The organism is Bacillus sp. K2I17 (assembly GCF_002209985.1).
In the GTDB taxonomy this organism is placed as follows: Bacteria; Bacillota; Bacilli; order Bacillales; family Bacillaceae_G; genus Bacillus_A; species Bacillus_A wiedmannii.
In genome coordinates, this window is sequence record NZ_NJGF01000006.1 from 115,344 (window position 1) to 173,014 (window position 57,671).

Below are 57,671 nucleotides of genomic sequence, written 5' to 3' on the forward strand. Positions count from 1 at the left end.
CCATAATCTCCCAACTTACGACTTTTCACTTCAGCAGGCGGAATGAGAATATCATATGCCCACCTTTCATTTGGTTTTATAACGTGATAGTTTGTTTCTAACCGATCACCGCCCCAACCTATTAATGCTCGTTCATTCAAAGGAAAACGAACGACTACCTTAGGACTCATAGAATGTACATCTGCTGGGTAAGCAAGTCCCCCTATGTTAGCAAACCACCCTAAGGGCCAAGCTCCAATTATAGAGAAAAGAACGATGAAGAGTAGCTCTCTATCTATTCGCTGTCTGAAAATGCCTTTCCACACAAATAGTAACGTTACCCCTATCAAAATAAAGAGTGATACTATGCTAAAGGCTTGTATACTCCACCAAAAAATGACTGATATAACACCTTTAGCTAAATAAACTACACTCCAACTTATAATTAAAAACGCAACTAAAATTACTAATACATATTTCTTCCACATAATGTATCCTCACTCTCATATCTTTGTTCTACATGATACGAAGTGAAAATTACGACATATAAAAGAAATACTTACGACTTTCTTACAATTCTTTATAATGCGGTAAAACGATAGTGAAAACAGTTTCTTTCTCGTTACTGCGCACAGTGATATCCCCTTTATGAAGCTCTGCTATACTTCTCGCAATTGCAAGTCCCATTCCTTTGCCACCCGTATGAGAGCTACGTGATTTTTCACCACGATAAAACTTCTCAAAAACGTAAGGAAGATTCTCATTCGGAATGCATTGTCCAAAATTTTTAATTTCTATTTCAACATTCATGTCGCTTTTAGAAACTTGAATTAAAAGCTCCTTTCCGTCTTTCCCGTACATAATACTATTACTAATTACATTTTCGAACAGCCTCACCATAAGCGCCACATCCATTTCCACATGTAACTCGTTATCACCTTTAATACGAAAGCTCATATCGGCATCATCTAGTTGTGGCACAAAATCAATCATGATTTGTTCACTGAACGCTTTCATATTTACTACACTTTTATGTAATTCAATTTCCCTATAATTTATTTGACAATAATCTAATAAATCATCTACTTGATTTTTTAATTCATAACTTTTTCGCTTTAATATACTTACATACTGTTCACATTCTTCTCTATTTGTATGAAGCTGACTTCCTAGCAGGTCCGCGTAACCGATTAGAGATGTTACAGGTGTTCGTAAGTCATGAGAAATATTACTAATCATTTCAGTTTTCATTTCCTGTGATTTTTTTTCATTTTCGATAGACTCTTTTAAACTTTTAGCCATTCTATTAACATTCGCTGCTAATTCACCAATCTCGTCATTTTTTGAAATAGGTATATGTATCTCCAAATTACCATTACTTATTTCTTTCACGTTCTTATTTATTTCAGATAACCTTTTCATCATTGTTCTTGTCATGAATGCAAAGTATATTGTAGTAATAATTAAAAAAGCTATTACATATAAAAGTGAATATTTTTCTTCTAACGCAGTAACATGACTATATATATTTCCAATTACAATTTGAAACGCTATTATACTTACAGTTGCTAATAAGATGCTACATATGAATGCGATAAAAAACTTAGCTCTAATACCTTGTAATGATTTAATCTTCAATTTTATATCCGACTCCCCAAACATTCTGTATAAACTTCGGTTCTTTTGGATTCTCTTCAATTTTATTTCTTAATCTTGCGATATGAACCATTACTGTATTATTACTTTCATAGGCTCTTTCTTTCCAAACGCTTTCATATATTTCTTCAATAGTGAACACACGATTCTTTGCAGCTGCCATTAAGTACAAAATATCATATTCAGTTTTCGTAAGATTGATTGTTTCTCCATATAACATTACTGTTCTAGACACTTCATCTATTTCTAAACCCCTACTGTTTATTTTCTTTTCTATTACTTGGACAGTATTTTGATTGAAATATGTATACCTTCTTAATTGAGCCTTCACTCTCGCTATAAATTCAATTGTACTAAACGGTTTCACAATATAATCATCTGCGCCAGTACTAAATCCAATTACTTTATCTACATCCGATGATTTTGCGCTTAAGAACATAATTGGTAAACTATGTTTCTCTCTAATCCTTCTGCACAATTCTATCCCATCCATTTTTGGCATCATAATATCCAAAATAGCAAGTTGAATACTGTTATTATTTATGATTTCTAAAGCCTCTTCTCCGTTATGAGCACTTAAAACTTTAAAACCTTCTTGCATTAAATTCGCGTTAACAAATCGAACAATATCTTGATCATCATCTACAATTAAAATTGAGTTTTTCTCCATATACAAACCTCTTTTTGAAATATATTCCACAATCAATTTTAACACAAATCAAAACCGTACTTACCTCTTGAATAATCTTTATTTTCAGACTAAATTATATAATAACAACACATTCTAGTTTCAAAAGAAATGGAGTGAAAGCATGTTTCCTATATTGAAAACCGACCGACTCATTTTAAGAGAACTTACCGAAGAAGATGCACCGAGTATACTACAATGCTTCTCTAATACTGACGTACTGCGCTATTATGGCCAAAAACCATTACAAGATGTTGATCAAGTGAAACAAGTCATTCATAACTTTAAACTGAGTTACAATGCAAGAAGCGGTATAAAGTGGGGAATTGAATTAAAAAACAAGAAAGAACTCATTGGTACCATCGGTTTTCACGATTGGTCTTCTGAGCATAAACGGGCCAATTTAAGTTATGCCTTTTTCCCTGAATACTGGGGAAAAGGATATGCGACTGAAGCTGTTTCTGAGGTTATATCATACGGTTTCCATACCATTCACTTAAAGCGTATTGGGGCAATTGTATTTCTTGAAAATGAAGCTTCAAATAAAGTGCTATTAAAATTAGGATTTGAAAAAGAAGGTGTTCTAAAAAATTATATGTATCAAGATGATATCCCCTATGACACGAATTTTTATTCTTTATTAAAATCGGTTTAATAGAAATTATGCGTAAAAACTCGTTTCAGCATAATAAATCAGGATAGTGGATCTTTAACGAAAGATGGGAAACCGAGTGTTATTCATTTCTTAGATCATCATACGACTGATGCGAAGTACAATAAATTATATAATTTTAAAAAGGGGCATGAGCATATTCTTACTCATATCCCTTTTTTACGTTCTTTTTCTGTTTTCGCAATGCTTTTGGAATGTATATTCCATATAATCTCCCGTTATTGCATATGTTCTAGAACGAGATCCCCCACAAACATATCGAAACTCACAAACACCACATTTTCCTTTATAATTGTCAGGATTACGAAGGTTTTGAAAAACAGGGGAGTTTCGATAGATTTCAGCTAGCGATTTTGTTCTAATATTCCCGGTTTTAATCGGCAATAACCCACTTGGATATACATCTCCAATATGAGAAATAAATACAAAACCGTTTCCATCATTCACCCCTTTTGGAGCACGCCCAAGCTCATCATTTCGCCCTATATTTCCATTTATCAATACACCCTGATATTGAATTACCTGATTTTTTAATAACTGACTTGTTTCTCAGTATAAAATTAAGAGAACACGCCCTTTAGCTAAAGATTCTTAAAGTTTTTCAACATCATTACCTCTTTTCTAAAACTATAAAAAACGTACTATCCGGTAGCGCAACAGCACTCCCAGACTCATCTTTAAACTCGATTTTCTCGCTAAGATGTTGTGTATATCCATCCTGTAAATAGTTCATAGCTTGAACGATGTTTATTTTATCTCCAAAGATACCCTTTACGAAATCCTTATATTCGTTTGGCGTAAATATTCCAAACTGCTCTTGCACCTCATGAACGAAGGAATCCTCGCCCCATGTATACGTATATAAGAACTCCATTGCATCGTTAACAGGCATTTTGACTGTATCGTCTGCAAGTACCTCATACTGGATTATACGTCCCTTAAATTCACGGACATACTGCTCTAAGAACTTCATTCCGCCTGCATCTTTAAAACGAATCAACCGTATTAACGTTTTATCTTCGGTCATGATGCCATCACGAATGATAATACGGCCTCCTGGCTTTAACACCTCATAGGCACTCTGCAGCCCTTTTTTAATTACTTCATGATTGAATTTCTTACCTTCATACTCTATATAAGAGAACAGCTCATGAAGGATAGAAGAATATACAATCGTATCAACCGATTCTTTTTCAAATGAGCTGCTTAAATTGACTGCATCCCCTTTAATGACGTCCCAAGAACGCCCCTCGTTCTGCTTCTTCTTTTTCAACGTATCAATCACGTTTTCGGAAATATCTATACCGTAGATTCGTTTGTCCTCTGTCTCTTCTTCGATCATGTCTAACATGACACCACCACCGGCTCCGACATCTACAATCGTATCTCCCTTTATATAATCAAGAATAATTCGTTTATCATCAGCTGAGCTATTCATATGTTCCAGATACACTTCTTCATTATGGAATCTATCATATGCATCCTTACGTAACCCGAAGAAATCAAACAGCAGCACATTTGCCCGAGCATGCATCATATCTATCTTTTCTGCCTCTACACAGAAGGTAATTAACGCCTCACCTACAGCAGAAAACTGAAACGATACATACGCAGTCTTCATATCTTCATCGACTTTAACCTTAAAAGAAACATGCGTTGTATTCGGCTTCTCGTTCTCACGGTACTCCCGTAGATACTTCTCAATAACCCGCTTACGATACACGTTGTCCTTTTTCTCACCTTTGAAATCATAGTGCAACTGTTGCATCAATTTTTCGAAATGTATATGCTGAACTTTTCTAGAGCCTATCTCGTTCTTTAACATAACAAAAACTGTCCAAATATCCTCAAAGCTAAGAGCATGCATAGACGGTTCTACATACCACAAATCCTTATCAGATAAAAATGTTTGAACGTCTCTCTTCTCGCTCCCCATAATTATATCTTTTTCAAATACTGACTCCTTATGTTTTGGCGTGAGTCTATGTATGCGAGAAGTAAATGGCTCCATATAACCATCAAACAGGCCATCAATTGTAATCTTCACATCGTTCTTCACTTCACTCCACAAAGCTTTTGATACGCCTTCAATAATGCATTGGTTAAGATAGTATAGAATCTCCTTTAACCTAACGTCTCCGTATTCTTCTTTATATGTGTTAATTAAATCAACATGAGAGTCCAAACGAGCCTCCCCGCGTATATACTGCCCGATTAATCCATGTGTTCTAATTAAATCTCGAATAAACAAATACTCAGTAGAATTTAAGTTTGTCTCTACACGTCCAATAAACTGAATATCACTAAAAATATCAGCAGAACCCTCGTTATGTACGAATAGATTAATCCCGTTTTTCTTCCATTGCTCCCGCTGTTTTAAAGACCCTACCTTTGCAAGCTCACTATACGTTAGTACCTTTTCAATAATACGATACGCTTCTTCATCTAAAGGCAGTCCATCTAACACTTGTAGCGTACGGTGCACATAGTACAACACCGCATCTGTTTTTAATGTTTCAAGTACTTGTACATTCTCATAGTTTTGATGTATCTCCTCTGCCTCAATTAAATACTTTAACCACGTAGGGAGAGTATCGGAAAACCCTTCAATGTATTTATTTAGAATCTCAATGTTTTTCAACTTATTTACCCCCATATATAATCAATATCTGTAGTAAAGTCTGAGACACCTTCTTTAAAAAGATCATCACCCTATGTCCCCCTTTACCATCTAGAACTCTTTCAAATACAAACGCTTCAAACCCAGTCTTTTGCTCTTGTAAAAAAGAGTTATCAGGTTTGTAACACATTCTTTTATTCATCTCTTATTGTAACTTCATCAAGAATTTCGGCGGAATAAACAGTAGGACTCAGCGGATCACTTCTTACATTGATAAACATATGTTGCGATAGAATCAACCGAAAATGGAAACGGCAAGCGGGTGCACTCCACTTGCCGTTTTTTCATAGCTTAGTATGTATTTGAATTTCTTTTGCTTTCTCTTTTTCACCCTTCACTCGTACAATTAAATCATATGATCCGGATTTTGGCGCTTCAAAAGAAAGCAGACCTTCTTTTTGAGAAGTAACTTCTTCTTCATAAATAACCTTATCATCTTTTGTAACTTGCAATAAAATTGTACCTTCCTCAACGGATGCTTCATAAGGAATTTCCACATTTCCTTTTTCAGCTTTAACCGTTTGCACATCGTAATACCCTTGCAACGAACCAATTTTTAAAGTCGTTTCGCCATTTTTTTGAACCTTTGTGACTTGTGTTGCTGTATTGCATGCACTTAACAATACAACAAGAGTGAGAACCATAAATAAACGTAGTAATTTCATAAAAATTCTCCTTTTTTATGTACATGAATTAAAATTCTAACTCTAAATTTTGTCCCATCTTATTTCCCACCTCTTAAAATAGCTTTTTTTACAATAAAATACATAATAGAGAATAGTAAACAAGCTCCCATTGTACCAAAAACTACAATTGAAATTTTACCTGCTAATGTTTCATTTGGATCTAATGCATTAGGTAAGATTGTACCAAAAATTGCAATACAGGCTAATACAACCATAAAATATTTAAATCTTTTTACTTTCTTATTCATACTAATTATCCCCTTTATTCCTTAAACCAAATCCCCATAAACCTACACCAGGACCTAATAGTACATGGAATTTGACTCTACTTTTTCTAGCTTCAAAGCATCCCCCGAGATTCCCAAATTAATATCGCCCAAGTATTATACATACCAATTCATTCATTTAGAAAAAGCCCCGCTCAAATCACACACTTAAGACCCTCTTTTTTTACAATACTCAAATAATTCTATACAAATATCTCTATCAATTCATCTTAATACCTTAATTACCTTTTAAGTATATCAATGACAAAATATATAATCTATTATTTTTTATATAATTAAAAACAAACATAATTACAACAAGAGATTGTTTGTATGCTTCTTTGTACTGTATTCCCTTATTCCATGTACTCTTAAAAAAACCTTACTTTTTAAAAAGTAAGGTTTTTTGTATTTATTCATTAGCAATATAAGCATTCTTATAAGTATAAACACCACCAAATTGATGCTTTTCAATTCCTTTTACATAATCTTTTTGTACGTAAGCTGAGCCCATTTGATAAAGCGGTGCGACCGCAGCATCCTCTAATAGAATACGCTCGGCCTCTTGCAATGCTTCCCATCTTTTCTTCTGATCTAGTACTAGATCGCTTTTCGCTTTCTTTATTAATTCATCGTATTGACGGTTAGAATAATTCATTTTGTTATTCTGATTATCCGTCGTAAAGAGTTCTAAATAACTAACTGGGTCTTTATAATCCGGTCCCCAATTTGCCATAGATATATCGTAATCTCCCGTTTGTTCTAACTGTAATTTTTGCTTAAATGGCTGTTGTTTAATTTGGATTGCGAGTCCCTGCAAATGCTTTTCTAAGTCACCTTTTATATATTCTGCCATACGTTTTGCATTATCTTGTTCAAATGTTAAAAACTCGAGATTTACTTGTTCTACTCCAAGCTCCTTTTTCGCTTCTTCCCAAATCTTTTTCGCATTTTGCAAATCATATGGAGAAAGATCTCCATTTTCTTTTCTAAAATCTTTACCAGTCTCTTCATTTACATGACCAACTGGTACAAGTACACTTGCAGGTTTTGCTCCGTTATTAATAAAATGAGCAACGAAATCCTCTTTATTTAACGCGAATGAAATAGCTTGACGCACTTTCTTATTTGCTAACGCACTATTTTTTTCATTAAAACGTAGCATAGCAATTGCAGGTTCGCTCGACATATGCAATTCCTTACTTCCTTTATACTTGTCTACAAATTGAGAATTAATAGGCACCCGGTCCAAATTACCAGCTTCGTATAAATTAACAGCGGTCATTGTATCCTTTACAATTTGAAAGTTTATCTCGTCTAATTTCACTTTCTTTTCATCCCAATATGTAGCATTCTTCTTTAATTGAAACTCTTGTTCATGCTTCCATTTCTCTAATACAAATGGGCCGTTATATATGAGATTACTAGGTTCCAATGCATAATTCTTTCCTTGTTCTTTCAAAAATGACTCATGCTGTGGCAAGTAAATCGGCAGTGCTAACAACTGTAAAAAATACGGAATTGGCTGTTCGAGTTCCACTTCTAACTTATAATCATTTATAACTTTAACCCCAAGTTCATCAAGAGGCATTGTTCCCTTATTTATCTCTTTCGCATTTTTCACATGAAAGAGCATGTACGCATATTGAGACGCTGTTTCAGGTTTAATTGCACGTTTCCACGCAAACATAAAATCATTTGCTGTCACACTGTCTCCATTTGACCATTTTGCATCTTTACGCAAATCAAATGTATATTTTTTACCATCTTCACTTCTTTTAAACGATTTTGCTACTGCTGGAATAGGCTGATCTTGATCATCTAATACATACAAACCTTCAAATATGTTTTGCATAACATGTGCTGATGTACCATCCATCGTTTTCGCAGTATCAAGAGAAGGGATTTCTTCCGATACCGTTACATGTAATACTTGTTTTTTTGCCTCTATGTCACTTTTATTCGCTTTATTATTACAAGCTGTTAATAATAAAGATGTAACAAGTGCCATTACCATTAAATGGCTCTTTTTTCGCTTCATGAGTTGTTCTCCTTAAGTATAATATATTATAAAGCGTAATATATTATAGCAGAAATACTAACAGAAAGATGCGACATTCTTTTGAATATTTATTCGTCCAAGAAAAAAGCTATCCTTTTAAAAAAGGATAGCTTTTTCAACTACATATAATTACCTATCTTTGCAAACCTCGTTTATAACGACTCGCTTCAAATATAATACGCTCTTCATCTAACGTTTTACATTCGCCATTCCAAACGACACGTTTTCCGTTAATAATTACATCGCTTATATCTTTTCCACTAGCAGCATATACAAGGTGCGATAACACTTCATCTGCTGGTTGTAAATGCGGCTTATTAGATGGATCAATTGTGATAAAATCGGCACACTTTCCGACCTCAAGTGATCCTGTTTGTTTCATGCCGATTACTTCAGCAGCTCCTTTAGTCGCAAGTGTAAGAGCTGTTTCAACTGGTAGTGCTGTTGCATCTTGATGAATGCCCTTTTGTAATAATGTTGCTATACGCATTTCTTCAAACATATCTAAATTGTTGTTAGATGCCACACTATCTGTTGCAATTCCTACTTTCATTCCTGCTTCTAACATTGCTTTTACATTCGCTATACCAGATCCTAGTTTTAAATTACTATTCGGGTTATGAGCTACTCGAACATCATGTTCTGCTAAAAATGCACGTTCATTTTCATTTAATACTACACCGTGTGCAATAACTGTTGGGCGTTTAAACAACCCGCAACTTGCTGCATATTCTACTGGACGTTTTCCGTACTGTGCTTCAATATCACGTACTTCACGCTCTGTTTCCGAAAGATGAATATGAACCATCGTTTGATTTTCTATTGCAATTCGTGCGCATTCTTCTAACAGTTCTGTGGAACATGTATATGGACTATGCGGTGCAACCATCGTAGTTAACATACCACTTTCATTATAGTAACGCTTCACATATTTTTCAGCTTCTTCAATTGCTTTCTTTTCATCGTCTTTCGTTCCGAAGCTAAATAAAGTTCTTGAAACTGCAGCTCGAATTCCACTCTTTGATACCGTTTCCATAATTGCATCTTGATCTACTCCAATTGGATTAAACATATCAGAGAATGATGTTGTACCACTTTTCACCATTTCAAGTAATCCTAATTCCGTGCTAGCGACCGCAAGCTCTGGCGTAAACTGACTTTCAAGTGGCCAAATTCTCGTCTCAAGCCATGGCTGTAATAACATATCATCGCCAATACCTCTTAAGAGACTCATTACAACATGTGTATGTGTATTTACAAGCCCTGGTAAAACCCACTTTCCTTTCATATCAATTACTTCATCTACTTCAAAATCATTAGCGAATTCTCCGCTCTTTACATCTATAATTTGATCATTTTCTACAATGATATATCCATTTTCTATCACTTCATTTTGTTCATTCATCGTTACGATTGTAGCGTTTACATAAGTTGTTTTCAAAAGTATTTCCCCTTTCAACTCTATGAAGTTCCCTTTAATAAGTTACCACCATTATAGTAACTTATTAAAGATTAAGAGTCAAAAGATAATTTGAATTCTTTCATTATCTTTTCCTTCAAAATGCTATATTGTTTTTCATTTGTATCTGCAAATGCTTCTTCTCGATTTGATTCCACATCCAAATAATTCAATCTTCCATTGAACTGAGTCTCTGTAAAATCAAACCTTTGTCCAACTATACAGTTATAAAAATGCCACACCTCCCCTACTTTTGTCTTTTTGATTTTTCCTCCGTATATATCTTGAACGACTAAAGCCGTTATACCACACTGTCCCTTTGCCGGATTCTCAATAGTCCACTTTAAACTTGTTTCAATCGACCATGATTTTACTAGTGCTTCATATATCCTCTTTATCTTTACATCATCCATTCTAATCTTCTCCTACTATTAATTGTTTTACACATCATGTTGCAAAAGAGGCAGTAAACGATCCTCAAAAACCGTTGATGGTGTCTCTCCTATTAACTTTGCTCCCATCTTCAAGTAAAACCCTTTTGCATTCGGATCACTATCAATTGTAAAACTTTTTATTCCTAGCTCATTTGCTTTTTCTAATACATACTCCCAAAGTATTTTCCCGTACCCTTTTCCTTTGTAACGAGGATGAATGTACAAGAAATCAAGAGCGTTATCATTACGTAAAAATGAGAAAAAACCAATCTTCGTATTATCGTTTTCTAAAACATATACAAAATTATTTTTTATGTACTCATCAGTAATTGTTAAATCTTCCTTACAAGCAAGTATGAATGCTTCGCTATAGTTCCACGTTGCTTTTGAATGTAGTGCAAGTTCACTTAATTCATTTGCTTCACTTAATAACGCATTTCTTATCTTCATGATTCTTTCTCCTCACCTTTGATATATAAACTATTAAAATGATTCGAAAAGTAATTAAAAAAACCTCTTATTTCCGTAAATAAGAGATTACTTTTATAATTCCTCATAATAGGTAACAATTTTTTAAAAGAAAAAAACGCCATTCCTGAAAATTGGCGTTCTTTTTCTTTTAACCTTTATGGCATATTATATTAAGAATCATTTTTGCACTTCTAAACAGTTTCTACTACCGCTTCAAGCATTGTTCCATTTTTAGCATAGTTTGTATGCCAAGAAAAAGCTTTTTCTAAAATATGAGGAGTTTGTCCACCTCTTGTTTTTGCTTCCTCGTAATAAGCTCGTAGCTGTTCACGATACATTGGATGTACGCAATTCTCAATAATTAGTTCCACTCTTTCTCTTGGCGCAAGCCCCCTTAAGTCAGCATACCCCTGTTCCGTGACGATAACATCTACATCATGTTCAGTATGGTCTACATGAGAAACGAAAGGAACGATGCTTGATATGTTGCCACCTTTTGCAATCGATTTAGTAACAAAAATAGCTAGGCGTGCATTTCTCGCAAAATCACCCGAACCACCAATACCATTCATCATTTTTGTACCTAAAACATGAGTAGAATTAACATTTCCGTATATATCTAATTCTAAAGCAGTATTAATCGAGATTAATCCAAGGCGACGAATGATTTCAGGATGATTAGAAATCTCTTGCGGGCGCATCATTAATTTGTCACGATATTTTTCAAAGTTAGAAAATACTTGTTGCATTTTCTCTTCAGAAAGCGTGATGGAGCAGCAGGAAGCAAAATTGACTTTCCCAGCATCCATTAGATCAAAGACCGCATCTTGTAAAACTTCAGAATATACTTCTAAATCTTCAAACTCCGAATCTAGCATGCCGTGCAATACTGCATTAGCAACTGAACCAATTCCCGATTGTAACGGTGCTAAACGATTTGTTAATCGGCCTACTTTAACCTCTTCTCGAAGGAACTCTATTAAATGCTGTGCCATAATAACAGTTTCTTCATCTGGAGGAACAATTGTCGATGGCGAATCCAGTTGATTCGTAAACACAATTCCCTTCACTTTTTCAGCATCAATTGGGATACCGATTGTTCCAATTCGATCATCCGTTTTTACGAGCGGAATAGGGAGTCTTTCCCCTTGTTTACCTGGTTCATATAAATCATGCAGCCCCTCTAATTGCGTAGATTGAGCCATATTCATTTCAATAATAATGGACTTAGCATTTAAGGAGAATGCTAAGGAATTTCCAATTGAAGTGGTTGGAATAATCATTCCATCTTCAGTAATCGCAACCGCTTCCAAGATAGCGAAATCTATATCCATAACGTCAGCACGAAGTAACTCTGCTGTATGAGATAAGTGCTGATCCACAAATAAAAAGTCCCCGTTATTAATTCCTTTTCGCATAGTTGCATCTGCTTGGAAAGGCAATCTTTTCCCTAAAATTCCTGCCTCAGCAAATAATTTATCTACATCCGAACCTAAGGAAGCCCCTGTATAAACATTTACTTTAAAAGATTTATCATTCTTAACTCGGTTTACAAGTGCAAATGGGACTGCTTTTACATCACCAGCACGTGTAAATCCACTTAATCCTAAAGTCATTCCACTTTCAATCCATGAAGCTGCTTCTTCAGGTGTAACTACTCGATCTTTTAATCGTTGATCCCTAATTCTATCTAAATTATTCTCCATATGTAATCCCTCTCCCAATGAATATTCATAATTATTTTACACATTAACACCATCAAAATAGGGATTTTCTTACACAATGCCGAAAATTCAGACAAAACAGCGAATCTAGGTTCTAAAGCAGAAAAATTTAGAATCCTAGAAGCTTACGAAAATAGCTAGCGTATGACTGACTCACTGGTACCCCCTCTCCGTTATCCATAGAAAGTACAAAAGTAGAATGCGTATCAGGGTAAATCGCTTTAATATGATTAACATTTACAATAAAGGAACGGTGGCATCTAATAAAGGAATCTTTCGGCAACAAGTATTCGAATTCTTGTAGCGAGTACTTATGTGTTCCTGTTAACTCTTCTGAATTCACATACGTCTTTTTATCTTTAGCTTCTAAATACATGACCTTTGAAAAAGGAACCGGAACCCATCCGTCTGTTGTTTTTAAAGTAACGACTGACTTTCCATCCGTTAAAGCGGGATAAATCGCCGTCACGCAACCTTCAATCTTTCCATTATTTGAAAATGGTACGGCCATTCCATGATAAGGAATACCGAAAACATCTCGGTTAATAAACTCAGAGGCTTTTTGCTTCGTTACCATTGCTTTATGAGCAATCGTCCCTTCCTTAATAGGATCCCCGGCGCTAATCTTTAAATCAATTCGTTTACTTGGCCGATAGTAAATATATTCTTTCGTATTCGAAACGGCAATTGATATTTCATCTGAAAATAATTCCCCAACTACATCTAGTAGTATACCTAACGTTTTATCTTCCATAGTATGAACACCTCATTTACTATTATACTACTATTATGATTTAAAAAACCGTTCAGCATTTTGAACGGTTTTACAAACTATTTAGTTCACCTTAGCCCCATAACATCTTGCTACTGCAACTGCCTGTGTTATATCTAATTTTACATTTTTCAAATCAAAACTTGTAAAATCAATTCTATCAACTATCGCCCCTTTTAAATTTGCACCGCTAAGTTTCGCCTTACCTAATTGTGCACCGGTTAAATCCGCGTCACGTAAATCTGCTTTTTCTAAATTACATTCATATAGGTCCGCTTCAATTAAACGTATTCCCTTTAACATTTGTTTACTTAAGTTCGCGAACCTTAAATTCGTATATGACCAATCACCCGATATGATAGTTATTCCGTCTAAATTCGCTTCTTCAAAATCAGAGCCGGTCATTTTACATTCTTCAAACTTCGATACGAATAAATTCGCACCAACAAACTTACAATTCGCAAATGTAGTTCCTTTATGGATAGAAGCGTTAAAAAGAGCACCGGTAAAATCACATTCTATGAAATTACAATTTTCAGTAGAAACTTCCGATGCATCTATCTCTCTAAAACGGCATTTTATGAACGTACAATTTTTCAATTCCTCTTCTTTAATCAAAACATCTTGAAAATCTATTTCTACATATTCTTTATTTACAAATTCACACATAACTACTCCTCCATCTCCTTAAAGAAACCTCACTTCAAAAAAGTGAGGTTCCTTCTCATACAATATGCTTATCTAACCAAGAAATCAAATCTTGAAATACTTCATCTCGATTTACTTCATGGAACATTTCATGTCTTCCATTTTCATATAAACGCAGTGTTACATCTTTCACATCACATTTTTTATAGTTTTCATATACTTCTTTTACACCTTTCCCCATATCCCCAACAGGATCACGATCTCCTGAAAAAATATGTATTGGAAGGTTTTTCGGTGTTTTTTTGAACTCTTCTAGCTTATTTACTTCTAATACACCAGAAAACAATTCACGATAAAAACTCGTCGTACAAATGAATCCACATAACGGATCCGCAATATATTTATCAACTTGATTATTATCTGAAGATAACCAATCAAATTTCGTACGATTTGGTTTAAAGTGCGAATTGAAATTTCCGAATGATAAAAAGTTTAACATAGGACTTTTCGTTTTTTCTCCGCGTAATTTCATCTCAATTGTCGCTACTTTATGACCGATACTTCCTAATAACCCTGGATTTCCACCAGTTCCTGAAATAAGGAATCCATCATATAATTCACCTTTCAGTTGTACAGCACGTCTTGATAAAAAAGAACCCATGCTATGGCCAAGTAAAAATAACGGGCATGTCTGCTCTTTTCTTATCGTTTCTGATACAAAAATAACATCAGACACAGCCTCATTCCAACCTACATTTGGTTTAAAATGACCATAATCTTCTTCTCTTTTCACTGTTTTCCCATGACCTTTATGATCATGTGCATAAACACCATACCCTGCTTTTAATAACGCAGCAATAAAGTCTGTATAAACACCTGCATGTTCTGTCATACCATGTGCAATTTGAATAATCCCTCGCGGATCTCTTTCTGGTAGCCACTTACGTAAATAAATTTCCGATCCATCCAATGCCGTAACGAAACTTTCCTGTACGTTCATTTCGTCAGCCCCCAACTCTATTATGTATATCAAAAAATGAATATCCATTCATTATTCTTATTATGTATTATATGCAATTGCCTTCATTATGACAAATGACCCACTTTTCCAATTAGCTCTTAAACTAATATATTGACGAACAGAAAATGAAATTATATAGTTACTTACATAAAGTAATTATTATATTTTGGGGAGGTTTCTATTATGATGCCATCATTATTTTTAGCACACGGCTCACCGATGCTTGCTATTCAAGATACAGACTATACAAGGTTTTTAAAAACTCTTGGCGAAACATACAAACCGAAAGCAATTGTTATTTTCACCGCTCACTGGGAAAGCGAAGTATTAACGATTTCTTCATCAGATAACGAATATGAAACAATTTATGATTTTGGAGGTTTTCCTCCTGAGTTATACGAAATCAAATATCGTGCGAAAGGCTCTTCTAACATTGCATCTATGTTAGAAACAAAATTTAAAAACAAAGGTATTCCAGTCCATCATAATATGACGAGAGGTTTAGATCATGGCTCATGGACTCTTCTGCATCGCATGTATCCAGAAGCAAATATTCCTGTTGTCCAAATATCAGTCAATCCATTCCTTGCTGCAAAAGAGCAATTTAAGATTGGCGAAGCACTAAAAGGACTTGGACAAGAAGATATTTTAGTAATCGGGAGCGGTGTTACCGTTCATAACTTACGAGCTTTAAAATGGAATCAAACTACACCCGAACAATGGGCAATTGAATTTGATGATTGGATTATTAAACATATGCAGACTACTGATAAAGATGCATTATTTAATTGGGAGAACAATGCCCCTCATGCACAATTAGCAGTACCAAGAGCAGAGCATTTTGTTCCTTTATTTATCGCTATGGGAAGCGGTGAAAATAACGGTGAAGTCATTCACCGCAGTTACGGGCTTGGTACATTAAGTTATCTTTGTCTTCAATTTTAAAGAAAAGGATGAAGCAATCGTCGCTTCATCCTTTTTCTTTTTCATTCACTTAGTTAACTAACTTCCAAATGTCGTTTCTCTGATACCTCTTCGTTCTTATTGTGAAAATAAACCCAAATGCACGCAATAAATAATAGTGATGAAGTAGAAAAGAAAACATATTGGAAGCCCGCATGTGCTGCAATTTGTCCACCAAGTACTGGTCCAATCATATTTCCTAAAAACTGAAACGATTGATTATACCCAAATATTCTTCCCGTTACATGGGTTGGTGTATGTTGTTTTAGTAGAGTTTGTACGGAAGGTAATAGTCCTGCTTGTGCAATACCTAATAAAAAGCGAAGAATTAATAGTTGCCAAGCCGAGGTTACAAATGCTTGCGGAATAAAAATAATTCCTGCCGCAAACAACGCCACAACTAACGTTTTTTGAGGTCCAATACGATCTGATAATCTCCCTAACTTAGGAGCTGCCATAATAATAGCTAAACCTGTCGCAGACATGACTGCGCCTGCAATCATTTCAATATGAGCCGTTCCTGGGCCTTCTAAATTCTTTACATACAATGTAATAATAGGTTGAATTGACATGTTCGCAAGTTGAATAATAAATGTTGTTACAAATAAACTAATAATTAAATGCTTTGCTGGAACCATCGTCCATACTTTTTTCGGTTGTGCTTTTTTTGCTTGAGCGGAGTGATTCTCTTCATGTAGGAAGAAAAAAACGATGAGAAAAGAAAGGAATAAAAAAGCTCCTGTAACAAGAAAAACATGGCGCATTCCAATTAACTCAGACAAGTATCCTCCAAGTAACGGGCCAAGTAAAGAACCGCTCACGCCCCCAGTTGAAATTGTGGAAATTGCCCAACCTGAATGCTCTTTCGGAGTTTCTGCTGCAATAAATGTCATCGCCGTTGAAAGGAAACCAGATACTGCTCCCATCAAAAACCTTAGTGCGACTAGTTGATACACATCCGTTACAAACCCCATAAGCGTCATAATAATCGCCATACCAAGGCTCGCACGAATCAGCATCAATTTCCGTCCATGTATATCACCAAGCTTTCCCCATATTGGTGATACGATCGCACCCATTAAAAATGTTATACCAAATGCAAGTCCCGACCACTGTGCAATACTAGAAGTGCCAGTTACTCCTAATTCCTCAATATAAAAAGATAAAAAAGGAATTACTAAACTCATACCGGCTGCAGTGGTAAAACAACCTAGCCAACAAATCATTAAATTTCGTTTCCAGCTGGCCATTTTCACACCTTCTTTCTTTAGATACCCATTCTACACCCTTTCTTGTAAAAAGTTTAGTAATTTGCTTTATTTGTAAGATTTACTACAAAACCCGCTATTTTCTAGTGAAAACCACTACATCTCTACATTATTTTCATAAAAAAACCAACTCCCATATATGGAGTTGGTTACTTATTCTCTAACGGTATTAAACGCGCATCACAATTTCGCTCATAAAACTCAATCGGACCTGCTTGTCCAATAATTGCGTATTCATATCCTTCTTGCTTCATACTATGTAAACAACGATGTAACAATTCCTTACCTACACCTTTCACGCGATTTTGTTTCGCTGTGCCCATTGGACCAAACAATCCCTTCTTTCCTCTCACTACATCATAACAAGCGAAACCTACTATCACTTCTTCTTGTTCTGCTATATAAATAGGGACATTTTCTTTATATGTACGAAATCCATACTCTATTGAATGTAACCAACGTTCACCAAATTCCTCATTAACAAAACTTGCTAATTTTTCAAAATCAGAAGGGCTAGCCTTTCTAACAGTAAAAGTTAAATGATTATAAGTAGGAACAAAACATTTTAGGTCGACCGCTAAATCTCTTGGCTCAGCTATAATACGTAATATATCTTTTTGTATTTGTGCATTTCCAATAAACGTATCCATGCGGAATAGCGCATATATAACATGCCCTTCATTTATTATTACTTGCTGGAAACGTTCCATACGTTTCTTCGCTATTTGTAAAATTTCTAGCACCTTATAAGATACCTTATATTGTCCTATTTTTTTATACTCTTGATACGGTGAATCGTATTGTTTTCGTATTGAAAATTTTTCTAAAAAATCCGTACCCAAGTTACGAAACAAATACATATACAACTCGCTACAAACTCCAGTGCCTTCTTTACTCATTCCGATAAACAGATGAATTGATTGAATAATATTATTTTCCGCCTCTTCTGCTGCAATCTTCAATATGTTATGCACACGTTTTGTATATTGAAATTCCTCCATATATATATCCATCCCCTACTACTTTACTATTAAACCGTAAATAAGTGAAACAATTATTCCAACTACCAATATACCTGGCAGTAAATTTGCCACTTTAATTTTAATAATACCAAGTAAGTTCAATCCAATAGCGGCTATCATAATACCACCTGTAGCTGTCATTTCCACTATAAATTGATTCATTAATTCTTTCGGGACCAAACTATTAATTTGTGTTGCAAAAACCGCAATCCCTCCTTCATATAAAATAACTGGAATCGCCGAAAATACTACACCAATTCCTAAAGTTGTCGTTAATATAATAGAAATAAATCCATCGATAATCGCCTTTGTAAATAAAATGTCATGATTGCCGCGAATCCCGCTGTCGAGTGCACCAAGTATCCCCATCGCACCAATTGCAAAAATTAAAGTAGCTGTTACAAAACCTTCTGATATGCTCCCTTTCCCTTTCGATCCAACTTTATTTTCTAGCCAATCTCCTAACTGTTTTAATTTCCCCTCTAATTGTAGCCATTCCCCGATGACGGTACCAATAACTAAACTTAGTATGACAACAAGAAAATTTTCACTTTTCAATGCCATTTGAAGTCCAAGCACAGTAACCGCTAAACCGATTGCATGCATAATTGTTCCCTTCATACTTTCTGGAATCCTACTAAATAATTTACCTAGTAAAGTACCAAATATAATACAAATCCCATTTACAACTGCTCCTAATATAACCATCTCTCGTTCTTCACCCTTCGAATTCTTTATTTCTATATTTTGGTTTATACATTGATTTACAGGTTATCTATATGTTAACTTAATATTGAGAATATTAACAAATGTTTTCACTACATAAACTGCATTTGTAGTTATACATAAAGTGAAACTTTAACTAGCGCGAGTTTTATTGCCCACAAATTGCGGTATAAACTCAAAAGGGAAGGTATTTATGAAAACTTTACTAAAACGATTTCTGTTAATAGCCTTTTGCATTACACCAATTGTTTTATTAGTTAACTACTCTTTTATTTCAAAAGCGAAAGACAAACCCGATTTGCAAAACAAATCTAGTAAAACAGCTTCAACAAGTGAAAAGAAAATAGAAGACAAGGAAATCACACTCACCTTCTCTGGTGATACAATGTTCGATTGGCAATTACGTCCTGTAATCGAAAAAAACGGGGCTGATTATCCATTCCAACATGTAAAAGAAGAAATAACAAAAGCTGATATTTCTTTCGTTAATTTAGAGTCAGCATTTACAACGAGAGAAAAGAAAGCTCCTGGACAACTATTTTGGATTAAAAGTGATCCATCTACACTAAAAGCTATTAAAAACACGGGATATGACATCGTAAATATTGGGAATAACCATACACTTGATTATGGGCAAGATGGATTATTAGACACGATTTCTCACGTTGAAAAATTAAAGTTCCCTTACATTGGAGCCGGAAAGAATGCAAAGGATGCATATACTGCACGAGAAATGACTGTAAAAGGGAAAAAGTTCAAATTTCTTTCCTTCGTTCGATTTATGCCTGATACGAATTGGGTAGCTGGTGACAATAAACCTGGCGTTGCGAACGGATATGATTTAAATCTTGTAACAAAAACAATTAAAGAGCAAAAGAAAGATGCAGACTATTTAATCATCTATATGCATTGGGGCGTTGAAAAATCAAATCGTCCGGTAGAATACCAAAAACAATATGTACCTAAAATGGTTGAAGCAGGAGCTGACGCGATTGTCGGGAGTCACCCGCATTGGTTACAAGGATTTGAGTATTATAATAACGTTCCTATCGCTTATTCATTAGGTAACTTTTTATTCCCAAGTTATGTAAGCGGGAAAAGCGCCGAAACTGGCGTATTAACTTTAACTTTTAAAGGAAAGGATGTCCAAATGTCATTCAATCCTTACATCATTCGCAACAACCAAATCTCCCCTGTAAATGAGGACGAAAAGAAAAAAGCTCTACAATATTTACAAACAATTTCAACTGACATAGAAATTGATGATACAGGGAACATAAAAAACAAACGAAACTAGACAACGCAAGATTTATTTCTCTGTAACATACTTTACAGAATAGGTGATGAACATGCTGAAAGACTTATTAGAAAATGTAAGTTTGTTAGAGAATATTTATAAAATATCTATAGCCGTTCTACTTTTATGTTCATTTTTTTCTGTTAGACTTCTAAAAAAAATAAAACGTGAACGAAAGCTTACTACCTTTGAATTTACTATGTATGTAATCATTCGTATTGCGATATTCTTTTGGTTAACTAGCTTTATCCTTCTTGAATATGGAAAATATATTGTTTAATTATAAAAAGATAGATACAAGCAGCATTTCCGCTGTTTGCATCTATCTTTTTTATTTCAGGTACAACTGTATGTTTCCTCTTTCCTTCTATTAAATAAGTAGATCAAACAAAACAGGATTTTTATTAAGCTCCATAATTTGAATATTATTTTCTTTAAAACGAGTAATTAATTGCTCATAATCCTCTTTATGTTTTAATTCTACGCCGACTAATGCTGGACCATTTTCTTTATTATGTTTCTTAATGTATTCAAAGCGAGTAATATCATCTCCTGGACCTAATCCTTTATCAAGAAATTCTCTTAGCGCACCTGAACGCTGCGGGAATTCAATGATGAAGTAATGTTTTAGTCCTTCATAAATGAGCGAACGTTCTTTCATTTCTTGCATTCTATCAATATCATTATTTCCACCACTTAGCGTACATACAACCGTTTTACCTTTTATTTCATCTTTGTATAAATCAAGCGCTGCAATAGATAGTGCACCAGCAGGCTCAGCTACAATTGCATTTTTCTTATACAGTTCTAAAATCGTCGTACAAACCTTCCCCTCTGGTACTAAAACAATGTCATCAATTACATCTTTACACGTTTCAAATGTTAACTTTCCTACCTTTTTAACAGCTGCCCCATCAACAAAACTATCTATTTTCTCCAATGCGACATTATCATTTTGAAGAAAAGCCTCTTTCATAGATGCAGCTCCCATTGGCTCTACACCAATAATCTTTGTAGCAGGACTAACACCTTTAACATATGTACCAACACCTGATGCTAATCCACCACCGCCGATTGCTGTAAAAATAAAGTCAACCGATTTCTCCATATCATGCATAATTTCAACTGCCACTGTTCCTTGACCAGCAATAACATACGGATCATCAAACGGATGAACGAACGTCATTCTATTTTCCTCACAATAGCGCTGTGCTTCTTGGAACGAGCTATCAAATGTATCACCAACTAATACAATTTCCGCAAAATCACCACCGAAAAATTGTACTTGCGATACTTTTTGTTTAGGTGTCGTTGTTGGCATGAAGATTTTTGACGGAATCTTCAATAAATTACACGTATAAGCAACTCCTTGTGCATGATTGCCAGCACTTGCACAAACAACGCCGTTTTGTAATTGTTCTTCCGATAAGCTTTGAATCAAATTGTACGCACCACGAATTTTGAAAGAGCGAATCAATTGTAAGTCTTCTCGTTTTACATAAACGTCACAATCATATTTCTCAGATAGAACTGTATCACGTTGTAACGGTGTTTTAATAACGATATCTTTCATGCAATTATGAGCCATTAAGATATCTTCAATTTTCACTCTCTCCTTTACCTTCTGCACCATCTCATATCATCCTTATCTCTTTTAAATTGGCTCAATCAAAATCCGGGATTTTTAGAACTGCACCTGTATTCGCCGATGTTACCATTTGTGCATAACGCCCAAGCCAGCCAGTTTTCACTTTCGGTTCTGGTCGTTTCCATTCTTTTTTACGCTGATCTAATTCTTCATCACTAACTCTTACTTCTAACAATCTTTCCTCAACATCGATACAAACGATATCCCCTTGCTTGAGAAGTGCAATCGTTCCCCCCGCAGCTGCTTCTGGCGAAATATGTCCTACCGAAATACCACGTGAAGCTCCAGAAAAACGTCCATCCGTTAATAGCGCAACATCTGCACCTAATCCCATACCAGCAATCGCTGACGTTGGTGCTAACATTTCTGGCATACCAGGACCGCCTCTTGGTCCTTCATAGCGAATAACAACTACATCGCCTTTCTTAACCTTTCCAAGCATAATGCCCGCAAGTGCCTCATCTTGTGAATTAAAAATAACGCAAGGTCCTTCAAATCGTTTTACTTCTGTTGCCCCACTTTTAATAACTGCCCCATCTTTCGCAAGGTTTCCTTTTAATATACGTAATCCCCCTTCTTCACTATGAGGGTTTTCGAGAGAATAAATAACTTCCCTATCTTTAATCTCTGCATGAGCAATGTTTTCTCTTAATGTTTGCCCAGTAGCAGTAATACGGTCTAAATGAAGCACCCCTTCTTTTCGGCTCATCTCTTTCAAAATTGCACTAATTCCGCCTGCTCGATCAATATCCTCCATATGCCAATTGGAGGCAGGACTTACTTTACATAAATGTGGTACACGTCTTGAAACGGCATCAATGCGGTTCATATCGTAATCTAAACCCGCTTCTTGTGCGAGCGCCAATGTGTGCAACACTGTATTTGTTGAACCGCCCATCGCCATATCAAGCGCGAACGCATCATCAATTGCTTCTTCCGTTACAATGTCTCTCGGTTTAATATCTCTTTCAATTAAAATCTTTAATTTCTCTGCTGCTTGTTTAATTAATTCTTCACGTCTTGGATCAATAGCTAAAATACTTCCGTTACCAGGAAGAGCTAAACCTAATACTTCACATAAACAGTTCATAGAGTTCGCTGTAAACATACCAGAACAAGAACCACAAGATGGACAGCCATGATCTTCAATATCCTTTAATTCTTCTTCTGAAATTTTCCCAGATTGATAAGCTCCTACTCCTTCGAAAACAGAACTTAAATCGACAACCTCCCCTTTAGAAGTCTTCCCAGCTGCCATCGGTCCACCTGAAACAAAAACAGTTGGAATGTTAATACGAAGTGCAGCCATCATCATACCGGGGGTAATTTTGTCACAGTTTGGAATACAAATCATGCCATCAAACCAATGTGCATTTACAACCGTTTCTACTGAATCTGCAATGATTTCACGACTCGGAAGCGAATAACGCATACCGATATGCCCCATCGCAATACCGTCATCTACTCCAATTGTATTAAATTCAAATGGAACCATACCTGCTGCACGCACTGCTTCTTTAACAAGTTTTCCAAACTCATTTAAGTGCTTATGACCTGGAATAATTTCAATAAAAGAATTACAGATAGCTATAAACGGTTTATCAAAATCTTCATCTTTCAAACCAGTTGCTTTTAATAAACTACGGTGCGGTGCTTTATCAAAACCTTTTTTAATCATGTCACTTCTCATCTTGTCAAATCCCCTCTTACGTATTTTTCACTTACAATCTCTTTCTCTATTTCTTTACTAATTCTTTCGGTGCATGAATCCAGCTCATCATTTCACGAAGCTCTGCCCCCACTTTTTCTAACTGATGATTTTTCTCTGCTTTTTTCATGGCATTATACGTTGGACGCCCAGCTTGATTTTCTAAAATCCATTTCTTCGCGAATTCACCTTGCTGAATTTCTGTAAGAACACGTTTCATTTCTTTCTTCGTTTCATCTGTAACAATTCTCGATCCTGTTACATAATCTCCAAACTCAGCCGTATCTGAAATAGAATGGCGCATGTTCGTTAAACCACCTTCGTACATTAAATCAACAATTAACTTTAATTCATGCAAACATTCAAAGTATGCAATTTCAGGACGATATCCGCCTTCTGTTAACGTTTCAAAACCAGCTTTCACAAGTGCAGTTACCCCGCCGCAAAGTACCGCTTGCTCACCAAACAAATCTGTTTCTGTTTCTTCTTGGAATGTCGTTTCAATTACACCTGCACGTGTACAACCTACACCTTTTGCATACGCAAGCGCTACACTTAATGCCGTGCCTGTTGCATCTTGATGTACAGCGACTAATGCCGGAACACCATTTCCTTCTTGAAATACACGGCGAACGAGATGACCTGGACTTTTTGGCGCGACCATTGCTACATCTACGTAACTTGGCGGATTAATTTGTCCGAAGTGAATATTAAATCCATGTGAGAAAAGTAACATTTGTCCTTCACGGAGATTCTCTTCTACTTCTGCTCTATACACATGTGCTTGCTGTTCATCCGGTAATAGCATTTGTACAACTTGCGCGGTTCGAACCGCTTCTGAAACAGACATTACTTCAAACCCATCTGCTTTTGCTACTTCAAAAGACTTACCAGGTCGAACACCGACTACAACTTCCACACCAGAATCACGTAAATTTTGCGCCTGTGCATGACCTTGAGATCCATAACCAATTACCGCAACTGTTTTCCCTTGTAATAACTCTAATTTTGCATCTTTCTCATAATACGTTTTCATATTCCATACACTCCTTATAATTTATTTACTTGCAGTACATCAATTAATTTTTTCAACTGACCGACAAGTAATGTCGCTTCATTTTCAGTACAAACTGCTGTGAGTTTCATTTCAGAAACGCCACTAGTATCTCTTTCGTTTAAATGTAAAGAAGAAATATAATAACCACGCCGAGCAAAAATCCCACTTATACGTAATAAGACGCTTGGCTCGTTATGAATAACGAGTGAAAAAGTATGACTCATTCTTCCCACCTCTTCATAATCATTTCGTTATTCCCTTTGTTTGGCGGAACCATCGGAAATACGTTTTCACCTTCTTCTACACAAAAATCAACTACGACAGGACCATCATGAGCAAATGCTTCTAACATCACTTGTTTCGCCTCTGTTGAATTTGTCGCCCTTAATCCCTTCACTCCATAAGCTTCTGCCACTTTCACAAAATCTGGTGATCCGATTTTTGACTCTGATAAACGATTTTCATAAAACATCTCTTGCCATTGCCTTACCATCCCTAAAAATTTATTATTTATAATAAATACTTTTACAGGAATATTATTTTCAGCAATTGTTTGTAATTCTTGAATGTTCATTTGAAAAGAAGCATCGCCCCCAATACAAATGACGAGTTCTTCTTCTTTCGCAAGCTGAGCACCAACTGCCGCTGGGAAACCAAATCCCATCGTTCCTAGTCCGCCAGATGTTAGAAACGTCCGTGGGTTTTTCGCTTTATAAAAATGAGCAGCCCACATTTGATGCTGTCCTACTTCTGTCGTAACAATCGCTTCACCATTCGTTAATTCACTTACTAGACTAATAACATGCTGTGGTTTTAACTCACATTCTTTTTGATTGTAGGAAAGAGGATATTCCGCTTTCCATTCCTCTATTTTCGTAAGCCATTCATTTGTTTGTGTACGAATTGGCATATGTAACAACATATGTAACGCTTTTTTCACATCTCCAACAATCGGATATTCCACAGTTACATTTTTATGGAACTCCGAAGGATCTATATCAATATGTACCTTTTTTGAATGCGGAGAAAAGAGTTCTAATTTTCCTGTTACACGATCATCAAAGCGAACACCTAACGCAAGTAATAAATCACATTCTGTTACTGCCATATTTGCAGCGTACGTTCCATGCATGCCGAGCATTCCTAAAAATAACGAATCTCCCGGCGGATATGCACCAAGTCCCATTAAAGTGGAAACGACAGGAATACGATTTTCCCTCGCAAACTGAATAAGTTCATCAGAACCACCCGAATGAATGATCCCTCCTCCAATATAAAGAAGGGGACGTTTTGCTTCGGAAATTGCTTTAGCTACCTCTTTAAGCTTCCTACCGTCTGGCATAGGCTCTAATTTGTACCCTGGAATCTCAATTACTTCATTATAAAAACTTGTTACATTTTCATTTTGAACATCTTTTGGAATATCAATTAATACTGGTCCTGGTCGCCCGCTTTCGGCGATGTAAAAAGCTTCTTGTACAATGCGTGATAAATGATTCACATCACGAACTTGGTAATTATGCTTCGTAACAGGTACTGTAATCCCGACAACATCTGCTTCTTGAAATCCATCTTTTCCGATGAGAGGTTTTGCAACTTGCCCTGTAATGACAACTAAAGGAATCGAATCCATATAAGCATCTGCTAAACCCGTAACTAAATTTGTCGCCCCTGGGCCAGAGGTAGCAAAGACTAACCCGACCTTTCCAGAAGCTCTCGCATATCCTTCTGCCGCATGAATGGCAGCTTGTTCATGACGAGTTAAAACGTGCTTCAAACCACTTCCATATAACGCGTCGTACACTGGCAAAATCGCTCCGCCTGGATAACCGAAAACAGTCGTTACACCTATTTTTTTCAAGCATTGAATAACATGTCCGGCACCTGTCACATCTTCACACTGTAATTTCTCACGTGTTGTATGTTGTTCCATTTTAATTAACTCCTCTCCCCTACCTACAGTAAGCTCTCCGCCAGTCCTGGAACACGTACTCCTCTTTCTCTCGTTAACTTTTTAAATTCCTCTGTCAATTGTTTCGTTACACTTCCTGGTTTTCCATCTCCAATCTCTCTTGAATCAACTTTTACAACTGGAATTAATTCTGCTGCCGTTCCTGTTAAAAACACTTCATCTGCTACATATACGTCATGGCGAGTAAATGGCCTTTCCTCACATGGAATATTAAGTCGTTCACATAGCTCGATAACACTATTTCTCGTAATACCTTCTAGCGCCCCTAAGTAAGAAGGAGGTGTTAACACTTTTCCATCTTTCACAACGAAAACATTGTCTCCAGATCCTTCACAAACATATCCTTGTTGATTTAACATAAGGGCCTCTAACACTCCTGCTTGTGCCGCTTCAATTTTCACAAGTACGTTATTTAAATAGTTCATTGACTTAATACGTGGATCTAATGCATCTGGCGTATTACGTCTCGATGCAACAGATACAACGCTTAGTCCATTATCGTAAAATTCCTGTGGGAATAACTTTAATTGTTCTGCAATGATAATAACGCTCGGTTTCACACAACTTCTAGGGTCGAGCCCTAAGTCACCTTTTCCCCTTGAAACAATTAATCGAATGTAGGCATCAGCATATTCATTTTTTTGCAATGTTTGTAAAACTGCTTCTTCCATTTCGTTAACTGTCAGTGGGATTGTAAGTAAAATAGATTTTGCCGATTCGTATAATCGTTTTACATGTTCTTTTAAACAAAATACATTTCCACCGTAACTACGAATCCCTTCAAATACACCATCTCCGTATAAAAAACCGTGATCATATACTGAAACAACTGCCTTTTCTTTTTCTACAAATTCCCCATTCATATAAATATACTGGTTTCCCATCTCACATCGCTCCTCTTTTTTCTCTCTATTTTTGCAATCTATTTCTATATCGATTGCTGAGATGAGTTGTTTTAACAGAATATTCAGTATATAAACCTTAAAAATATACTCGTCTCAACAATCGATTACATACATACTTGTAGCAATCCATTGCTGAGACGAGGGAATCGTGGTACCACTCAGCTTCCTTACACTTCTCACGAAATATAAGCTCTGCAAGTCCAATTAGACTTTTGTTTTTCTATCGGAAACAACTCCGCTACTTTTTACTAGTTTTCAAAAGTAGTACTCCGAGGTGATTTTCAATGATGAAATTGTTACCACCCTCACAGCTTCTGGGCAGCTCTCTGAAACAATTTTCTTCATTTACTCTCCTCTTCTACGCATTATCGTATTCTATTTTTTAAAATAAAAACTCTCGCCTCAGCAATCAACTACTACAATTTAGTAGCTTTGATTGCTGAGGCGAGAGTTTCGCGGTACCACTCAGCTTCCTTATACTTCTCGCGAAATATAAGCTTTGTAGGTCCAATTAGACCCCCGTCCTTTTACCGGAGACGATGCCGTCGCCCTCTACTCAGTTTCCCTTTCGCAAGCGATGCTCCGAGGTGATATTCAATGATTCGATTGTTACTACTCTCACAGCCTAGGAGCAGCTCTCTGAAACGATCATAACCATCTACTTTCCTCTTCTTTGCATATGTAACATATAAAGTTGAAAGATTCTTAATTAACTTTTATTTGTTAAACGTATTATAGGACGTTGTTCTTTTCATTGTCAACATGTTTTTCCAAAAAAAAATAAAATTCAATCAATTCAAGAGAAGTCTATTTATTTTTTCTCAAAACAAAATCGGAATGAACTTCTTACACATACTCATATATTACTTAAGTATGTTCGCATTACTACATAAAGAAAAACAACTTAATAACATAAAAATTTTTTTGAGGAGATGAGAAAACTATGTTAAAAGGAAAAGTGGCATTAGTTACAGGAGCAAGCCGAGGAATTGGACGTGCTATTGCAAAACGTTTAGCGAACGACGGTGCATTAGTTGCTATTCATTACGGAAATCGAAAAGAAGATGCTGAAGAAACTGTTTATGAAATTCAATCAAATGGCGGATCAGCTTTTTCTATCGGTGCAAACCTTGAATCTTTACATGGTGTAGAAACCCTTTATAGTTCTTTAGATAGCGAATTACAAAAAAGAACTGGTAGTACTAAATTTGATATTTTAATAAACAACGCTGGAATTGGTCCTGGTGCTTTTATTGAAGAAACGACTGAACAATTTTTTGATAGAATGGTTTCTGTTAATGCAAAAGCACCATTCTTTATCATCCAACAAGCTCTATCTCGTTTACGTGACAATAGCCGAATTATTAATATTTCATCCGCTGCCACTCGTATTTCTTTACCTGATTTCGTTGCATATAGTATGACGAAAGGCGCTATTAATACGATGACTTTCACGCTAGCAAAACAGCTCGGAGCACAAGGAATAACAGTGAATGCAATACTTCCTGGATTTATTAAAACCGATATGAATGCAGAACTCTTGAGCGATCCAATGATGAAACAGTATGCCACTACCATTTCCGCTTTTAATCGCTTAGGTGAAGTAGAAGATATTGCCGATACCGCGGCATTTCTCGCTTCTCCAGACAGCCGCTGGGTTACTGGACAATTAATTGATGTGAGCGGAGGATCTTGTTTGTAATTTCTTAATCTACTTACGCAAAAAAAGCCAGCATTTTTGCTGGCCTTTTTCACTGTGTAAAACGATACCCTACTCCCCAAATTGTTTCGATATATGATTTATCAAATGGATCGAGTTCAATTTTGTGACGAATATTTTTCACATGGACAGCAACCGTTGCTGCATCACCAATTACATCCATCCCCCATACAGTTTCAAAGAGACGATCTTTACTAAATACTTGATTTGGATGTTCTGCCATACAAGTTAATAAATCAAATTCTTTTCCTGTTAACATGATTTCAGTTCCATTTACAAATACACGTCGGGCCGATTTATCAATAAGTAATCCTCGAATACGAATTTCATCTTTTATTTGTTCTCGTTTTCCTGTTAAACGATCATAACGAGCTAGATGAGCATTTACACGTGCCACCATTTCACTCGGGCTAAACGGTTTTATAATATAATCATCTGCTCCAAAACCTAACCCTTTAATTTTATCAATTTCCTCTTGTTTTGCGGACACCATAAGTATTGGTATGTCCTTTTCCAATCGAACTTGTTTACAAATTTCATATCCATCTATTCCCGGTAACATTATGTCTAAAATTAACAAGTCATAATCCTCCAGCAGAACTCTTTGTAACCCTTTTTCGCCAGAGTAATCAATATCTACTGTATACCCAGCAACCTCTAAATAATCCTTTTCTAACTCTGCTATAATAGCTTCATCTTCAATAATTAAAATTCTTTTCAAGATGCTCTCCTTTTTCTAATTGATTTTTTGTAATGTAAATGCCAGCGTCGTTCCTTTACCTTTTTTGCTTTCTACCCAAATATCACCACCATGTTGTGTGATAATCTGATGTGCAATTGACAAACCAAGTCCGCTTCCACCTGTTTTAGAATTTCTAGAATGATCTGCACGATAAAACCTTTCAAATATATGAGGCAACGCCTTCTCTTCTATTCCTACCCCATTATCTTTTATGTAAATCGTTACATAATCAATAGATTCGGTCATGCGAATTCCTATATATCCTTCTTCTTTATCCATATACTTCACACTATTCCAAATGATATTTGTAATAACACGACGTAATTTTTCACGATCACCTTTTACCAAAATAGAAGTATCCTTTTGAGTATCCCATCTCACTGTAATTCCCTTATCTTGCAATTCAAGCTGTAGTTCTTCTATGCAATCAGATAAGTATTGGTTAATTTCAACCTCTTCAAATTGAAATGGTTCCTCTTTCAAATCAAGTTTTGAAAAGAGAAAAAGCTCGTCAATTAATTGATCCATATCAAACACTTTATGATAAATAATCGTTAAATATTTATCTAATTGTTCTGGAGTTCGAGCGATACCTTCTTTAATTCCTTGTACATAACCTTTAATAGCCGTTATTGGCGTCCGTAAATCATGAGAAATATTTGAAAGCAACTCTTTACGATTCTTTTCATATTGCATTTGCAACTCGACCGATTCCTTCAATCTGCCACGCATCTCTTCAAACGATAAACTTAATTCACCTATTTCATCTTTCGCAAGTGGCTTTACTTGAAAATCTAAATCACCCTTTTGAATTCTTTCCGTTGCCTGCTTTAATGAATGCAATGGTTTAATAATACTCCGTGATATAAAATATGTTAATATTCCATTCGTAATAATTAACCCAAGTATTAAAGAGAATACGAAATACGGGAAAAATTCTCTAATCATTTCTTCTAAAGGATTTACATACTCAAATACAAAAATACTGACCTTATCCTTCTCTTCATCGTAGTAATCAAATTGCTTATAGTAAAAAGAATTACCCTCTATTTTCACATCCATTCCCTTTCTTTGTCCTTCCGTTTCAAATGCGGGTAGGTATTTATCAAAAGAAGAGATTTTAAAATATGGGGATGAATATGTAAGCTCATCATTTTTTCGAATTAGTAATCCTGCTTGATTATCGTTTAATTCTTTATCAGTTTCCTTTAAAAAATTTATATCCTCCAATTTATCTGGAGCATACGATGAAAGAATTTTCAACCTACTGAAAATATCATCTTCATCTTCTTTTGTACGAATAGCTCCCTCCTGCTCTTTATCAATGAGAGAATGACTATTTTGATTAAGACCAATGATTGCTTTTGCAATACGAATATCACCAAATAAAGTAACACTAATTAACATAACTGCTATACCGCAAAAAACGATTGGAATAATTACCATCGCAACATACGACAACAGCAATCTAATACGGATTGACATTACAGAACTCCTATGAACATTATAATTTTAGCTTGTTACAGAATTCACCGGAAACGAAACTTGACTCATCCAAATACCAGCTAACAATACGAGTATAGCTAGAACAATTTCTAAGAGCAATAAACGGCGATTAACTGTTCCAATATCGATACCCCATGTTTTCGTTTGTCTCCATGCTACAATTGTAATTATACATACAGTAAGAATCTTTATATTTAAAAGGTTCGTCCATATTGAATTTAAATTAAAAAGTACCCAATTCCTTGTCTGTAGAAACACAATTAATTCCCCAGAAAGAAATGCTAGAATAAATGAAATACCAGCAATAATGCTAAAATGTTTACGGAAACGCTTTTGATCAAATGTAATTTTGTATAATGTTGTCCACGCTATAACAAGAACTAAATAAATAAGTGCTCCTAGCCACACTGCAATACTCATAACATGGACCATTCTAATTATAACTGCTGCCCAATTTGGATTAGTAATCCATACATGACCTGTGAAAGAAAAACTCGCAACAAGAAATCCCCAAACTAGCGCATACCATTCGTTCCCCATATGTTGCAAAGACATAAGAACTAATAATAGCAGTTGAATCATAATAATAACTGAAAATGGCGAATGAATAAGTAAACTTCCCTTCGGAATAACTGACTTATATACTATTAATTCAGCTATTAATCCTACTACAAGTATAGAGAAGAAAATCTTTTTCATATTCTTCATTCTTTGCAATATGCACGGTAATCTATAACGTTTAACAAACATATCGAGCCACTTTACTCCTGCTCCAATTAAAATCATTCCCTCTACAATATAGCGTAGTGTTACTATCATAACATCTGAAAATACTGAGCCACTCCCACTCGCATTTCCCTCTACCACTACATTAGTTTGTACTTCTTCTCCAATTGAAAAGGGATAGCTGCCCTCACTCGGATGTCCGTCTGCAGAAATCATAGACCACCTTACTGTGTAAGTACCATTATTTAAGTTTGGTAATTTCACTTTTATTTTTGTTGGGTTATCTAATATTTCAACCTTTGATACTTGCACTCTCTTTGCACTTGGATCTAGCAGTTCAATATTGACTACATTTCCTGTAACTGGTTCACTAAATTCAAGAATAATCTGTTCCGGTTGTACTGTAAGAACCTCCCCCTCTTTAGGGGTGGCTCCTACAACACTTGTATGAGCAAATACACTACTATGAGAAAATAAAAATATACTTACACTTGTTAAAATAAATACTATCATTCTATAAAGCATGAAAACCTCCGTATTATTATTCTGGATGATTACCTGAGTGATCTCCGGTAGAAAATGGAGTAGTTACCCCCTCATAATTCATCATCGTATGCATTCCTTTTTCCGCATGAACGAGATGATGACAATGAACCATCCATAGTCCACTATTATTTGCCTCTAAAGCAATTTCATATTCTTCTCCCGGAAAAACATTAACTGTATCTAAGTAAATCGGACTTCCCTCCATTGGTTTACCATTTTTAGAAATAACTTGGAATGTATGTCCATGCAAGTGCATTGGATGAATTTCTTCTCCCTTATTTTTAAAGCGAATCTTAACTTTATCTCCTTTCTCTACTTTAATGGGTGGAATGTCAGGTGATGTCTTTCCATTAATCGTATACACCCATTTTTCTTGTCCATTTACATCTTTCACACCTTCTGCCAAATCCATATCATAGACCTTTGTAAACTTTGAATCTATCGTAAACTTGCCAACTTCTTTTTCTCCATATTTCGTAAAATCAAACCATGGATAACTCTTTATATCAATAGGTTTTTTCGGCAAAGAACCGTTCCCAATAGTCGCCGTTAACATTCGATTCATTTTCTTAGATGGATCCACATTAATAAGTTTTACACTCGTTGTTTCCGGCATTTTAAAAACAAGGTCATAACGTTGTGCAGCTCCCATCGGAAGAATTGCTTTATCTAGCTCGTCCCCACCTTTTATATCACGACCATCTAATGCGATAATTTGAAATGGCGCCCCAACTAATGTCATTAAATGCGTATTATTCCCAGCATTAATTAAGCGAAGGCGTACTGTTTCACCTGGTTTTGCATCCAATCGTAGTCCCTCACTTGTATCATTTAATGTAAATACATCGTAATCATCTCCATCAGATAAATCTTTGAGTTGATCATTACTTGGCATCATTAACGGGCCTTCTAAAGTTTGCGCCTTTTCATTTCGAATATGATTGCTAGGGTAGCTATCCCAATCTTTATCTTGTTCGCCATTATGCTTACGGGTTTTTATGGCTCCTGTTTTCCATTCATGGATCGCCACTGTATAATCCTTTTCATATTTTACAGCTGGTTTATTCGGTTCAATAACGATGGTTCCAAATAGTCCCCGCTCCGTTTGTATTGCACTTTTTTGATGTGAATGATACCAATATGTCCCCACCTGATCAGCATTAAATGCGTATGTATATGTTTCACCTGGTTTTATAGCATTTTGCGTAACACCTGGAACACCGTCTACCGCCGCAGGAACATCTAATCCGTGCCAATGGATTGTAACTGGTTCTGGCAATTCATTTTTCAAATTTACAACAATACGTTCACCTTGTTTAACTCGAATTTGAGTACCCGGTGATGTTCCATCAAAGGTCCATGCATCTACCTTTTTCCCATCTCCCAAATCTAAACTTGCTACTTTCGCCGTAATATTAAAAGTTTTTGTAACCCTTTTTTTGGCATCTGAATTAGCAATAGATGTAATTGATTCTGAAGTAGATGTTGCATCTGTTAACTTCTTTTTTTCATTTGTACCTGGGTAATTATTTATTAAAAAATATCCAAAAATAACTAACCCTAATAGTAAGCATGCCGCAATCAATATATTTCTTAAATCGCTTTGTATAAATTCCTTTTTCATATTAGTCTCTCTTTCATTTTTTGTTGTAAACTATTAATTTTCATACGTGAATTCATTGCCTATCACCTCACATCTTCACTTCGATTTACATCATAACACTCAGAAAAAAAGAAACTTTGAAGGAATTTTAAAGACTTTATAAAGAAATATATTTCAATTTTCCTTTACTTCTAAATCTTTTTTATTGCGTAATAAAAAAGATTGTATAATACTATATAAAACATATATATTTAGGAGGATTACAACAATGTCCAAAAAAACATACGAACTCGCAACCTTCGCAGGCGGTTGCTTTTGGTGCATGGTAAAGCCATTTGATGAACTTCCTGGTATTCATAAAGTACTTTCTGGCTATGCAGGTGGTCATGTAGAAAACCCAACATATGAACAAGTAAAAGCTGGTACATCTGGTCATTTAGAAGTTGTACAAATTACATTCGATCCTTCTATTTTTCCATATGAAAAATTACTAGATTTATATTGGCCACAAATCGATCCAACTGATGATGGCGGACAATTCTTTGACCGCGGTCCCTCTTATCGCACTGCTATTTTTTATCATAATGAAACGCAAAAAGAGCTTGCTGAAAAATCAAAACAAGCTCTTGCAGAAAGCGGTATGTTTAAAGAGCCAATTGTAACTGAAATTCGCCCGGCTGCACCTTTTTATGAGGCTGAAGAATACCATCAACATTTTTATAAAAAAAATCCGGAGAAATATGCTACTGAGCAAAAAGAATCTGGCCGTGAAGACTTTATAAAAGAAAATTGGCAAAAAAAATAATAAAAATGCATCGTACCTTTTAAGTACGATGCATTTTTATCTTTGAAAAAAGTACCATACAATGATGATAACAACCGCTGTCAATGTCCAAAGTGCGATTTCATTTTTCACTCTACTCTTTTTCTTATTCATTTCCTCTCCTCCTAATAGAAATACAACATATTCAAGATTTCCTCTGTTTAATTGTCCACCTTATATACGTGAATACATCCTTACAAATTTTTATAACAAGACCACCGACGATTCCGATTGCAATTGAAATTACTAACATCTGTACAAAACTAAAAGTAGTTGTGTATGTTATGTAGATAACAATGCATACAAGTAAAACATCCGGTAAAGAAAGCAAAAACTTTTTAAGCATTTCTTCAGCTCTCCTATGCTTTATTTGTAATTTATACTTTCTACTGTAGCTTTGAAATAAAGTTTGTTCAAAAATTCCATTTAGACACTCATTTTATGGAAAAAGAATAAGAACCTCTTTTAAAAAGGGGTTCTTATCTACATATCCTATTCCATAATTACTCCTAAAATAGAATAATATTACTAGTGATTTGTTGTGAATTAACTATTTGCTAGGCAATCGGATGTTACGCCAGCTACCTACATCGCATTGACCGTATGTATTATCACCTACTGCTACCACCGTGCCATCTAATTTCAGACCGACCGTATGCGCACAACCCGCCGCTATCGCTACAATATCACGCCAATCGCTTACATTACATTGACCATACTCATTCCAGCCGACTGCCACCACGGTACCGTCTGATTTAAGTCCGATTGTATGATTCGTACCAGCCGCTATTGCCATAATATCTTTCCAGCTGCCTACATCGCATTGACCAAGTTTATTATTACCCACTGCCATCACTTTGCCATCCGATTTCAAACCAACAGTATGAAGATAACCTGCCGTCAACTCCACCATACCACGCCATCCACTTACATTGCATTGGCCATATCGATTATTCCCCACAGTCGTCACTGTTCCGTCCATTTTAAGACCAACTGTATGCCAGTCACCCGCCGTGACCACCACAATATCTCTCCAGCTACTTATATTACATTCTCCTTCTTTATTTCGCCCCACTGCTACTACTGTGCCATCCGGTTTAAGGCCAATGGTACGACGCCACCCCGCCGCAACCGATACAATATTATGCCAGTCGTTTACATCACATTGATCATGCTTATTCCATCCCACCGCTTCCACAGTATTATCACTTTTAAGAGCGATTGTATGAGCATTACCCGTGTTCGTCGCCATATGAACATTGCCCACTGCGACTGCTTCAATATCACACCAACCGCTTACATTGCATTCTCCTTCTTTATTTCGCCCCACTGCCACAACTGTGCCATCCGATTTAAGAGCAACTGTATGACCACGACCTGCCGCTATCGTATCTTTAGGCCACCGTTTCACTTTTAACATTTCTTCTTTCGGTGAAATGTAATTCATGTTTTACCTCCTTGCATATAAGCAAATGTATCCAAATAGATATTTTTTATCTAATTTCATTATAAATGACCCGACTTTTTTTATAAATTTACAGCTACAAAAGAAGCCTATTACTACTTCTTCAAAAAATAAAAACCTCCAGTTTAAATACTAGAGGTTCCTTCTTTATTTCTTCAATCGTTCAATAAAATCGTTCAATTTATCAAGTGATTTCATATTCTGATTACAAGCTACACCATCTTTGCAAATATAGTTTCCCTTTTTAACGAACGTTCCTTGTATATCACCTTTAATTTCAACTAAAAACATTCCTACTTCTTCATGTCCATGACATAATGAACAAATGCTCTTTTTATTTAAACTTTGGAACGTTCCTTGCAGACCAACAAACTTATTTTTATCATTTTTCGCTATAATAAATTTCCTGCTTGACCCTTTATCAATCCAGCTTAAATAAGATAATTCTTTCATGTTCAGTTCTTCCATATCAGGAAGTTTTAATTTTTTCGCTTTAGGGAATAATTTTTTTAATGTTTGCGCTGTAACTTCCTGAAACGGAATGACATACGGATTTATTTTCAGTAAAAACGATTCTGCATCTTCTCTATTTTGAACTGTTAATACGGTATCAATTAACTCTTTCTGTTCATCCGTTAAATTCTCAAATACATGTATTATCTTTTCAATCGCTAGTGATTTTAACGCTTGAATTACACCTCTATCATTTGCCGTTGCGTGCCCATTTGCTAAAATATAAGCTTGTGATTTTATAAAATTATATTGATCACTTCTAATAAAAGCTTCCATCTTTATCACTCCATACAAATTGTTGATCTAGTCTTATTGTATACAATGATTCAGCTTTTTGATATGTAAAAGATAACTTAGAAACGAATATTACATACATCGATTATATTTTACCGCTCCATTTCCTGACAAAAGAAACCATCGTCTGTTTTCCATTCAGCATATAATACATCCTCAAATTTAGTAATCCCTCTTTGCTTTATTTGCTTATACAGCCATCCTTCATCAAAACCAGCTTCCCTCAAATTATCTTTCACTACTTTTCCATCACTAATTAATGAAATTGGTAAGTATACAGGCTTATGTTTTAAACTTAAATCATTTATAGTAGGAGATTCATATTTGCTCTTTTTCAGAACGCTTATGTTTCCGTTAGGTTCCAAAATCATATATTCAACTTCTCGAATTGAAAAAATATCTTTTTGCTGCCTAAGCATTTGTTGTAATTGATTAATATCTAAATGATTTGAACTTAATTGTTCTCGGTCAATTTTTCCATTACGGATAATAATTGAAGGATACCCTTCAAAAAACCTTCTTGTTCCTCTTATTTTTTGTGTTATCACTTCTATTGAATAAATTAAAATTACCCAAACAAATACTGAATATAAAATAGACCACACTTTAATTTTAGGATCATATATTGAATTTCCAACGAGCTCACCAAGGACGATAGCTGAAATAAAATCAAAGGGGGTTAGCTGAGATATTTGTGTTTTCCCTAGTATTTTTGTAGCAATTAATAGAACAAAGAAACCAATTAAAAGCTCTATCGTTATTTGTCCAATATGATTCATAAATGCTCACCTTTCTGCTTTTCACTCAAATGTTCTATATTCTATTTAGTAAAAAAACGACACATTTTTCTATTATTTTGTCCATTCATACGCAATATATCCAATAGATACAAAGCAAAAAAAGAGTCTAGTTCAATTTAATAATTGAACTAGACTCTTTTATTTTCATTTAGAATACACGATCTTTTTAATCGTTTCTCCGGAAAGAAAATGCTCCTCCGCAAGTTGATGAATGGAAATTCCGCTTTTAAACGCTTCTTTAATAGCTTTATTTCTTTCATCTAATTGTTTTCTTCCTCCAGATCGTGTACCCCATTTATAATGTTTCGTTTCTTGTTTTGGAATGTAAATTGTTTCACCTTGTATATACTTTTGAATTTCAGTAATTAAACTTTCTGGTAAAACTGTCGCAGCTTTAACGTATTTCATTTCTGCTCGCCCCTTATTTTTTATGGTTCATTTCAATAAGGTGCAAAGCCAAATATAAAAAATGATACGAGCTCATTTAGGCGATTGTATATTACTTGTCTACCTCACGCAAAGTATCGCCATTTCCATACTTGGCTTTGCATGAGACGCTGCAGTGTCCGGCAATTGAATTGTAATCGCCATATAAACACCTCCTAATATACCTTTTGCATTTTATTATATGATAAATTCCTCCCCCTTGCATCCACATCCTTTTTAAAGCATGAAATTACTTAGTTTGATATAATACTTTTTAGTCCAATTCAAAAATATAGTGAGGTTGCTTTATGAAAAAGAAAATAATTATTACAATCGTTACATTATTCATTATTACTGTAGCATTATTTGGAACATACAAATTGATGAACGCAAGAAGTTTTCAATTGTTTGGAAATTTAACAAACCGATTAGAAACAAATGAAAAAGTGATTGCTTTAACTTTTGATGATGGTCCTACGAACAATGTAAAACAAATATTACCGCTACTAGATACATACAATGCAAAAGCTACTTTCTTTTTAATCGGAAATGAATTAGAAAAAAACCTATCGTTAGGAGAATCTATCGTACAATCTGGACACCAAGTTGGAAACCATACATATTCTCATAACAGAATGGTTTTTAAAACACCTTCTTTTATTAAAGAAGAAATAGAAAAAACGAATTCATTAATCCGCCAAACAGGATATACAGGCGAAATTGATTTTAGACCACCTAACGGAAAAAAGCTAATTGGTCTGCCCTATTATTTAAATAAAAATAATATCGAAACAATCACATGGGACCTTGAACCTGATACTTTTTATAAATCTGCTGCTGATAAAATTGAATATGTTAATAAAAATGTACAACCAGGTTCTATCATTTTATTACACTCTATGTACGATGAGTCTAATGAAAATTTACAGACCATTGAAGGTATTTTAGACTCATTATCTAAGAAGGGCTATCAGTTCGTAACAGTAAACGAACTCCAAAAAAGAGCAAAGTAAAAAGGTAGCGTATCATAGAGCGATACGCTACCTTTCTTTTTAAATAATGCCAAGTACATTTAAGAATACGATAATAATCGCAATTGGTGCGATAAAGCGAAGTAAGAATAACCATAATACGAACAGTTTATAGCCTTTATTTTTACTTACACCAAGCTCTTTCATTAATACATCTTTCTTCATTTTTAAAGGAACAAAGATGGAAACTAATAAAACACCAAGTGGCATTAGTACGTTACTCACTGCATAATCCGCTAAATCAAAGACTGTCTTTCCGAAAATCTTCAGATCACTTAATATACCAAATGATAATGCTGATGGTACTCCAACAACGAAGATTAATAATCCTACGATTAAAGCCATTTTTTCACGTTTCCCTTTTCCTTTTGCAGTTAAAGATGCAACGCTAATTTCTAACATCGAAATTGCTGATGTAATAGTAGCAAAGAAGAATAGTAATAAGAAAACGATGAAGAATAATTTTCCGAATGCCATTTTACTGAAAATAGCAGGTAATACGATAAATAATAGCCCCGGCCCTTGAGATGGTTCCATTCCAAATGCGAACACTACTGGGAAAATTGCAAGCCCTGCAAGTAATGTAATAACAAGCGTTAAAGCTACGATAGAAAATGCTGAACGCGGTAAACTTTCTTCTTTCGGTAAGTAAGAACTATATGTTACCATAACGGCTACCCCGACAGATAACGAGAAGAACGATTGTCCCATTGCATATAAAATGACTTCTGATGTTACGTTTGAGAAGTCAGGTTGTAAGAAGAAACGAACTCCCTCTCCAGCACCATCTAACGTAAGTGCACGAACGATTAAAACAAAGAATAAAACGAATAATGCTGGCATGAAATATTTATTTACTTTTTCAACACCATTTTGTACACCTTTACTTACGATGAAAATAGTAATAAGGATGAATAATAGCTGTGATCCAACTGCTAAATACGGATTGGAAATGATTTCACCAAACGTAGCTTCGTATGCCCCATTTCCTTCCCATAGTCTACCTGTAATTGCATTCCATAAGTATAATAAAATCCAGCCTCCTACAACACTGTAGAAAGAAAGTAATATGAAACAAGTTACAATCCCTAATTTCCCTAGCCATGGCCATAATGTTTTTGGTGCGATTTCTCTATATGCATCAACAGCCTCTTTTTGTGTACTTCTTCCAATAACGAATTCAGCTAGTAATAGCGGTAAACCAATTAATAATGTGAAACCGATGAAAATAAGGAAGAACGCCCCGCCCCCTCCGATGCCGGCCATATATGGGAATTTCCAAATCGCCCCAAGACCAATTGCTGAACCTGCTGCAGCTAATACGAAACCTAATTTCGATGTCCATTGCTGTGAATTCATTTGTTAATCTCCTCTCTGTCTCTTTTTCTTTGTTTCAGTTCAGTATTTATATTGTTCTATCAATACTCTTTTCTAATACGTTCACTTCCTCCCTAATAATAAAAAAACGCCCCTACGTAAATACGTAGGGACGACAAAAATATCGCGGTACCACCCTAGTTATGAAGATACAACAAAGTTAGGACCTAAATAAAAAACGTCCCTACGCAAATACGTAGGGACGATAAATTATCGCGGTACCACCCTAGTTATGAAGCCACAACAAAGTTAGGAACTAAACAAAAAACGTCCCTACGTAAATACGTAGGGACGATAAATATCGCGGTACCACCCTAGTTGTGAAACAATCTTCACCACTTTATTTGATAACGGTATAAACTACCGTCTTTCATTTCCTCAAAATATGAGATTTATGAAAGATGCTCCAGGACGAACTTCATGAATAATCTATATACTGATTCACACCAACCATCAGCTCTCTGAAATAGGGAGATATTCACTACTATACCCTTTCATTGCCCAAATATTATTTTCCGAATTGATTACTATCATTTTTATCACACATTAAAAATAGTGTCAACTTATATTTTGAATTTTTATGTATTACATTCTATTTAAAAAATGTAAAATATGACTTTTAAATGAATAATATTAGAATATTTATGTTCCATACTATATTAACTTCTCTAACAGGTTTATAGTAGTATACGATAAATGCAAGACAGCACGAGTAGGAGGAAAGAATTTTGTCTACTTCAAAAGTTTTAAAAGGTACTGCTTTATTAAGTGGTGCAACAATGATTTCACGTATATTAGGTTTTATATACTTCTTCCCTTTTCAACTATTAGTCGGAACACAAGGGGTCGCTTTATATGGATATGCATACTCTTGGTACGGTATTTTATTAAGCTTTTCAACAGCTGGTATTCCTATTGCTGTTTCCAAATTTGTTGCAAAGCATAATGCGCTCGGTGATTATAGTACAAGCAAAAAATTATACAACTCTAGCGTAAAATTAATGTTGTTTATGGGCTTTTTAGGGTTTTTAACTTTATTTATTGGAGCACCATACATATCACAATTTATTATTCGCTCGAAAACGCCAGATCCACAATTTATCGCCGACGTAACACTTACGATGCGAGCATTAAGTTTCGCACTTATTATCGTACCAGCTATGAGTGTTACACGTGGCTATTTCCAAGGTTTTCAACATATGAAACCAAGTGCCGTTTCTCAAGTCGTAGAACAAATTGCGCGCGTGGTTTTCATTTTAGTTGGTAGTTTTATCGTTTCAAAACTATTAGGGGGGGCAGTCGCCTCTTCTGTTGCAGTTGCTACGTTTGGCGCTGTTATCGGAGCGCTTGCCAGCGTTTCGATTTTAATGCTGTACTGGAAAAAATATAATGGATTAAAGCCTCCCGAAGGAGAATTAAAGTCAAGGGCATCGAATATTCCATTAAAAAATATTTATATGGAATTACTTCGATATGCAATCCCAATTGTATTTGTCGGCATTGCAATTCCACTCTACACGTTAGTAGATCAATATACTGTAGCTGATGTCCTTAGGGCGATGGGCGAGCCGTTAGAAACAGCGAATGCAGTTTTCGCTTATATAACGAACTATGCCCAAAAGTTAATTATGATTCCAGCTTCTCTTGCAACTGGATTCTCATTAACGATCATTCCGGCTATAACGAAATCGTATACAAGCGGGAAACTAGAAGAACTACAAGAACAAATTGCAAAGATATTTCAAGTCTTATTATTCTTCACTATCCCAGCTGCATTCGGTCTTGCTAGCATCGCTTACGATGCCTTCCGTATGGTTTATGTAAATCCTGAAATTGCACTTGGGGGATCACAATATTTAATTTCATTTGCACCTTCTGCTATATTAAGTGCGATTTTCACAGTTTCAGCAGCTATATTACAAGGAATCGATTATCAAAGAAAAACGATGATCGCTTTCTCAGTCGGTATTCTCGTTAAAGTTTTAGTAAATACACCGCTCTTACATTTATTTGGCGGACACGGTGCTGTACTTGGAACAATTCTTGGATACCTCGTTTCCAATGTTATTATGTTGTACTGCATCATTAAGTTTGCGAAATTTAAAATTGGTGAGACAGCAAAAACAGTACTTCTTATTACAATTTACTCCGCTGCAATGTCTGCTGTTGTAATTGCATTAAAAGCGATTTTAAAATGGATGATTCCTGGACAATCCTATATGGAATCACTTCTCATTGTCTTTATATGCGGCGCTGTAGGAGGGATTGTTTATCTTTTATTCGTCCTAACGAGCGGACTTGCTTCACATATTCTCGGTGATAGACTTCAACGATTACCCATACTAGGTAAATTAGTCAAATAAAAAGAAGGGAGGTAACTCATTGTTACATCCCTTCTTTTTTACTTCGCATATTGTATACGTTTTTGTTGTTCAGTAATATGTAATTCTGGAGCATATTGTTGTACTAAATGTAATAGCTCTTCAATTAACACTTCTAACTCCTGTACACTATACTCCGGTTTCCCTATTAACGTATTTGCCATACGCTCGTATAGATTTTCAGGCTTAATAATCATTCGTTCCACATTATGTGGCATCCATTTAAATGCCGGATGATGTACATACATTTTATTCAAACCAAATAAGACCCCAAATATATTTCTTTGCACTTCACAAATAACATCATATAACATAAGCCAGTCTTTTCGTTTTAAAAGCGCCTCTCGATTATGCCAGCGATTACTTAACCAAAGATTTTCTGAAATCATCCGTTTCGCTAGGTCTTCTGGATATGCCACCACTCTATCTTTTAATTCATGTACTTTCTCTTCTCCATACAAACTAACACCATCATGAACGGATGATACGATACATTGTTTTTCATAACTTATATCATATTGATCCACCACATCCGAAATAACTTTCTCTACAGTTCCAGTTAAAAAGTTACTAATCTCTAATTTAATTCCCTCTTTTGTCAAATACGTTTCCGACCATTCTTCTTCCTCGTAAGGGTGATATGACAAAATTGTTCCACCAATATAGTTAATTGGCCCTTTGCGATCCTCATCCTCTGGTGGCATTGACCATAAAATATGCAATTCTATATCTGAATGTTCATCTTCTAGTTTTCTAGCTACTGAACCCGCTAAAATAATAGTCTCTACTTTCGGATTTCTCCTATAAATCTCCGACATTTCTATCGCTTTCTCTTTTAATCCCACTTCATTTCCCCCTATAATTGCAGTACACAGTTACCTTTTTATTTATCTATTTCGATATTATGCATTGTATTCCCTTTTCAATATCCCACTAAATCATATTTCTATCCAATAACGCTGAACAATTTCCCCCGTATGAACAGAAACTACTTCATCTTCTAACATACCGCCAACCTTTTGAATCGTTTTAGCCGAAGCGATATTAACTTTATCGCAAGTTATTAACACTTTCTGTAACCCTAACTTTTGTGCTTCATCTAATGCAAGTTGTAGTTGTTTCGTAGCGTAACCTTGACGACGTTTATTTGGATGTACACTATAACCGATATGACCGCTTTCCAGTAATAATTCTTGGTTTAATCTATGTCTAATATTCACAAAACCTATAAGTTCCCCTTTTTCAAAACTTAAAAATTGACTAGACGGTACTCGATTACCTTGTAAGTTTTCTTCCACTTCTTGTATACTCACTTTTTCAAACCATTTATCGAGAGAATCAAAATTTTGTAAAGAACTACTACCATGTGGTTTTTCATCCGTATGTAAAAATGCCTCCCGATACTCTATAATTTGTTCGCTATATTCATTTGTTGGTTTTAATAGTTTCATTGTCATTCTCCCCCTCTTTACAACCTAAAACAAACAGCTTAATCGTGACAATTTCACGATTAAGCTGTTTCTATCAATTTCATTCAAATAATCCCATACTCAAATAACGTTCTCCTGTATCAGGTGCAATACATAAAACTTTTTTACCTGCGCCTAGACGTTTCGCTATCATAATTGCTGCGTAAACAGATGCTCCAGACGATGGCCCAACTAATAAACCTTCTTGTCTAGCTAAGTTTCTCATTGTCGTTAAAGCCTCTTCGTCTGCAATTTGAATAATTTCGTTATACACTTCTGTATTTAAGTTTTTCGGGATAAACCCTGGACTTGTTCCTACTAGTTTATGAGGACCTGGAACACCGCCTGATAAAACGGGAGATCCTTTCGGTTCTACTACTGCAATATATAAGTTTGGTAGCTTCTCTTTTAACGTTTCCCCAGTACCTGTAATAGTTCCACCAGTTCCAGCCGTTGCTACGAATGCATCAAGCTCGCCATCCATTTGTTCATAAATTTCAAGTGCAGTCGTATAACGATGAATATTCGGGTTTGCTGGATTTTCAAATTGTTGCGGAATAAAACTATTTGGAATTTGCTTTTGCAGTTCTAATGCCTTCGCAATTGCTCCTGGCATTCTTTGTTCTGCCGGTGTTAAAACTACTTCCGCTCCGTATGCTTTCAATAAATTTATACGCTCTTTTGACATATTGTCTGGCATAATTAAAATTGCTTTATACCCTTTCGCAGCTGCATTCATTGCTAAGCCTATTCCTGTATTTCCGCTTGTCGGTTCAATAATTGTATCTCCTGGTTTGATGAGACCATTCTCTTCTGCAACGTGCAGTAAATTATAGGCAGCGCGGTCTTTCACACTACGTGATGGATTAAACATTTCTAGTTTTACATACACATCCGCTGCGTCTTCTGGAATAAATTTAGATAATCGGACGACAGGTGTATCTCCTATTAATTCTGTAACATTTTCACATAATTTCATAGTGCATCCCCTATTCTATCGTTTTCTTATCACTTGGTAATAACCAAGAAGTAAGTCCAATTAATGGTAGACAACTACATAGTAACATAATGAATTGTAGACTATATATGTCAGCCAATTTCCCAAGTACTACAGATCCTAAAGCTCCGAGTCCAAACGCAAGCCCTACAATTAATCCAGATACCATCCCTACTTTTCCAGGAACAAGCTCTTGCGCATAAACAACAATTACACTAAAACTACTTGAACTAATAAAACCGATACATAAAAATAGCGGTACGACCCACATGAGCGAAACGTGAGGTAATAAAAGGGCAAGTGGCGCCGAACCTAGCATTGAAAATACAATAATTGTTTTCTTTCCAAATCGATCTGCTAACGGTCCACCAAAGAAAGTTCCTAATACACCGGCAATCATAAATGCGAATACGAAATACTGGGCATCTTTTATAGATAAACCGTAATGCTCAATTAAGTAAAATTGATAAAAATTCCCTATACCAGCACCGTACCAAGAACGTACAAAAGTAAGAAAAACAAGAAGTAGAATAACAAATTTAATATGTGTACTTACAATCGCATTTTCCGCCTCAAGCGCAGCCCTCTTTTTTCTTCTCACAGCGCCAGTTGCTAATTCATTTCTATACCAATTTGATACGAAAATTAATAATACAATTCCTACTGCTGCAAAGGCTGTAAAACCTAAAGAACCAATTTGGCCGAGCGGAACGAAAATTAGCGCTGTAAAAATAGGAGCTAAGGAATTCCCTGTATTTCCTCCTACTTGATAAATCGCTTGCGCTAAACCTCGTTTTGCACCGGCTGCCATATATGCAACTCGAGCCCCTTCTGGATGAAAGACTGCGGAACCTAATCCGATAAATAAAACAGAAATAATAACAATAATAAAGTTCGGTGCAAATGCAAGTCCAATCATCCCAAGCATACTCGAAAACATACCGAGCGGTAATAAAAATGGTGACGGCTTCTTATCAGAATACATACCAAAAACCGGCTGCATAATCGATGACGTCATATTTAATGCAAACGCAATCCATCCTACTTGCATATAGGATAAATTCATCGTTTTTTCCAAAATAGGAAACAACGCCGGCACAACTGCTTGCATCGAGTCATTTAAAAAATGACCAAAGCTAATCGCAAATAGTATTCGATATATCGTCGGTGTTTCCATTGTATTTTTTTTCGAAACTGCCTGCATATATGAATCTCTCCTTCCTGTACAAAATATATATTTATTACAGTAGGTGTAATAAATTCTGACTTTTGAAACATTTCTATTCTATACTGGTTTCATTTCTTTTTCCAGAAATATCACTTCTTACATAATATATTTTTTCTATACGTTTTATCGGATTTATTTATAGAAATTTTCTATATTTTCTTTTATACTAGGACAGAGATGAAGGGAAGGATGACCGCTATGAAGAAAAAAACTAAAGGAATCGTTGCACTCTCAATCACATTATCTATGTTTTTAACAGCATGTGGTCAAAAACAAGAGGCAACAACTACCGGAGAAAAGAAAAAAGAATCTTCAAAACAAGTATTAAACATTGTAGAAGCTGGGGAAATTTCTACCCTTGATTCATCTATCGCAACTGATGGGTTTTCTTACGCTGCATTAAACAACGTAATGGAAGGATTATATATGCCTGGCCCTGACAATAAACCTGTTCCTGCAGCAGCTGAATCATACAAGCTGAGCGAAGACGGAAAAACATATACATTTACATTACACGATTCAAAATGGTCAAATGGTGATCCAGTTACTGCACATGATTTTGAATATGCATGGAAACGTGCTGTTAACCCAGAAACTGCTTCTGAATACGCACATATTATGTTCGATATTAAAAACGCAGAAAAAATAAATAAAAAAGAATTACCAATTGACTCATTTGGTGTAAAAGCAATTGACGATAAAACGCTTGAAGTACAGTTAGAACACCCTGTTCCATACTTTTTAGGGTTAATGGGATTTGCAACATTTTATCCTCAAAACAAAAAAGTTGCAGAAGCGCAAGGGAAAAATTACGGACTTGAAGCTGCAAATGTAGTTTATAACGGGCCGTTTCAATTAAGTGAATGGAAACATGATACAAGTTATAAAATGTCAAAAAACCCGAAATACTGGGATAATAAAAATGTGAAGCTAAATGAAATCAATGTAAATATCGTAAAAGATACTTCCACAGCCGTTAATTTATTTGAAAGCAAACAAGTAGACCGAATTACGATTAATTCAGAGTTTGTCGATAAATATCAAAAAGATCCGAGCTTAAAGAAAATGGAACGTCCTTCTATGACATTTTTCCGATTTAGCCAAAAGAATCCTTTATTAGCAAACAAGAATGCTCGAAAAGCTATTTCGCTCGCTTTTGATAAACAAGGAATCGCAACAACGATTTTAAATAATGGTTCTATACCTGCGAATGCATTTGTTCCGAAAGGATTCGTAAAAGGACCTGATAATAAAGATTTTCGCAGTACAAGTAATATAAAAGTAGGAACAAATGTGAAAGAAGCTAAAACACTATGGGAAACTGCAAAAAAAGAAACAAACTTACAAAACGCTTCACTTTCAATCATAACAACTGATGAGTCTAACGATAAAAAAATTAGCGAGTTTTTAAAAGGTGAATTGGAGAAAAACTTACCTGGCTTAAAAATCACATTACAGCCCCTTCCAGTAAAAGCATTTTTAGATCGTGAAGGAAATGGTGACTATGAAATTTCACTTTCTACATGGGGACCAGATTATCCTGATCCTACAACATTCTTAAATATGTTTGTCACTGACGGACCGTTTAATAAGATGAGCTATTCAAACAAACAATACGACGAATTAATTGAGAAAACGAGCTCTACTTTAGCAACTGACTTACCAGCACGTTGGAAAGCGTTCCAAGATGCAGAGAAAGTCTTACTGGAAGATGATGCAGCTATCGCTCCAATCTTCCAATCAGGCCTGGTATATTTAGAACGTCCAACAGTAAAAGGTGTTGTTATTCGTCCATTTGCAGGAATTTATTCTTATAAGTGGGCTTCTATTACAGAATAAGAAAAAGGCGATCCTAACATATATTAGGGTCGCCTTTTTTATTAAATTGCAAAACGCTTATACTTTTCGTAATCACTCGTCTTACATTCTACTTCTAGTTTCGTACCTTCGTTTTCATAACTCGTAGATAAAACGTGCGCATGATTATTGAAATAAGAAACTACCTGTCCTTGATCATACGGAATTAACATTTCGCACTTCGTATACTCTTTATAGATGTGTGAGCGAATCATTTCGACAAGCTCTTCTATTCCAACATGTTTCTTCGCTGATAAATAAACGCGTTCTTCTTGTACTTTCGGAATTTCAACATCTACCATATCTGATTTATTATAAGCATAAATGGTTGGAATATTTTCTACTCCAATTTTCTTTAACGTTTCATTTGTAATGTCAATTAACTGTTCGTAATTTGGGTTCGCGTAATCTACAACGTGAATAAGTAGGTCTGCTTCCGCTACTTCTTCTAACGTTGAACGGAATGCTTTCACAAGGTGATGCGGTAATTTGCTTACAAATCCAACTGTATCTGTTAATAGGAATGATTTGTTATCTGGCAAATCAATATTTCGTACAGATGTTTCTAACGTCGCGAATAACATATCTTTTTCAAATACTTGTTTCTCTTCTGTACCATTGTAAATTTCAAGCATCGCATTCATCGTCGTTGATTTTCCTGCGTTCGTATAACCTACTAAAGCTACAACAGGAACTTCATTTTTCTTACGCTGCTTTCGCTGCGTTTGACGCTGGGCAACAAGTGCTTCTAGGTCTTTATTTAAAACTGAAATCTGTTCTTCAATTTTACGACGATCTAACTCTAATTTCTTCTCACCGACACCTTTATTTTTCGTACCAACTCCGCCACTCTGTCTTCCTAACGATTCACGAAGCCCGATTAAACGAGGCATCATATACTGAAGATGCGCTACCTCAACTTGCAACTGCGCTTCTTTCGTTTTCGCACGTTGCGCAAAAATATCTAAAATTAATATGGTACGGTCAATTACTTTGCAATCTAAATCCGCTTCTAAATTTCGAATTTGAGAAGGAGATAATTCGTCATTAAAGATTACCATATTCGCATCTACTTCATTTACATAGGCTGCTACTTCTTCAATTTTTCCTTTTCCAATATAATGTGACGGATTTACTCGTTGTAAATTTTGCGTCACTTGCCCAATTACCTCTACATCACAAGCTTCTGCAAGATTTGTTAACTCTTCCATCGAATACGCAAAATCATCTTCATTACCTAAATTTACTCCAACTAAAACAGCTCTTTGTAATAATTCTTCCATATATTTATTCCTCCATTTCGATTACGTAAAATAAAAAACACAGGTTACTGCCTGTGTTTTCGTAAACGGATAAGGGTTCACCAAAGAAATAGGAGAAAGCTATACTTTCATCCTATCTCATAGTCAATAAGTCCCAAAATCATATACGCATCCACAATAAGTGTTCACCTATACGATCCCATTCTATTTATAAAGGCAAAACAAAAAGAGGGCGTATTCGTCCCTCCCTCTTTTTCACATATAAGCTTAATAAAGGGTTCCTTTAAAATAGGCAGACCAATCCCGTTCACTCTGCACACAGACAGAGCCTTTGAGCGCTATTCAATTATTGGCACAAAGTATTGAGACGTAATCTGATTAAGATCAAAGGAAGCCCCTCCGTTCATTTTAAGTTACATAAAGTGTAGCATAAGTAATTCGCTTTCACAAGATTAAACCACCTATAGAAATAGAAAGAAAATCTTTATATATTTACTTTAATCGTCATTTTTTGCGCGTTCTTCTTACAATAGAAATCACAACAGCTACTATCAATAACAGGCCTATAGAAAGAGTAACAACTTGCCACCAGCTTAAACCGTTCAACTTGCCACCTTTTAAATCGACTTTCTTCGTCGGAACAGATTCTTTTGCAATTTGACTTAAAACCACTTTGTCCGCCCCTGCCTCATCTAATCTCTTCGTTCCACTGCACATAGATGTCTCTAACTTCCCTTCTCCTCTATTAGAAGCAAAGACTAAATACTCTCCTCCCTCCCCAAAAAGAAACGTACAGCTACTAAAACTTGTATATATAATAATTTGCGAAGAGCTTGTCCCTTTCCAAATTTTCTTCACTTCAAATAACATTTCCATTTTTCCATCCTTCTCTTGAACCTCTAATACCTTACCTTCAAACACTACATCCGTTTTTTGTAACCTCTCTTCCGGTGATGCTTTCATACACTCACAAGCGTAAGACTTCTCTGGTAAAATAAAATAAATAAAGCTACAAATTAAAACTAGAGACAATACATATACGATTCTTTTCAAGAATCTCAAACCCCTTTATGATCAATTTTAGAAGCTTTCCGTATATTATTTGGACATCACTCCTCAAATTCCTTTTCTTTTTATTAAAATATATCGATCTTAATAAAACGAAAAATCTTAATTGACATTTTTATAACCTGATAATAGTATCAGGTTATAAAAATAAGTTAGGAGATGTTCCTATGCATTCTAAATCTCGTATTACTGCAATTGGTACTTATGTTCCAAATCAAATATTATCTAATAACGATTTAGAGAAAATGATTGATACGAACGATGAATGGATTGTACAAAGAACAGGAATGAAGGAAAGACGAATTGCGAGCAAAGACGAATACTCTTCACACTTAGCCATTCAAGCAATTGAAAATTTATGTACAACTTTTAAAAAGAACTTAGAAGATATAGACTGTATCATCGTCGCTACAACAACCGCTGACTATGTTTTTCCTAGTGTCGCGTGTCAAATACAACAACATTTCAGCATACCTCATACAATAGCATTTGATTTAAATGCAACTTGCGCTGGTTTCACATATGGCTTGCACGTTGGGAATAGCTTAATCACTTCTGGATCACACGAAAAAGTACTTGTCGTAGCAACAGAGACATTATCTAAAGTTACTGATTACACCGATAGAACGACTTGCATTTTATTTGGCGATGGTGCTGGAGCTATTTTATTAGAAAGAGATGAAAACAAACCGAGCTTTATTGCTGCTCACATGGGAACAAATGGTGCTGGTGGCATTCATCTATACAGAACAAACTTATCTACTACTATGAATGGCACACCACTGCAAACAAATGAAAAAATCGTACAAAATGGAAGAGAAGTATATAAATGGGCAACACGCACGGTACCAGCAGGTATAAAAGAACTATTACATACTGCAAATATGCAAATGGATGATATAGACTGGTTCATTCCCCATAGCGCTAACTTACGAATGATCGAATCTATTTGTGAGAAATCTCAAATTCCAACACAAAAAACATTAACGAGTGTGGAATTTATGGGGAATACATCTTCCGTCTCTATTCCACTTGCACTAGATTTGGCTAGAAAAGAAGGAAAATTAAATAATGGAGACACACTTTTACTATACGGATTTGGCGGTGGGCTTACTCATTTAGGGCTTATTGTGGAGTGGGATTTAAACTAAAAGTTTTTTATACAATTCACTACAAAAAAGCTGCATTCAAAGATTGGTTACCTCCCTTTGAACGCAGCTTCTTTTATCTTAACTTTATTTACCTGTCCGAGCCCATATCACAACAGGAATGAGCATGAAAGCTAACACTCCTCCAGCTAATGACAATGCCGCATAACTTGAATTCGCCACTACCATACCTGACATCGCTCCACCTGAAGCTCCAGCTAGCGCAATAAACACATCTATTTTCCCTTGTGTTTTTGCACGTGTGGAAGGTATAGTTGCATCAACAATTTGAGCAGTACCACTTATTAAACCGAGGTTCCATCCTAATCCAAGTAAAGACAAAGCAACAATTAATAGTATTAAAGAATCACTCGGCGCTATCGCAGCTATGACACCTGCTGCTAGTAAAATTACTCCACCAGCTATACTCATCGTAGTTCTGCCAATTTTATCAATTAGCATTCCTGTAACGAGAGATGGAAGATACATTGCACCTACATGAAAACCAATCACAAGCCCTACTGCACTTAATCCATGACCGTGATGTCCCATATGGACTGGCGTCATCGTCATAATCGCAACCATCACGATTTGTGTAAGTATCATTACGATGGCTCCAACAGTAATACCTCGTTTGTTTTCTGTAGCTTCTTCTGTTACTGCTTGCCCTTTATATGTATGCTCTTGTTTATATGTTTCTATCATATTAGCAATAAGTAACGGATCTGGACGAAGCATAACAAATAGAACAAGACCAGCTAGTATAAACGCTGCTGCCGATAATATGAACGGACCTGCAAGTTCAGGAATTCCAATTGAATGAGCAAACCTTCCCATTACTCCTACTAAATTTGGACCTGCGACTGCACCAAAAGTCGTCATTACCATCGTAATACTAATAGCAGTTGCTCTTTGCTTCTTATTCGCTAAATCCGTTCCAGCATAACGCGCTTGTAAATTCGTAGCTGTGCCCGCGCCATATATAAGTAAAGAAACTAGTAAAAGAATAATACTATTTGTTAAAGCTGCCCCCACAACTCCGATAGCCCCTAGTCCGCCTACTATAAAACCTGCCGAAAGCCCTATGCGGCGACCATGTTTTTGCGATAATTTTCCAACAAAGAAAGCCGCTACCGCAGATCCCATTGTAAACATAGCTGCCGGTAATCCTGCATATGCATCTGTCCCAAGCATTTGCTGCGCAAGAAGTGCACCTACTGTAATGCCAGCAGCTAACCCTGCTCCGCCGAACATTTGTGAAATACTTACGATTAGTAATGTTCTTTTGTATAATTTTTGTTGCTCTTCTTCTGTGTACATACGATTACTTATTGAAGCATCTGCTGTATCTATCATTCTCTCACCCTCTCTATAAAACTACTACCTCTTGTTAATGTACTATAGAACAACCAAATCCCAAAATTTAAAATGCTGAAATTTATTAATACATGTAAAGAACCCCACGGTTTACATTTTGCCTATTACCGAGGGGTTCCCAAAATTACAGGGTGGATCTACTTTATATTTCATATACAAGCTTTGTACTATTTTACAACTTCATCTTGAATAGTTTCAAAGCCTTCTGTCTTTCCATCTTTTATTTCATAATAATACGAAGGTAATTCTATATTATGTTCTAAGAGGTAATCCTCAATTAATGAAATAATAACTTTCAACGTTTTCAAACGTGCGTATAATTTATCGTTACTTGCGATAATTTGCCATTTCGCATTTGGCTTATTTGTTTTTTCAAACATGTCTTCCATTGCTTCAGCATACTCGTCCCACTTTTCACGATTACGCCAATCTTCGTCTGTAATTTTCCATCTTTTCAAAGGGTTTTTCTCTCTATCTTTAAACCTCTTTAATTGTTCATCTTTACTAATATGATAGAAAAACTTCCCGATTATATAATGATCATCTGTTAATAGTTTTTCAAAATCATTAATCTCATCATACGCTCTCGTCCACTCTTCCTTTGTAGCAAACCCTTCAACACGCTCAACTAACACACGTCCGTACCATGAGCAATCAAAAATAGTAATTTGCCCGTACTGAGGAAGTTTTCGCCAGAAACGTTGCAAGTAATGGTACCGTTTTTCATGAGGTGCTGGTGCTCCAATTGGATTTACTTGAAACCCGCGCGGATCAAGATGTTCCGTCACTCGCTTAATCGCTCCGCCTTTTCCAGCTGCGTCCCAACCTTCCATAACAAGCATAACCGCAATTTTTTCTTCTTTTACAATTTGCTGCAGTGCTAATAAACGTCTTTGGTATTTTTCAAGTTTCTTATTATACTTAGATTTCGATTCTATTCTTTTCATTAAATCCACTTTAGCAAGATATCCATTTTCCATAAAACAAATCCCCCTTGTTGTATGACAATGTTATTTTAACATATTTTTGGAAATTATTTCATAATTATATTCCTTTTGACTTATACTTCAAATCGAAAACCGAAATGATAAATCACATCCGTAAATACTTTATAGTGCATCATTAACGAATGTATCTTCCCCTTAAATCCCAAAATAAAAACAACCATCACCTTCTACATAAACAAGATGATGGTTGTGTGAATTGAATAAAAAAGCTCTACACATGTTAACTATTCTCGATAAATATCTTCTAAGATTATAGATTATATATTCATTGACTTTTCCTCACATCGATTCAACGCTACATAACAAGCTCCATATACACCAGCATCATTATGTAATGATGCTAAAACGATTTTCACCTTATTTTGATAGATTTCCATTATTTTGTCATAGAACCTTTCTTGAATTTGTTTCAAAAATGGTTCACCTTGCCCTGTAATACCTCCCCCAACAATAATTAATTCGGGGTTAAATATATAAGTAATATTTACTAAACCAGCAACAACATACTGTAGAAACTGTTCATATACATTTTTTGCCAACCACTCTCCTCTGTACATACGTTCTATAATTTCTTCACCTGTGATTGTGCCTATCTCTAGCCCTTGAATTTTGGATGCTTCTTTATACTGACGAATCAACGCCGAAGTCGATGCATATCTCTCATAACATCCCTCTCCGCCACAACTACATTTTTCTCCATTATGAACAATTATCATATGACCAAGCTCTCCTGCTAGCCCTTTCACTCCCTGAAGCATTTTGCCATTTGTAATGATTCCACTACCAATCCCGGTTCCAAGTGTGATTAAAACAATATGTTCTTTCCCCTTCCCTGCTCCTTTCCACATTTCACCGAGGCAAGCTGAACGAACATCATTTTCAACTATCGCCACATACCCTGTCTCACTATAAATGTAATCTGCTATTTTTGTACCACTATATCCCGAAATATTGGCAGAATACAGAACTTCCCCTTTGATATTATCGATAATCCCACACGATGATACACCTACAGAATGAATTTTATAGCTCTTTTCAAACTCATATATTACTTCACAAATACGATACAAAATTTCTTTCTTTTGATTTTGTACTGGTGTTGTTATTTTCCCTTGTTCATGTACTATTCCTTGTTCGTCAATCATTGCATATTTTATAAAAGTTCCTCCAATATCAAAACAAGCAACGTACTTCCCCATATTTCTCCCCTTCCTACTTTTAGACAATTATAATTTCATTATAGAAATTCTCTACATTTTTAAGCTGTATGTAACCTGTTATTTCCTCAGCTGCGTTAGCCATTCCACACGCCACTGAAAAACGAAGTGCATCCTTTATCCCATACCCCTTTGCGAGTGCTAACGTTATTCCTGCAACCATTGCGTCACCTGAGCCAACAGCATTGATAGTTTTTATTTCTGAAATAATTGCCCTTATGCTTCCATCTTTCGTAATAAGTATCGCTCCTTCTCTTCCAAGTGATAACAAAACATACTGCACGCCCCTCTCGCAGATTTTAGTTGCTTCCGCAATCATTTCTTCCTGTGACACACGTTTTTTTTGAAGCAACTGGCAAATTTCTTGCCTGTTTGGTTTAATTAAAAATGGTTTTCCTTGTATGCCATGCAATAATGGTTCTCCACTTGTATCTAATATGAATTTTTTACCATTTTCAGCTGCCTTTTGTGCCAACTGCTGATAAAATGAATTTGGAATACCCTTAGGTAAACTTCCCGATGCAACAATAAACTCAAAATCTTTTACTATCCTTTCATATTTTTTTATAAAAAGAGCTATTTCATCCTCTGAAATAGCTGGTCCTGCTTCTAATACTTCAGTAGCTGACGCAGATTTTTTTGTGATTAACGCTATACAATTGCGAGTTTCTTCTTTAACGGAAACAAACTCATCAATAATTGATAAATCTTTCAAGTTTTTTCTTATGAACTCACCATTACTACCACCAAGTAACCCAGCTCCAGTTACTTCTTCTCCTAGCAAACGAAGTACTCTCGATACATTAATGCCTTTTCCACCCGCAGTTTTTTCATAGTCTTTCGTGCGATGTACTTTGTTTAGTTTTAATTCTCCTAATTCATATCGCATATCAACAGATGGATTCAATGTAATTGTCGCAATCATAAGAATATCTCCTTACACACGATTTAAACTTTTGCACATCTTTATTTTATCTGCAACAACCCGTTTCATCGCCATAATTGCATCTGAAAAATATTTACGCGGATCATTTTCTTCTGGATGAGAAAATAAATAATGACGTAATGCTGTTCCGAATGCAATTTTTAACTCTGTTGCGATATTCACTTTACAAATTCCTAAACGAATCGTTTCTTGCACTAAACTGTCCGATAATCCGGAGGCACCATGTAATACAAGGGGAATATCAACTTGCTTTCTAATATTTGTTAATCTTTGTAAATCTAATTTTGGTTTCCCTTTATATAGTCCATGTGCCGTTCCAATTGCAACTGCCAATGAGTCAATATTTGTACGTTCTAC

Annotated in this window: 54 protein-coding genes, 1 pseudogene and 3 other annotated features (2 of these 58 cut by a window edge); of the genes and pseudogenes, 10 read left to right on the top strand and 45 right to left on the bottom strand. The window is 35.5% G+C overall.

Annotated elements, in window-relative coordinates; genetic code table 11:
• From CER22_RS09825 to CER22_RS09835, 3 genes are all read right to left on the bottom strand, one after another.
• Nucleotides 1–467, bottom strand: the start of a protein-coding gene (locus CER22_RS09825; RefSeq protein WP_088608664.1) for a M23 family metallopeptidase. Its footprint begins 475 nt before the window's first position; only the first 467 of its 942 coding nucleotides appear in the window; its start codon is at nucleotides 465–467; the stop codon falls past the left edge of the window.
• Between the two features lie 82 nt (nucleotides 468–549).
• Nucleotides 550–1,617, bottom strand: coding sequence for a sensor histidine kinase (locus CER22_RS09830; protein WP_060489980.1), 1,068 nt, complete (start codon nucleotides 1,615–1,617; stop codon nucleotides 550–552).
• The gene (locus CER22_RS09835; protein WP_088608666.1) at nucleotides 1,607–2,305 is read right to left on the bottom strand and encodes a response regulator transcription factor; all 699 of its coding nucleotides are present in this window, start codon (nucleotides 2,303–2,305) and stop codon (nucleotides 1,607–1,609) included. The genes CER22_RS09830 and CER22_RS09835 overlap by 11 nt, the downstream gene beginning before the upstream one ends.
• Nucleotides 2,306–2,447: 142 nt before the next feature.
• On the opposite strand from CER22_RS09835, the gene CER22_RS09840 reads away from it, so the two are divergent.
• Entirely contained in the window at nucleotides 2,448–2,978 is a 531-nt protein-coding gene (locus tag CER22_RS09840; protein ID WP_087983009.1) for a GNAT family N-acetyltransferase, read from the top strand.
• 160 nt (nucleotides 2,979–3,138) lie between these two features.
• Here CER22_RS09840 and CER22_RS09845 read toward each other — a convergent pair.
• The 12 genes and pseudogenes from CER22_RS09845 to CER22_RS09900 all read right to left on the bottom strand — a co-directional run.
• A pseudogene (locus CER22_RS09845) lies at nucleotides 3,139–3,527 on the bottom strand (SPASM domain-containing protein); the annotation flags it as partial.
• Between the two features lie 79 nt (nucleotides 3,528–3,606).
• Nucleotides 3,607–5,652, bottom strand: a complete 2,046-nt coding sequence (locus CER22_RS09850) for a class I SAM-dependent methyltransferase (protein WP_088608667.1) — start codon at nucleotides 5,650–5,652, stop codon at nucleotides 3,607–3,609.
• Between the two features lie 308 nt (nucleotides 5,653–5,960).
• Nucleotides 5,961–6,341 carry a BA_1872 family lipoprotein gene (locus CER22_RS09855; protein ID WP_088608668.1) on the bottom strand — a complete coding sequence of 127 codons (381 nt, stop codon included), beginning with the start codon at nucleotides 6,339–6,341 and terminating at the stop codon, nucleotides 5,961–5,963.
• 59 nt (nucleotides 6,342–6,400) lie between these two features.
• Nucleotides 6,401–6,610 carry a hypothetical protein gene (locus CER22_RS09860; protein WP_087983012.1) on the bottom strand — a complete coding sequence of 70 codons (210 nt, stop codon included), beginning with the start codon at nucleotides 6,608–6,610 and terminating at the stop codon, nucleotides 6,401–6,403.
• Between the two features lie 430 nt (nucleotides 6,611–7,040).
• Entirely contained in the window at nucleotides 7,041–8,669 is a 1,629-nt protein-coding gene (locus tag CER22_RS09865) for a peptide ABC transporter substrate-binding protein (protein ID WP_088608669.1), read from the bottom strand.
• Between the two features lie 154 nt (nucleotides 8,670–8,823).
• Nucleotides 8,824–10,149 carry a bifunctional S-methyl-5'-thioadenosine deaminase/S-adenosylhomocysteine deaminase gene (locus CER22_RS09870; RefSeq protein ID WP_142293459.1) on the bottom strand — a complete coding sequence of 442 codons (1,326 nt, stop codon included), beginning with the start codon at nucleotides 10,147–10,149 and terminating at the stop codon, nucleotides 8,824–8,826.
• Between the two features lie 53 nt (nucleotides 10,150–10,202).
• Nucleotides 10,203–10,562, bottom strand: a complete 360-nt coding sequence (locus CER22_RS09875) for a YunG family protein (protein ID WP_088608671.1) — start codon at nucleotides 10,560–10,562, stop codon at nucleotides 10,203–10,205.
• A 27-nt stretch (nucleotides 10,563–10,589) separates the two neighbouring features.
• A complete protein-coding gene (locus CER22_RS09880) occupies nucleotides 10,590–11,033 on the bottom strand; it encodes a GNAT family N-acetyltransferase (protein WP_088608672.1) in 444 nt (147 codons plus the stop codon).
• 212 nt (nucleotides 11,034–11,245) lie between these two features.
• Nucleotides 11,246–12,760, bottom strand: coding sequence for an acetyl-CoA hydrolase/transferase family protein (locus CER22_RS09885; RefSeq protein WP_088121845.1), 1,515 nt, complete (start codon nucleotides 12,758–12,760; stop codon nucleotides 11,246–11,248).
• A gap of 127 nt (nucleotides 12,761–12,887) precedes the next feature.
• Nucleotides 12,888–13,532, bottom strand: a complete 645-nt coding sequence (locus CER22_RS09890) for a LytTR family DNA-binding domain-containing protein (RefSeq protein ID WP_088608673.1) — start codon at nucleotides 13,530–13,532, stop codon at nucleotides 12,888–12,890.
• Nucleotides 13,533–13,613: 81 nt separating this feature from the next.
• On the bottom strand, nucleotides 13,614–14,219 hold the full coding sequence (locus tag CER22_RS09895) for a pentapeptide repeat-containing protein (RefSeq protein ID WP_088608674.1): 606 nt from the start codon (nucleotides 14,217–14,219) through the stop codon (nucleotides 13,614–13,616).
• Nucleotides 14,220–14,274: 55 nt separating this feature from the next.
• Nucleotides 14,275–15,198 carry an alpha/beta hydrolase gene (locus CER22_RS09900; protein ID WP_088062995.1) on the bottom strand — a complete coding sequence of 308 codons (924 nt, stop codon included), beginning with the start codon at nucleotides 15,196–15,198 and terminating at the stop codon, nucleotides 14,275–14,277.
• A gap of 204 nt (nucleotides 15,199–15,402) precedes the next feature.
• Between CER22_RS09900 and CER22_RS09905 the strand changes: the two genes are divergently transcribed.
• Entirely contained in the window at nucleotides 15,403–16,164 is a 762-nt protein-coding gene (locus tag CER22_RS09905) for a DODA-type extradiol aromatic ring-opening family dioxygenase (RefSeq protein ID WP_088608675.1), read from the top strand.
• 53 nt (nucleotides 16,165–16,217) lie between these two features.
• On the opposite strand, the gene CER22_RS09910 is transcribed toward CER22_RS09905, so the two are convergent.
• The 3 genes from CER22_RS09910 to CER22_RS09920 all read right to left on the bottom strand — a co-directional run bounded on the left by CER22_RS09910 (nucleotide 16,218) and on the right by CER22_RS09920 (nucleotide 19,180).
• On the bottom strand, nucleotides 16,218–17,432 hold the full coding sequence (locus CER22_RS09910; RefSeq protein ID WP_088608676.1) for a multidrug efflux MFS transporter: 1,215 nt from the start codon (nucleotides 17,430–17,432) through the stop codon (nucleotides 16,218–16,220).
• Nucleotides 17,433–17,599: 167 nt separating this feature from the next.
• A complete protein-coding gene (locus CER22_RS09915) occupies nucleotides 17,600–18,451 on the bottom strand; it encodes a GNAT family N-acetyltransferase (RefSeq protein ID WP_097889369.1) in 852 nt (283 codons plus the stop codon).
• 18 nt (nucleotides 18,452–18,469) lie between these two features.
• Nucleotides 18,470–19,180 (bottom strand): DUF554 domain-containing protein, encoded by a 711-nt coding sequence (locus tag CER22_RS09920; RefSeq protein ID WP_088608678.1) that lies wholly within the window; start codon nucleotides 19,178–19,180, stop codon nucleotides 18,470–18,472.
• 211 nt (nucleotides 19,181–19,391) lie between these two features.
• Here CER22_RS09920 and CER22_RS09925 point away from each other — a divergent pair, with 211 nt between their 5' ends.
• Nucleotides 19,392–20,495, top strand: a complete 1,104-nt coding sequence (locus CER22_RS09925) for a CapA family protein (RefSeq protein WP_088608679.1) — start codon at nucleotides 19,392–19,394, stop codon at nucleotides 20,493–20,495.
• A 52-nt stretch (nucleotides 20,496–20,547) separates the two neighbouring features.
• Nucleotides 20,548–20,775, top strand: coding sequence for a hypothetical protein (locus CER22_RS09930; RefSeq protein WP_000910220.1), 228 nt, complete (start codon nucleotides 20,548–20,550; stop codon nucleotides 20,773–20,775).
• Nucleotides 20,776–20,865: 90 nt separating this feature from the next.
• On the opposite strand, the gene ilvA is transcribed toward CER22_RS09930, so the two are convergent.
• The 6 genes from ilvA to ilvE are packed head-to-tail and all read right to left on the bottom strand — an operon-like array spanning nucleotide 20,866 to nucleotide 27,764.
• Entirely contained in the window at nucleotides 20,866–22,128 is a 1,263-nt protein-coding gene (gene ilvA, locus CER22_RS09935; protein WP_088608680.1) for a threonine ammonia-lyase IlvA, read from the bottom strand.
• Nucleotides 22,129–22,159: 31 nt separating this feature from the next.
• Nucleotides 22,160–23,833 (bottom strand): dihydroxy-acid dehydratase, encoded by a 1,674-nt coding sequence (gene ilvD, locus CER22_RS09940; protein ID WP_088608681.1) that lies wholly within the window; start codon nucleotides 23,831–23,833, stop codon nucleotides 22,160–22,162.
• 46 nt (nucleotides 23,834–23,879) lie between these two features.
• Complete coding sequence (ilvC, locus tag CER22_RS09945; protein WP_088608682.1) at nucleotides 23,880–24,887, bottom strand: ketol-acid reductoisomerase; 1,008 nt, start codon at nucleotides 24,885–24,887, stop codon at nucleotides 23,880–23,882.
• A 14-nt stretch (nucleotides 24,888–24,901) separates the two neighbouring features.
• Complete coding sequence (locus CER22_RS09950) at nucleotides 24,902–25,132, bottom strand: ACT domain-containing protein (protein ID WP_000019914.1); 231 nt, start codon at nucleotides 25,130–25,132, stop codon at nucleotides 24,902–24,904.
• The gene (gene ilvB, locus CER22_RS09955) at nucleotides 25,129–26,841 is read right to left on the bottom strand and encodes an acetolactate synthase large subunit (protein ID WP_088608683.1); all 1,713 of its coding nucleotides are present in this window, start codon (nucleotides 26,839–26,841) and stop codon (nucleotides 25,129–25,131) included. The genes CER22_RS09950 and ilvB overlap by 4 nt, the downstream gene beginning before the upstream one ends.
• A 23-nt stretch (nucleotides 26,842–26,864) precedes the next feature.
• Nucleotides 26,865–27,764: a branched-chain-amino-acid transaminase gene (gene ilvE, locus CER22_RS09960; RefSeq protein WP_000528141.1), complete on the bottom strand. Its 900-nt coding sequence runs from the start codon at nucleotides 27,762–27,764 to the stop codon at nucleotides 26,865–26,867.
• A 151-nt stretch (nucleotides 27,765–27,915) separates the two neighbouring features.
• Nucleotides 27,916–28,155, bottom strand: a binding site (T-box leader).
• Nucleotides 28,156–28,222: 67 nt separating this feature from the next.
• Nucleotides 28,223–28,468, bottom strand: a binding site (T-box leader).
• A 260-nt stretch (nucleotides 28,469–28,728) separates the two neighbouring features.
• Here ilvE and CER22_RS09965 point away from each other — a divergent pair.
• Nucleotides 28,729–29,487, top strand: coding sequence for an SDR family oxidoreductase (locus CER22_RS09965; protein ID WP_088608684.1), 759 nt, complete (start codon nucleotides 28,729–28,731; stop codon nucleotides 29,485–29,487).
• A gap of 49 nt (nucleotides 29,488–29,536) precedes the next feature.
• Here CER22_RS09965 and CER22_RS09970 read toward each other — a convergent pair whose 3' ends face one another.
• From CER22_RS09970 to CER22_RS09985, 4 genes are read right to left on the bottom strand one after another with little or no spacing between them, the layout of a single operon-like run.
• A complete protein-coding gene (locus CER22_RS09970; protein ID WP_075310075.1) occupies nucleotides 29,537–30,226 on the bottom strand; it encodes a response regulator transcription factor in 690 nt (229 codons plus the stop codon).
• Nucleotides 30,227–30,241: 15 nt separating this feature from the next.
• Nucleotides 30,242–31,732 carry a sensor histidine kinase gene (locus CER22_RS09975; RefSeq protein WP_088608685.1) on the bottom strand — a complete coding sequence of 497 codons (1,491 nt, stop codon included), beginning with the start codon at nucleotides 31,730–31,732 and terminating at the stop codon, nucleotides 30,242–30,244.
• Nucleotides 31,733–31,759: 27 nt separating this feature from the next.
• Nucleotides 31,760–33,004, bottom strand: coding sequence for a copper resistance CopC/CopD family protein (locus CER22_RS09980; protein WP_088608686.1), 1,245 nt, complete (start codon nucleotides 33,002–33,004; stop codon nucleotides 31,760–31,762).
• Nucleotides 33,005–33,020: 16 nt separating this feature from the next.
• On the bottom strand, nucleotides 33,021–34,649 hold the full coding sequence (locus tag CER22_RS09985) for a multicopper oxidase family protein (protein ID WP_088057877.1): 1,629 nt from the start codon (nucleotides 34,647–34,649) through the stop codon (nucleotides 33,021–33,023).
• Nucleotides 34,650–34,896: 247 nt separating this feature from the next.
• Between CER22_RS09985 and msrA the strand changes: the two genes are divergently transcribed.
• Nucleotides 34,897–35,433 carry a peptide-methionine (S)-S-oxide reductase MsrA gene (gene msrA, locus CER22_RS09990; protein ID WP_088608687.1) on the top strand — a complete coding sequence of 179 codons (537 nt, stop codon included), beginning with the start codon at nucleotides 34,897–34,899 and terminating at the stop codon, nucleotides 35,431–35,433.
• Nucleotides 35,434–35,596: 163 nt separating this feature from the next.
• On the opposite strand, the gene CER22_RS10000 is transcribed toward msrA, so the two are convergent.
• From CER22_RS10000 to CER22_RS10025, 5 genes are all read right to left on the bottom strand, one after another.
• Nucleotides 35,597–35,797 (bottom strand): hypothetical protein, encoded by a 201-nt coding sequence (locus CER22_RS10000; RefSeq protein ID WP_088062987.1) that lies wholly within the window; start codon nucleotides 35,795–35,797, stop codon nucleotides 35,597–35,599.
• Nucleotides 35,798–36,001: 204 nt separating this feature from the next.
• Nucleotides 36,002–36,898: an RCC1 domain-containing protein gene (locus CER22_RS10005; protein ID WP_088608689.1), complete on the bottom strand. Its 897-nt coding sequence runs from the start codon at nucleotides 36,896–36,898 to the stop codon at nucleotides 36,002–36,004.
• Between the two features lie 165 nt (nucleotides 36,899–37,063).
• Nucleotides 37,064–37,705, bottom strand: coding sequence for a FusB/FusC family EF-G-binding protein (locus tag CER22_RS10010; protein WP_088608690.1), 642 nt, complete (start codon nucleotides 37,703–37,705; stop codon nucleotides 37,064–37,066).
• Nucleotides 37,706–37,815: 110 nt separating this feature from the next.
• Nucleotides 37,816–38,502 carry a DUF421 domain-containing protein gene (locus CER22_RS10020; RefSeq protein ID WP_088062986.1) on the bottom strand — a complete coding sequence of 229 codons (687 nt, stop codon included), beginning with the start codon at nucleotides 38,500–38,502 and terminating at the stop codon, nucleotides 37,816–37,818.
• A 165-nt stretch (nucleotides 38,503–38,667) separates the two neighbouring features.
• The gene (locus tag CER22_RS10025) at nucleotides 38,668–38,931 is read right to left on the bottom strand and encodes a CD3324 family protein (protein WP_000878309.1); all 264 of its coding nucleotides are present in this window, start codon (nucleotides 38,929–38,931) and stop codon (nucleotides 38,668–38,670) included.
• A gap of 326 nt (nucleotides 38,932–39,257) precedes the next feature.
• Here CER22_RS10025 and CER22_RS10030 point away from each other — a divergent pair, with 326 nt between their 5' ends.
• Nucleotides 39,258–39,962, top strand: coding sequence for a polysaccharide deacetylase family protein (locus tag CER22_RS10030; protein ID WP_088608691.1), 705 nt, complete (start codon nucleotides 39,258–39,260; stop codon nucleotides 39,960–39,962).
• 39 nt (nucleotides 39,963–40,001) lie between these two features.
• On the opposite strand, the gene CER22_RS10035 is transcribed toward CER22_RS10030, so the two are convergent.
• Nucleotides 40,002–41,339, bottom strand: coding sequence for a sodium-dependent transporter (locus CER22_RS10035; protein WP_001088193.1), 1,338 nt, complete (start codon nucleotides 41,337–41,339; stop codon nucleotides 40,002–40,004).
• Nucleotides 41,340–41,641: 302 nt separating this feature from the next.
• Nucleotides 41,642–41,864: a binding site (T-box leader), on the bottom strand.
• 221 nt (nucleotides 41,865–42,085) lie between these two features.
• Between CER22_RS10035 and CER22_RS10040 the strand changes: the two genes are divergently transcribed.
• The gene (locus CER22_RS10040; protein WP_048543297.1) at nucleotides 42,086–43,720 is read left to right on the top strand and encodes a putative polysaccharide biosynthesis protein; all 1,635 of its coding nucleotides are present in this window, start codon (nucleotides 42,086–42,088) and stop codon (nucleotides 43,718–43,720) included.
• A gap of 38 nt (nucleotides 43,721–43,758) precedes the next feature.
• Here CER22_RS10040 and CER22_RS10045 read toward each other — a convergent pair whose 3' ends face one another.
• From CER22_RS10045 to CER22_RS10060, 4 genes are all read right to left on the bottom strand, one after another.
• Complete coding sequence (locus tag CER22_RS10045; protein ID WP_088608692.1) at nucleotides 43,759–44,583, bottom strand: DUF4037 domain-containing protein; 825 nt, start codon at nucleotides 44,581–44,583, stop codon at nucleotides 43,759–43,761.
• Nucleotides 44,584–44,676: 93 nt separating this feature from the next.
• Nucleotides 44,677–45,189 (bottom strand): GNAT family N-acetyltransferase, encoded by a 513-nt coding sequence (locus CER22_RS10050; protein WP_087983247.1) that lies wholly within the window; start codon nucleotides 45,187–45,189, stop codon nucleotides 44,677–44,679.
• Between the two features lie 79 nt (nucleotides 45,190–45,268).
• Nucleotides 45,269–46,186 (bottom strand): cysteine synthase A, encoded by a 918-nt coding sequence (gene cysK / locus CER22_RS10055; RefSeq protein WP_000762271.1) that lies wholly within the window; start codon nucleotides 46,184–46,186, stop codon nucleotides 45,269–45,271.
• Between the two features lie 10 nt (nucleotides 46,187–46,196).
• Nucleotides 46,197–47,408 (bottom strand): MFS transporter, encoded by a 1,212-nt coding sequence (locus CER22_RS10060; protein WP_088608693.1) that lies wholly within the window; start codon nucleotides 47,406–47,408, stop codon nucleotides 46,197–46,199.
• Between the two features lie 222 nt (nucleotides 47,409–47,630).
• Here CER22_RS10060 and CER22_RS10065 point away from each other — a divergent pair, with 222 nt between their 5' ends.
• Nucleotides 47,631–49,271, top strand: coding sequence for a peptide ABC transporter substrate-binding protein (locus CER22_RS10065; RefSeq protein ID WP_088608694.1), 1,641 nt, complete (start codon nucleotides 47,631–47,633; stop codon nucleotides 49,269–49,271).
• Between the two features lie 41 nt (nucleotides 49,272–49,312).
• On the opposite strand, the gene hflX is transcribed toward CER22_RS10065, so the two are convergent.
• Both hflX and CER22_RS10075 read right to left on the bottom strand, forming a co-directional pair.
• The gene (hflX, locus tag CER22_RS10070) at nucleotides 49,313–50,572 is read right to left on the bottom strand and encodes a GTPase HflX (protein WP_088608695.1); all 1,260 of its coding nucleotides are present in this window, start codon (nucleotides 50,570–50,572) and stop codon (nucleotides 49,313–49,315) included.
• A gap of 483 nt (nucleotides 50,573–51,055) precedes the next feature.
• On the bottom strand, nucleotides 51,056–51,604 hold the full coding sequence (locus tag CER22_RS10075; RefSeq protein ID WP_142293460.1) for a cobalamin biosynthesis protein CbiN: 549 nt from the start codon (nucleotides 51,602–51,604) through the stop codon (nucleotides 51,056–51,058).
• Between the two features lie 182 nt (nucleotides 51,605–51,786).
• Here CER22_RS10075 and CER22_RS10080 point away from each other — a divergent pair, with 182 nt between their 5' ends.
• On the top strand, nucleotides 51,787–52,770 hold the full coding sequence (locus tag CER22_RS10080; RefSeq protein ID WP_088062975.1) for a ketoacyl-ACP synthase III: 984 nt from the start codon (nucleotides 51,787–51,789) through the stop codon (nucleotides 52,768–52,770).
• 84 nt (nucleotides 52,771–52,854) lie between these two features.
• Here the strand turns inward: CER22_RS10080 and CER22_RS10085 are convergent, their stop codons facing one another.
• From CER22_RS10085 to CER22_RS10105, 5 genes are all read right to left on the bottom strand, one after another.
• Nucleotides 52,855–54,123, bottom strand: coding sequence for an MFS transporter (locus CER22_RS10085; protein WP_088608697.1), 1,269 nt, complete (start codon nucleotides 54,121–54,123; stop codon nucleotides 52,855–52,857).
• Between the two features lie 188 nt (nucleotides 54,124–54,311).
• Nucleotides 54,312–55,124 carry a polyphosphate kinase 2 family protein gene (locus CER22_RS10090; RefSeq protein WP_088608698.1) on the bottom strand — a complete coding sequence of 271 codons (813 nt, stop codon included), beginning with the start codon at nucleotides 55,122–55,124 and terminating at the stop codon, nucleotides 54,312–54,314.
• A 284-nt stretch (nucleotides 55,125–55,408) separates the two neighbouring features.
• On the bottom strand, nucleotides 55,409–56,350 hold the full coding sequence (locus CER22_RS10095; protein WP_088608699.1) for an ROK family protein: 942 nt from the start codon (nucleotides 56,348–56,350) through the stop codon (nucleotides 55,409–55,411).
• A 19-nt stretch (nucleotides 56,351–56,369) separates the two neighbouring features.
• The gene (gene pfkB / locus CER22_RS10100) at nucleotides 56,370–57,293 is read right to left on the bottom strand and encodes a 1-phosphofructokinase (protein WP_000562122.1); all 924 of its coding nucleotides are present in this window, start codon (nucleotides 57,291–57,293) and stop codon (nucleotides 56,370–56,372) included.
• 12 nt (nucleotides 57,294–57,305) lie between these two features.
• On the bottom strand, nucleotides 57,306–57,671 hold the 3' portion of the coding sequence (locus tag CER22_RS10105; protein WP_088608700.1) for a tagatose-bisphosphate aldolase subunit GatY. The gene runs 480 nt beyond the window's last position; only the last 366 of its 846 coding nucleotides appear in the window; its start codon lies beyond the right edge, outside the window; the stop codon is at nucleotides 57,306–57,308.

Excerpts from the sequence above, each read along its gene's own strand:
- CER22_RS09835 (WP_088608666.1), bottom strand. The coding sequence starts at position 2,305 with ATGGAGAAAAACTCAATTTTAATTGTAGATGATGATCAAGATATTGTT.
- CER22_RS09840 (WP_087983009.1), top strand. The coding sequence starts at position 2,448 with ATGTTTCCTATATTGAAAACCGACCGACTCATTTTAAGAGAACTTACC.
- CER22_RS09850 (WP_088608667.1), bottom strand. The coding sequence starts at position 5,652 with ATGGGGGTAAATAAGTTGAAAAACATTGAGATTCTAAATAAATACATT.
- CER22_RS09855 (WP_088608668.1), bottom strand. The coding sequence starts at position 6,341 with ATGAAATTACTACGTTTATTTATGGTTCTCACTCTTGTTGTATTGTTA.
- CER22_RS09860 (WP_087983012.1), bottom strand. The coding sequence starts at position 6,610 with ATGAATAAGAAAGTAAAAAGATTTAAATATTTTATGGTTGTATTAGCC.
- CER22_RS09865 (WP_088608669.1), bottom strand. The coding sequence starts at position 8,669 with ATGAAGCGAAAAAAGAGCCATTTAATGGTAATGGCACTTGTTACATCT.
- CER22_RS09875 (WP_088608671.1), bottom strand. The coding sequence starts at position 10,562 with ATGGATGATGTAAAGATAAAGAGGATATATGAAGCACTAGTAAAATCA.
- CER22_RS09880 (WP_088608672.1), bottom strand. The coding sequence starts at position 11,033 with ATGAAGATAAGAAATGCGTTATTAAGTGAAGCAAATGAATTAAGTGAA.
- CER22_RS09885 (WP_088121845.1), bottom strand. The coding sequence starts at position 12,760 with ATGGAGAATAATTTAGATAGAATTAGGGATCAACGATTAAAAGATCGA.
- CER22_RS09890 (WP_088608673.1), bottom strand. The coding sequence starts at position 13,532 with ATGGAAGATAAAACGTTAGGTATACTACTAGATGTAGTTGGGGAATTA.
- CER22_RS09895 (WP_088608674.1), bottom strand. The coding sequence starts at position 14,219 with ATGTGTGAATTTGTAAATAAAGAATATGTAGAAATAGATTTTCAAGAT.
- CER22_RS09900 (WP_088062995.1), bottom strand. The coding sequence starts at position 15,198 with ATGAACGTACAGGAAAGTTTCGTTACGGCATTGGATGGATCGGAAATT.
- CER22_RS09905 (WP_088608675.1), top strand. The coding sequence starts at position 15,403 with ATGATGCCATCATTATTTTTAGCACACGGCTCACCGATGCTTGCTATT.
- CER22_RS09910 (WP_088608676.1), bottom strand. The coding sequence starts at position 17,432 with ATGGCCAGCTGGAAACGAAATTTAATGATTTGTTGGCTAGGTTGTTTT.
- CER22_RS09915 (WP_097889369.1), bottom strand. The coding sequence starts at position 18,451 with ATGGAGGAATTTCAATATACAAAACGTGTGCATAACATATTGAAGATT.
- CER22_RS09920 (WP_088608678.1), bottom strand. The coding sequence starts at position 19,180 with ATGGTTATATTAGGAGCAGTTGTAAATGGGATTTGTATTATATTTGGT.
- CER22_RS09925 (WP_088608679.1), top strand. The coding sequence starts at position 19,392 with ATGAAAACTTTACTAAAACGATTTCTGTTAATAGCCTTTTGCATTACA.
- CER22_RS09930 (WP_000910220.1), top strand. The coding sequence starts at position 20,548 with ATGCTGAAAGACTTATTAGAAAATGTAAGTTTGTTAGAGAATATTTAT.
- ilvA (WP_088608680.1), bottom strand. The coding sequence starts at position 22,128 with ATGGTGCAGAAGGTAAAGGAGAGAGTGAAAATTGAAGATATCTTAATG.
- ilvD (WP_088608681.1), bottom strand. The coding sequence starts at position 23,833 with ATGAGAAGTGACATGATTAAAAAAGGTTTTGATAAAGCACCGCACCGT.
- ilvC (WP_088608682.1), bottom strand. The coding sequence starts at position 24,887 with ATGAAAACGTATTATGAGAAAGATGCAAAATTAGAGTTATTACAAGGG.
- CER22_RS09950 (WP_000019914.1), bottom strand. The coding sequence starts at position 25,132 with ATGAGTCATACTTTTTCACTCGTTATTCATAACGAGCCAAGCGTCTTA.
- ilvB (WP_088608683.1), bottom strand. The coding sequence starts at position 26,841 with ATGGAACAACATACAACACGTGAGAAATTACAGTGTGAAGATGTGACA.
- ilvE (WP_000528141.1), bottom strand. The coding sequence starts at position 27,764 with ATGGGAAACCAGTATATTTATATGAATGGGGAATTTGTAGAAAAAGAA.
- CER22_RS09965 (WP_088608684.1), top strand. The coding sequence starts at position 28,729 with ATGTTAAAAGGAAAAGTGGCATTAGTTACAGGAGCAAGCCGAGGAATT.
- CER22_RS09975 (WP_088608685.1), bottom strand. The coding sequence starts at position 31,732 with ATGTCAATCCGTATTAGATTGCTGTTGTCGTATGTTGCGATGGTAATT.
- CER22_RS09980 (WP_088608686.1), bottom strand. The coding sequence starts at position 33,004 with ATGCTTTATAGAATGATAGTATTTATTTTAACAAGTGTAAGTATATTT.
- CER22_RS09985 (WP_088057877.1), bottom strand. The coding sequence starts at position 34,649 with ATGAAAAAGGAATTTATACAAAGCGATTTAAGAAATATATTGATTGCG.
- msrA (WP_088608687.1), top strand. The coding sequence starts at position 34,897 with ATGTCCAAAAAAACATACGAACTCGCAACCTTCGCAGGCGGTTGCTTT.
- CER22_RS10000 (WP_088062987.1), bottom strand. The coding sequence starts at position 35,797 with ATGCTTAAAAAGTTTTTGCTTTCTTTACCGGATGTTTTACTTGTATGC.
- CER22_RS10005 (WP_088608689.1), bottom strand. The coding sequence starts at position 36,898 with ATGAATTACATTTCACCGAAAGAAGAAATGTTAAAAGTGAAACGGTGG.
- CER22_RS10010 (WP_088608690.1), bottom strand. The coding sequence starts at position 37,705 with ATGGAAGCTTTTATTAGAAGTGATCAATATAATTTTATAAAATCACAA.
- CER22_RS10020 (WP_088062986.1), bottom strand. The coding sequence starts at position 38,502 with ATGAATCATATTGGACAAATAACGATAGAGCTTTTAATTGGTTTCTTT.
- CER22_RS10025 (WP_000878309.1), bottom strand. The coding sequence starts at position 38,931 with ATGAAATACGTTAAAGCTGCGACAGTTTTACCAGAAAGTTTAATTACT.
- CER22_RS10030 (WP_088608691.1), top strand. The coding sequence starts at position 39,258 with ATGAAAAAGAAAATAATTATTACAATCGTTACATTATTCATTATTACT.
- CER22_RS10035 (WP_001088193.1), bottom strand. The coding sequence starts at position 41,339 with ATGAATTCACAGCAATGGACATCGAAATTAGGTTTCGTATTAGCTGCA.
- CER22_RS10050 (WP_087983247.1), bottom strand. The coding sequence starts at position 45,189 with ATGAAACTATTAAAACCAACAAATGAATATAGCGAACAAATTATAGAG.
- cysK (WP_000762271.1), bottom strand. The coding sequence starts at position 46,186 with ATGAAATTATGTGAAAATGTTACAGAATTAATAGGAGATACACCTGTC.
- CER22_RS10060 (WP_088608693.1), bottom strand. The coding sequence starts at position 47,408 with ATGCAGGCAGTTTCGAAAAAAAATACAATGGAAACACCGACGATATAT.
- CER22_RS10065 (WP_088608694.1), top strand. The coding sequence starts at position 47,631 with ATGAAGAAAAAAACTAAAGGAATCGTTGCACTCTCAATCACATTATCT.
- hflX (WP_088608695.1), bottom strand. The coding sequence starts at position 50,572 with ATGGAAGAATTATTACAAAGAGCTGTTTTAGTTGGAGTAAATTTAGGT.
- CER22_RS10080 (WP_088062975.1), top strand. The coding sequence starts at position 51,787 with ATGCATTCTAAATCTCGTATTACTGCAATTGGTACTTATGTTCCAAAT.
- CER22_RS10085 (WP_088608697.1), bottom strand. The coding sequence starts at position 54,123 with ATGATAGATACAGCAGATGCTTCAATAAGTAATCGTATGTACACAGAA.
- CER22_RS10090 (WP_088608698.1), bottom strand. The coding sequence starts at position 55,124 with ATGGAAAATGGATATCTTGCTAAAGTGGATTTAATGAAAAGAATAGAA.
- CER22_RS10095 (WP_088608699.1), bottom strand. The coding sequence starts at position 56,350 with ATGGGGAAGTACGTTGCTTGTTTTGATATTGGAGGAACTTTTATAAAA.
- pfkB (WP_000562122.1), bottom strand. The coding sequence starts at position 57,293 with ATGATTGCGACAATTACATTGAATCCATCTGTTGATATGCGATATGAA.